Source organism: Ruminococcus sp. AF17-12, assembly GCF_003479245.1.
GTDB lineage: Bacteria > Bacillota > Clostridia > Lachnospirales > Lachnospiraceae > Blautia_A > Blautia_A fusiformis.
Map to the genome: position 1 here is coordinate 1 of NZ_QUGY01000020.1, position 52,857 is coordinate 52,857.

Sequence of the window (52,857 nt, forward strand, 5' to 3'; positions counted from 1 at the left end):
GCTACTCACCCTTTCTTATCATAGAAGAATCCTATTTACAGAGATTTTTTCATAGTCTCTGCATATGATTGATTCTTTTTAATCACATGTACATCAGAGTTTATATATTACTTATGATATTGTGCCGGCTTTGTCGCTTTGTATCAGCCGAATGAATACAAGAAAAGGAGCTGTCGGGAAATAGACAGCTCCTTCAAAGAAAATTTGCAGGATACCTTTCTTCTTTCCTTCTGTAAGTTCATTCCACCCACACTTTTCTCTGGATCTTTTCACCTGTTCACTTGTAAGCCCAGATTTCTTGCCATTCACCCTTTCAAGAACCTCTTCTACCGTCTGCTGATAAATTTCCTTCATCACTTCCGCCTCATCGTTTCTAAGTATTTACTACCTGAATTTCTTATGCAATGAAAGACCTCTTTGAAAAAAATATAAAAAAAAGACCTTCATTGCATAATAAAAAATGCAATAAAAGTCTCACCATTTCCTTATGATACCGGATGCTTCCACCGTACTGACAACATCACAAACGCAATTTGTTAAGCGCAGGTTACTCCCCTTTATTGGATCAAATCATATACCCAAAGTAACATGATTGTCAAGATACTTTATCATTACTTTTTCATTTTATGTTATACTTTTTACATCGTTAACACTATTAAAATAAATTCTCCGGAGGTGAATCAAATGGATCATACGAATAATTCCTGTTGTTGCGGTGAAGCGGAACATTTTTCCGGATGTCTGATTTGTGGTGCTTCTATTACGTATCGTGCTGAAAGCTCTATTCAGACGTGCAGCATCTGCCATAAAGAGCAATTAACCAATGCGGTCTGTGAAAATGGTCACTTTATCTGTGATGCCTGTCACAGCTATGGCACATATGCTCCGGTAATCACAACACTCAGAGACAGTACAGAAAAAGATGCTTTGCTTCTTCTGGAAAAAATTATGGATCTTCCATCTGTACATATGCATGGACCGGAGCATCATGCAATTGTCCCATGTGTTCTTCTGACAGCGTTTCGCAATAATGGAGAACATATGGATTACGATGCTGCACTATCTGAAATCTGTAAAAGAGCGAAGCAGGTTCCGGGCGGTACCTGTGGTTACTGGGGTGTCTGTGGAGCTGCTGCCGGAGCCGGTATTTTCATGTCCGTTATGACTGGATCCAGTCCACTTCACAAAGATGCATGGCCGTTTCCTCAAAAACTTGTTTCCATTATTTTATCCAGACTGGCAGATGTTGGTGGACCTCGCTGCTGCAAACGTACCAGCAGAATTGCCATTGAAGAAGCCGTTCATTTTTACAGTCAGTTTTGTTCTGTAAACATTCCGTTGTCTTCTATAACGTGTAAATACTGCGAAGATAATCGCGAATGTATCCAGGAAGATTGTCCATACTATCCTGAATAACAGGCAAGGCAGTGATTCCATGATACCACGAAATCACTGCCTTGTAACTCGTTTGCCAGGATACAGCGCCCCATCTTCCCACTTTGCTTTTTTGCAGTTCCATGAACGAATATCCTTCTCTTCCAAAACACTCCTGATTCGTTCTTCTCCATTGTCCGATGTAAAAAGCGCTGTAATTTCCTTTTTTCCATCTACAATTTTCACACAATAATCTACCAGTTCCGGAATCTCAAACAGTAATTCATCCATCTCTCTGATACTTCCCAATGGATCCATCCGCTTTACAAAGTCCAGGCGTTTTATTTCACTTCCACAGAGGCATCTTCCTGGAATGATCCTTGACCAGTCACCGGTTCGATATCGAATCAACGGCTGTGCTTCCATTCCAATGGTTGTAATCACCAGTTCTCCCCATTTACCGTCCGGCAGCACATTTCCGTTCTCATCTATAATCTCTGTAATACAATGGTTTTCCCGCATATGCATGCCCTCATGCGCCGTGCAGCAAATGGCACCTCCAAGCCCCATCTCTCTGGAACCATAGTGCGGCCAAAGTCGTGTTTGCAGAATTTCTTCGATTGCTTTCATGACAGTTTTCGGACAGGCATCTCCGGATACCAGTGCTCTTTTTATACTGCCTTTTCCGCACATTCGAAGCATGGACAGCAATGCCGTCGGCATTCCCACATACGTATCCGGCTGCTCCTCTTCCAGAATCCTGTTCAGTTCGCCATAAGTTCTTCCTGTCCCGGTTGAAAGAGGTTTTGCTCCCAGACGTCTGATTGCCTCCGCGATCAGTTCTCCTAATCCAAAAGGACCTGAAAATGGCATAGCCACCATCGTTATACTTCCAGGATAAATAAATTCACCCAGACCTGCCATAAAAAGTTCTATGGTGTGTTCACAGTCTCCCTCTGTATAGAATACACGTTTACCGGCACCGGTAGTTCCGCTTGTCTGTTCTGATATCACTTTCTGTACTTCCCCCTGGGAGCAAAGCAGCATCCTGCCTCCATCTCGTGCCAGATCTGTTTCTGTCGTAAAAGGAAGGCTTCTCAAATCTATCAGGCTTTCCAGTCTTTCCGGCAAATCTCGGTAAAAACCCTCTCGTTCTTTCTCTCTCTTCAGTACAATATTTAATTTCTCCAGCTGTATTCTGTGTATTTCATCTCTTGTAATCTCTGTAATACCTTCCTGCTTACAGATCATTGCATCTATATTCGATCGTTTCACTTTCTGTATAAATATATTCCTTTCGAATTCGTCAGATTATATGCACAAAACGGCACCATTCCATAATCAGAATCCACCTCGCAGATATAACATCTTTTCAGACGTTCAAGATCCAGATTCCATGCATCCTGAAAAATCATCCCTGATACTGCAAAAGTTTCATTATGAACCCGGATCAGGAATTCATCCAGCGCATCTGTCTGTGTCATTTCTCCATCATCAAATTTTTTTGTGCTATAGCTCCACTGATTTTCCACATACTGTCTGGAATTATCGCTGGTAGTACAACAACATCCTCTGCCTGATTTCTTTTCCAAAAGTTTCAGTTCCCTCTCACCTTTTTTCAGATAACTTGCATGAAAAGAACAGTATGGATTCTCTGCTCCACCACCGGCGAAATCCTTGCTTTTCATAAGCCCGTCAGTCTGTTCCTCGATCAGCTTCAACATCTTTGGTATGGTAATCGGAGCTTGTGGACGCTGCTGAGAACATCTGCCAAAATAGCTGATCGGCTGGAAATGTACTCCTCTTACAAATGGCATATGATCCATCGCAAACTTCAGAATATCTCCAACCTGCATGTCATTTACTCCTGGCGCAATGACAGGTACCAGGGCAATTCCCAGTTCCGCTTCCGAACAGTTTAACACAGCCTTTTCTTTCAGTTCTATCATAGAGCGTCCGCGCAATGTCTGATACACATCATCTGTGACACCGTCAAACTGAAGAAATACTGTATTCAGTCCTGCTTTTTTTAGTTTTCTGGCATATCCTGCTTCCTGCGCAAGACGGATTCCATTGGTATTCAATTGAAAAAATGTAAACCCTTTTTCTCTACCCATATGTATGATCTCCGGAAGATCCTCCCGCATGGTTGGTTCTCCACCTGAGAGCTGAATATTGAATGGTCCTCCATGATCCATCAGAAAATCATATTGCTTTTCTATTTCATCAATTGAAAGATCACCGTTTTCCAGACATTCTCCTGCCGAAGCAAAGCAGACCGGGCAGTGCATATTGCAGCGCTTTGTCACTTCCAGTATCATACAACAGCCTTTTCGTTCGTGCTCCTCACAGAGTCCACAATTATCCGGGCAGGATTTCTCTTTGATTTTGGGATTTACCGGAGTCTCCGCAGACAGGTTTTCTCTTCCCCAGGAAAGATACTCTGCTGCCGTTCCTTCCCAGATCAGTGTCTGAAACTTTCCGTGGATATCACATTCTTTCACCAGATAAATGCCATCTTCACCGATACATTTTTTAGCCGTAAGTACTTTCATACATATCGGGCATACACTTTTTGTTTTACCCAGCGTAATCATAGTTCCAATATTCCCCGTTCTGTCAGTATTTCTATCACTTTCGTATAAGTATCTGCAATCAGCGCAGGACATTGCTCCATAATCACTCCCCAATCCAAATTAGAAGTGATATCCTTACAATAAAAAGCACCAAATTCTTCTTCGGTCTTCTTATGGAACCACTGATATAATTCCTGCACAGCCGGTTTCATCTGTATATCTTCTTTCTCCTGCGGAGCCAGATTGCCAAGGAACAAACCTATCGCACAGGCTCCTCCTGTTAGGCAGCCACAGGTATCTCCACAGTAACCGATCCCACCGCCAAGACCTCCCAGAGCCTTTACAAGCTGTGGATTTTCCTCACCTATGGCTTCCAGTGTCATAATCATAACCATTTGTGAGCAATGATAACCCATACTGCTAAGTTCTATGATTCTTTCATAAAGATCCATGTGCTACTCCTTTCTGCCAACCAACATGGTATAGCGCAGCTTCTTTCCTTTATATTCTTTCTGCAGAAGCTTATACTCTTCGCAGCAGAACGAATCATTCCAGATTGCTTCCAGATAATATTCCCGCCAAAGTAACGTCTGATCCTCCTGCCGGAGAATGGTAAATCCTGTCTGTTCTGCCATTTTCAAAAGATTTCCGGTATCAAGATCTGACAATAAAAGAAAACCTCCCTTTTTCAAAACGCGCCAGCATTCAGATAGTGCATTTTTCTGATCTCTGCTGACAAAAAATGCACACTGGCTGATGCAAAGATCTATACTGTCTGATGAATACTGCAAATGCAGAAAATCGCCAATTTCCACATCACTGCCCCGTGGGAAAAGATCCACGCCATGTGCTTCCAGCCCAAATGATTTCAGGATTCGAACCGTGTCTCCTTCTCCTGCTCCAAGATCCAGTGCTTTCATTTCTTTTTTCCATTCTATGTTCTCCAGAAGATGAAGCGTCTGCGCTTCCCCTCCCGGATGCCTGTTCATCTATTTATCCTCCAGTGCACGCTCCACCGCGAGCACTTTTCCAAGTGCGAGTTCTTCCGGAACATACACAAACCCACACTTTGGACAGACAGGCATTTCCACAGGAAACCCATTTTCCAGATACATAAATTTTGCTTTTCCTTTTACAAGAGGAACCTTACATTTCATGCAGGTCAGCTTTCCTTCCGGATCAATCGTATAATATGTTCTTTCTACTGCCATTACTGTCCCACCCTTTTCATAATATTCATTCGATGACTGTATGCTCTGTGTACCAGATATCCGTCTTCTGTTTCCACAAACCGCACCCAGAATGTGACATTTCCCAGTCTGCTTCTTGTCACCAGTTCTTTTGTTTCTTCATCTAGGATTGCCTCCTGATTTTCTCTGTAATCTGATAACACACGTTCCACATCACTTTTCAGTATCATGCGCTCATCCATCATATGGATTGCCTCTTCTGTATAGGCAACGGTATAGTCTTTTTTCTCCATGATCGGTTCCTCATTCCAGATGTTTTTTAAAAGTGTTTGTTTCAATATGAGCCTGTTGTAGCGTTTCTCACTGATATCAGGCATATTGCTGGCATTTGCCCCATACAGAAGTTCAAGTATATGTCGGGATTCTCTTCCCTCTCTGGCAAATCGGTCTCTGCATGCCATGCAGTATGTAATATATGGTGCATCGGAACGTTCCAGACACTTTTCTGTCATTTTCGCTGCCATATCTTTATTGGCATATGCCGTCAGACCTCCATATCCACAACATGGAGACAAATCTCTGGAATATTCTGTATCTTCAACGGTACATCCCATATCCAACAAAAGTTCTCTTATAATATCCTGTGTCTGTGCATCCCCTCTGGCACCACAGGCATCATGTATGGCAACCGGTATCTCCAGTCCTTTTGCCTGCTGTGGAAGTCCGATTTCTTTCAAAATTTCCCAGATTCCTATAACATGCGCTCCAATACTTTCTTTTAGCTGCTTCATACAGGTTGGACAACCTGCTATGATGATCGGATCACCAAGCTTGGCTAGTTCCTGTTTCAGCTGCTCATTTACTTTTTCTGTCATTTCATAGCGGCCTGCCCATTCGCTGATTGCACCACAGCATCCTAGCATCAGAGCAACACCTCCATCTACCCGATTACTTAAATCTTCGTATGCCTGCATAACCACATCCGGCGCTATCGCACCTGCCTGACAGCCTGGGAAAAATACATATCTGCAAGTTTCATATCCCGGCTGGAGTCTGCTCAAAAAAGCCTCTGAATTTGAAAATAACATGTCCATCAGTGCAAATTCATGTGGCGCCAGCGGCATCTTATCTGTAGATACCATATTTTCTCTTGCTGACTTGCACACCTGACTCATATCAAATCCATTCGGACAGATCACCGTACACTGTCCACAGAGGGCACAGGCATTCATCGGTTTGTTCATCGGATGATCTCCCATGATAATCTGCGTATTATTATAGATCTCACGGGCTAATAAACCCGGATGTTTTTGATATTCACTTAAATACACACAGCCTTTCATGCATTCGTCACAATGACACTGAATACATCGTTTTGCTTCTTCTACAGCTTCTTCTTTTGAATACCCATCCTGACCACAGAAAATCTTATTCGATCCATGGATTCCTTCCATGTTCGTATAAAGCTTGGTAGTCACTGCTCCTTCACTGCCTCTGTTGCTGTGCGGCGATAAATTCTGTACCAGAAGATCCACTGTCAAAGCTGCCCGCTTTGCGGCAAAAGCCGCATCCATCACAGATTCCGCAGGTCCGCTGACAATCTTTGCCTGTTCTCTTAACATAATCTCGACATCTGCTGCTTCTTCCGGAGCTAACATTTTTGCCACTTCTTCTGATGCGCATACCACATCTGCCAGTTCCATTTTTTCTCTGATAAACGAAAGATTCAAACTGCATCCAAATTCAAAAGAAAGATCCATAGATTTCAGACGTTTCGCTTCATTGCTGCGGTCTGATTCCAAAAGATGTCCGGCTGCCGCTGCAATATAGCTTTCATAATCTTCTTCCTTACAATAAATTGTCGTAGGATACATTTTCTTTTCCAGTTCCCCTGCAAGAAACAGTGGAAATAATCCAGAACCAAAGATTGCTGCCCTTTTCTTCTTTCTCATGCGAAATACACTGCTTCGTCTTCCCGGTTCTCCATACCGGACAATCGCACGTTCTACTTCTCGTATGGAGACACCATCACCAAGTTCACAAAGCTTGCAATTATCTTCGCAAGGTGCCGTACATCCATCACAGAGAATCATTGGAAATGGTGTAATTTTCTCATAAATTGCCAACGCTTTCTTAAAATTTCCTTTTGCAGCATAATACAGCATCTCTTTTGTATCCATTTTGAAAGGACAGGCTGCAACACAGTAGGCCGGCTGTTCATGGACGCAGAGACTGATCATATGATCCATCTCTTCTTTTGACATTCGATTTACATGATAAACGTGAGTAGAACCTCTCTCCTGTATGTATGTCATAACCTGCTACTCCTTTCGTCTGTAAAGGGGAGGCAGTTTCCCGTCTCCCCTGATTATATCACAGTTGGCAGCTCTTACTCCAACCACATTATGAATTAAGCTTATTTCTCAAGTTCTTTTAATGCTGCAAGAACCCTTTCCGGACGGGCAGGGATACGTGTAATACGTGCACCTGTCGCATTAAAGATTGCATTCAGGATTGCAGGATGTGGAGCATCCAGTGGAGCCTCACCACAACCAGCCGCACCGTAAGGACCACTTGGACGATATGTTTCATTGAAGTGAAGTTCAATATCATCCGGAGCATCCTTTGGATATGGAATACCACAATTCTTCAAAGTGGTGTCATGGTTCAAATCTTCAAAATCTTCCGAAAGAGCAAGACCGATACCCTGTACAAGACCACCATAGAAATTACCTTCTACAAGAAGTCTGTTCATGATCGTACCTACGTCAGCTACGCAAGTAAATTTCTCAACGGTAACTTTACCTGTTTCTGTATTAACAGCAACTTCCGGCAGGAAGATAGTATACATATAAGTTGCAAATGGATCGCCCTGTGCGGTATCCTGATCGATCGGATGATCTGCACAGAATGTAGTTACCCAGTTACCTTCATATTTTGTTGCAAGCCCTTCTGCTACCATCTCATCATAAGTACGGAATGTTCCGTCTTCTTTCTTCATTGCTGCTACAAGATTTTCTGCAGCCAGACGACATGCATTACCTGACATAACCTGTGAGCGTGATCCTCCTGCAGGTCCTGCATTCGGACATGTCTTCGTATCATTCATAACCAGTTTAATCTGTTCCGGTCTGATTCCTGCCTGACGCAGTGTTTCATGAGATGATACAAGAACACCCATATCAGCCCCCTGTCCATGATCTTCCCATGCAGCATACATCGTAACGGTTCCATCCGGATTTAATTCTGCAAATGCATTTGATGTATCAACACCATCAAGACCACAACCGTATACTCCAAGAGATACACCGATACCATATTTCATCTTTCCGTCAGAAGCTGCATTCTTTTCGGCAACACGTTTTTTCGCCGCTTCATACAATGGACGTGCTTTCTTAAACAAATCTTCCTCACAATATACCTCCGGTGGATAACCTGTCGGGATGGTAGTGCCCTCTGATTCTTTATAGCAGTTCATTTCACGGATATCAAACGGATCGATTCCCATCTTAGCTGCCAGCACGTCAATTGCAATCTCAGATCCCATATAAGACTGTGGTGAACCATAAGCACGGAATGCGGAGCCCCATGCATGGTTTGTAAATACGGTTGTTGATTTATTACGAATAGAATTAATTCCATAACCTGCGCCTGTAAACTGAGAAAGTCTCATGGTAAGCAGATCGCCAAATTCTGAATATGGACCGTGATCTACATAGTTGTTACCCCAAAGTGCTAAGAGTTTACCATTTTCATCTGCTGCAAGCTTAATATTCATAAATGCAGGAGATCTCTTTCCTGTATAAGTAATGTTCTGGAACTGATTAAATACCAGCGATACCGGACGTTCCAGAATCTTAACAGCTGCACCAATCAGAGCCTCATTTGTCGGTGAGAACTTGTAACCAAATGTTCCGCCTGCATGGTTCTGAACAAGTCTTAAGTTTTCCATTGGTACACCGATACCATCTGCGATCATAGGCATATGAAGATGTATACCGATAGATTTGGAATGCACTGTTATCATACCGTCTTCATCAATATATCCATAACCACAGTCCGGCTCAAGGTGAAGATGAGGCTGGCGTGAACAGTAGGACTCGATCTCAACCTGCTGTGAATCCGGAATGCTGTCCCAGTCAAAGTCCGGTCCCTTGATACAGTTTGTCTCAAAAAATGCGTTTGGAGTACCAGGATGGATCTCTGCTGCATCCGGTGCGATTGCATCCATTGCGTTCATATATGCAGGAAGTTCTTCGATCTCCACCTTAACTGCATCTGCTGCTGCACGTGCATGCTCTTCTGTGTCGGCAGCTACGATCGCAATCGCATCACCAAACTGAAAGATCTTTTCGTCGCAGAGTACAGGACGCTCAAATCCGTCTGTCTTATTGTGTTTCGGAAGCATTACAAGACCATTGATCTTGTTGGTTCCGCCTGCTGCCTTAATGTCCTTCGCTGTAATAACACGAACAACTCCCGGCATACTCTCTGCTTCTGTTGTATCGATACTGAGAATATTTGCGTGAGAAACCTTGGCCTGTGTAAGTGCAAGACGAAGAGTTCCCTCCGGCATCTTTAATGCATCATCTGCACCGAAATCCCAGGTACCTGTTACCTTCTGTGCTGCTGATGGACGGATATAGTTTGTACCGACGATAGAATCACCTGTCTGCTTGAATACGAGGTCTTCTTTAGTCATCTCGCCACGCATAACTGCTGCTGCCGCCATGGTCGCATCGATAAGCGGCTTGTAACCTGTACAACGACAGAGATTACGCTGCTTGTTAAACCAGTCCCTCACTTCTTCACGGGTAGGGCTCGGATTATTATCGAGAAGAACCTTTGCTGAAATAATAAAACCTGGTGAACAGAAACCACACTGTGCACATCCATATGCCATCCATGCAACCTGTATCGGATGCATATCAGAAATTGTTCCCACACCCTCGATTGTTGTGATCTCTGCATTGTCCGGAACACGGCTCATCTTGTAAATACAGGATCTTGTAACTTTTCCGTTCATAATAACATTACATGCTCCGCAATGACCTTCTCCACAACCGATCTTACATCCTGTAAGAAGAAGATGCTCACGAAGTACCTGAGCCAGTGTCTCATCCTTATCAAGAATAAGGATTCGCTCCACACCATTGATCTTCAATGTCTTTTTAATCATGTTTCATTCCTCCTTTAAAAAATACACGTTCCGATGTTACAAATCTTCTGACTTATGTGTTCCGCATGGATCATGATCGACTCCCTTACCCGTCAGATCTTTAAGTCTTTCCATTCCTCTGACAGAATAGAAAACAATGGAAGAGCTGCTTCCGTCCAGATTCTCACCGCTGAGTTTTAAAACATTCGCATTCTCATAATAATCAATCGGAAGTGTCCGACTGTATTGCTCTCCTGTGCGCTCATCTTTTACCTGTATCGTAACTTCTTTTGCGGTAATTTCAAAAATCTTATCCATGGAAACGTTCTCCTGTTTACATTATTTTGTATAATTTCATGTTATCATAATTTTGTACAGTTTTACAAATTGTAAATAATTATTAGTTGGCTATTTTCGTCCTTTTTTATATTGTTTTTATTACTTTATTTAAAAATTTTACTATTTATCCTCACTTTTCATGCTATAATAATATCAAATTTGTACAATGTTATTTTTAGGAGGTATCTATGATGCAGACAGGTGCTCTCATCGTAGCTGCAGGGAAATCGTCACGAATGGGAGACTTCAAGCCCATGCTTCAGCTTGGATCCATTTCCATCGCGCAGCGTGTGATTAATAACTTCCGGCAGGCCGGAATCTCTAAAATAGTGGTGGTAACCGGATATAATGCGGATGCTCTGGAACGCCACCTTGCTTCCAATCATGTTATTTTTCTTCGAAATGAGGACTATGAAACTACTCATATGTTTGATTCTGTCAGGATTGGACTGGAATATTTAAAAGACAAAGTGGATACGGTACTCTTTACACCTGTAGATGTTCCACTATTCACAGCACATACCGTTACACAAATGCTTTCTCTTGGACAGCCTCTTGTCACTCCGGTCTGTAACGGAACTCCAGGTCATCCGATCCTGATTCGTTCCTCATTAATTGAGTCCATTTTAAGCAATGATGGAAACACTGGTCTGAAGGGTGCTGTAGAACATTGTGGAACTCCCATGTATTGTTTAAATGTAGAAGATCCTGGAATCATTCATGATGCGGATACACCAGAGGATTATGTAGAACTTCTTCGTGCACACAATCAAAGTCTGATCCGTTCAGAGATTCAGATTCAGCTGGCACGGGAAAAGGTCTTCTTTGATGAACAGCTTTATTCGCTGCTTACACTGATTCATGAAACAGGATCTGTTCGTGATGCCTGCGAACGCATGCACATTTCCTACTCCACCAGCTGGAATCTGATCCATACATTAGAATCTCAGCTTCATGAACCGCTGATTATTCGAAGTCAGGGCGGTGTAAAGGGCAGTCACAGTGAGCTGACACCATACGGAGAAGAATTTTTGAAGCGATATGCCCGTTTTTCAGAGGAAACACGTACCTGTTCCGAAGCAATATTTGAAAAGTGTTTCAGAGGATTTTTCAATGCGTAATCTTTATCTTATTCGACACGGAAAACCACAATATCCAGATGAACATTCTTACTGTATCGGTCAGACTGATTTTTCTTTATCTATGCTTGGACATCTGCAGTCAGTCCTTCTTCACGGAGAACTGGATGATAAAATAACTGCTGTTTACTGCAGTCCTTTGTCAAGAGCTATGGAAACGGCTGCACATATCACACCTGATCTTCCACATATCACTATCTCAGATTTAACAGAACGAAATCTGGGAGAATGGGATGGTCTTTCATTTGATGAGATACGCAAAAGATGGCCGGACATATATGAAGCACGTGGAATGAATCCTGATTACCCGATTCCAGGAGCAGAAACTCCTTTCGCATCTGGCATGCGTTTTTCGCAGGCAATTTATGAGATTCTTCGTTCTTCTGAGGGTGATATTGCGATTGTTGCTCATACAGATGTAATTTCTTCTTATCTGTATTTTCTTGATTCAAAACAGCATGCCAGACAGTATTTTCGTCTTCCATGTGGTTCCTATTATCATCTGAACGCAGACGATAACGATCATGTTACCTTATCTGATTCGACTTACCTGCTGCCTCATCCTGACTTGCATGACGAACTATGCCGGATGCTTCGCGATTCGGTGTCTCTTCCTCATCATGTACAGGCGCACAGTGATGCAGTGACTGAATTGGCTTGCCATTTCTGCGATCTGCTGGAATCTCATGGTTACTTTTTTAATAAAAAACTGATTCGCTCCGGAGCACTCCTTCATGATATTGCCAGACTTCAAAAACATCACACCAAAACAGGTGGTGATCTTTTCTTACAATTAGGCTATACTGAAATCAGTCAGATTATTTCACAACATCATGGTTTGCAGAAGACAATTCTGAATGAAGCGGCTATCGTCTTTTTATCAGATAAACTGATTCAGGAAACCGAACGTGTAACCATCGAAAAACGATTTGCGGAAAGTCTGTGTAAATGTAACAGTCCCGAAGCTTTGAAATCTCATGAACGACAGCTTAAACAGGCTCTTGATCTGCAAAATATGATACAGACCATCTGTCACATGACGATATGACTTATAGAAAATTACAGGAGTTGTTTTATATATGAGAACTTTATTTCAGATCATACAACAAGAATTTCAAAAAGAAAACGACCTTGTGCTTGCATCCATCGTTGCTTCCTCAGGATCAACGCCAAGAGGTGCCGGTTCCCGTATGTTGGTTGGAAAAAAAGGCCGAGTTGCCGGAACCATAGGCGGAGGTTCTGTCGAATATCGTGCAGAGCTTATGGCGCTTGATATTCTTGAAAAGAAAGAATCCTGTGAACATGAATTCCGGTTGAATCGCAAAGATGTTGAGAATATCGGTATGATTTGTGGTGGTGATGTTACCGTATTTTTCCAGTATCTGGACCATAATGACCCTATTATTATGGAACTTGCAGTAACTGCTGAAACATTATATAAAGAACGAAAAGATTTCTGGCTGATCTGTGATCTTCATGCTACATCCGGTATGAGTCTTTACAGTGCATCCTATGGATTGACTGGAAATGCTGATGTTCCTTCTTCCATCTTATCTTCCTTATCTGCAAGACCATGCCGTCATCGCAATGAAACCTGTGACCTGTTTACAGAACAAATCGGTACATCCGGAACTGTCTATGTATTTGGAGGCGGGCATGTTTCACAAAAGCTGGTACCAATACTTGCAAGTGTTGACTTTCACTGCATCGTTCTGGATGACCGTCCGGAATTTACAGATCCTGCTCTTTTCCCGGATGCAGCGGAGACAATCCTTTGCGATTTTGATCATCTGGATCAGAGCATTTCTATCACAGATGCTGATTATTGCTGTGTCATGACACGAGGTCATGCCTATGATACGATTGTGCAGGCACAACTTCTTGCCACACCTGCATGCTATATCGGCGTCATTGGAAGTCTCGCCAAAAGAGCTGGTGTATTTCATCGTCTCGTAGAAGAGTATGGAATCGATGAGCGAGAATTAGACCGTATTATCACGCCTGTGGGACTTAATATTAAAGCAGAAACACCTGCTGAAATCGCAATATCTATCACAGGACAAATGATTCAGGTTCGAGCTGAAAGAAAGGCTGCTATGAAATGATGACAAAACATGTCTACAAAACTATTATATTCGGTGCCGGACAGATTGGGCAGATGACTGCCCGACTTCTTGGAAATTCCTATCAGATCATGTGCTTTGCCGATAATGATCCGCGCAAACATGGACAATTTATTGGTAATATCCCAATCTGTTCTCCATCAAAGGCCGCTGCTCTTCTTCCTGATCTGATTATTCTTGGTGTATTGGATGAAGAGCGGCGTGGTTCTATGATGCAGCAGATGGAGCACTTGGGCTATCACGGTTCATTTTGTGATCCTTCTGCACTTCGCATGTTCGATGCACGGGTTGCGGTTATGCGCCTTTTAGCCGAACAGATACATCAACAAAATATCCCTGGAGATGTGGCAGAACTTGGTGTTTTCCAGGGTGATTTTTCTTGCCTGATCAGTACGGCCTTTCCGGATCGAAAAATACATCTTTTTGATACTTTTGAAGGCTTTTCAGAAAAAGATATTGCCGTAGAAACCTCCAGGCATCTGTCTCGCGCTAAAACAGGTGACTTTTCTTCTACAGATGTAGACTCTGTTCTTCGCATCATGCCTGATCCATCACATGTGATCATCCATAAAGGATGGTTTCCGGATACTTTTTCCGATATTACCGATGAAACTTTCTGTTTCGTATCATTAGATGCAGATCTCTATGCTCCAACTGCTGCTGCATTACCTCTGTTTTATGAACGTCTGTCTATCGGCGGAGTTCTCCTGATCCATGACGTATACAGTACCCAGTTTTCCGGATGTAACAAAGCTGTAGACGAATTCTGCCTGAAACACCACCTGTTTGCAGATCCTGTATGCGATCTGCATGGAAGTGCTATTATCCGAAAAATCATTTAAAACCTAATTGGAAGCCTTTCATAATCCTATACGCCTTCTGTATTATGCTATTTTACGAGATACCCTTCAGTCTTTAAATATGTATCAGAATCGTTAATATTCTGAAAATATCCCTCATTGGATTCTGTATAACAAACAAAAATTCCTACAGTATTTAAAAATCTATAGTTTAACGAATTCCTTTGTGAAAATATCAGCAATTTCGCATTCCGTGCAGACTTTCTTATAGATTTCCGGATTATTGATATTCTGAAAATAGTTTTCCGGTGCACTGGTATGGTATAGGGAATATCCCACTGTATTTAAAAAACGATACACCGATGATCTTCCTGATTCCAGAAAATCTGTGATCTCTTTATAAAGTCTGGCATCATATACCGCTATCAGCGATTCTTCTTTTCCATTATGACACAGCATAGTCACCGGTTGGTCGGCTTTTTCCATTGCGAACTTCAACAGATTTTGAAGTTCTTCCACAGGTACCAGCGGCGTATCTACCCCCAGCACCAGGCATTTTTCTGTCTTTGCCCTTCGAAAACAGCTCTCCAGACCGCCAAGTGGACCCTAACCGGAAATTCGATCCGGCACAATCTCTTCCCCACACTGTGTTCCACGATATCCAGAAATTAAGATCTGTTTTGCTCCCAACTGACATCCTTTTCCGATCTGTATCTCCAAAAATGTCTGTCCATCTAAAAGTAGATCTGACTTCTCCCTTCCCATACGGCTGCTGGCACCACCTGCCAGGACTACCAGCGTAAAATCTGATGGCAATTGCTGTTCTGCCAACTGACCGTTTTCTAATTCAGATATATCAGTCTGCATTTTCCGATTATTTTCTGGCACAGTTCGTTGCCTCCCCGGTCAGGATCTGTAATCCATGTTCCAGCGCTGGAATAATATATTCCAGACTTTCTCTGACTGCTTTCGGGCTTCCCGGCAGATTCACGATCAGTGTTCCTTTTCGAATACCTGCTGCTGCACGACTGAGCATAGCTCTTGGTGTAATCGTCATACTATATGCTCTCATTGCTTCCGGAATCCCCGGCACTTCACGTTCTATAATATCCTTTGTTGCCTCCGGCATACAGTCTCTCGGCGAAAATCCGGTTCCACCCGTAGTTACAATCAGCTCTGCTATTCCCTCATCTGCTATACGAGCCATCTCATCTGCCAGCATCTTTCTGTCATCCGGCAAAAGAATGGTATGCACCACTTCGTAATCGTTCGCTTCCAAAATTTCCTGGATTACCGAGCCACTTTTATCTTCTCTCTCTCCTGCATATCCAGAATCACTGGATGTGATAATCGCAGCTTTCATAATTCCTTATCCTCCTATCTGGGACATTAATTTACATTCATCTGTCTCAATCTCTTCCGATGTAAAATGATGACTGACCGGTTTTTCCCATATTACTTTCTGTATTGCCTCTGTCAGTTCATCATCTGTGCATCCTGAACGCATCAAATTCTTCAAATCCGTTCCAGTCTGATATTGCAGACAGGCTTTTAAAAATCCTTCTGCTGTCATACGCACACGATTACACTGGTCGCAAAACTTATGCGTCATCGCACTGATAAATCCTATTTTACCCTGAAATTCTTCTATTTTATAATAATGACACGGTCCATTCCCATATCGTTCTTTTATTGGAGTCATTCTTCCATATGCTTTCTCTAATATTTCGCATATTTCACTTTCTCCCCGAAACTGAAAATCCTTTCCATATCCAATCGGCATCATTTCAATGAAACGAACATGAATCGGATATTGCTTTGCAAGTCTCGCTATCGATACCAGATTTTCCTGCTCTTCCACTACCGGCACACAATTAATCTTCAATCCAATCTGCGGATACTGTAATGCCGCCTGGATTCCCTCCAGCACCCGATCCAGACTTTCTCTCCTGGTTACCTTTGCAAACTCTGCTGCATTTAAAGTATCCAGACTGATATTTATATCATCAAGCCCCGCTTCTGCCAGATCTGCTATCTGTTCTTCGAGCAATACACCATTGGTCGTTAATGTCACTTTTTCGATGCCAGGAAGTTCTTTTAACATTCGAACCAGTGTGGCACAATTCTTTCTAATTAACGGTTCTCCTCCGGTCAGTTTGATCTTACGTATATCTAAACCAGTCATACATCTGCTGATTCTGGTAATCTCATCATAAGTCAGAATTTCTTCATGCGGGATCTGCACAACTCCATTTTCCGGCATACAATAGACGCACCTGAGATTACATCGATCTGTAATGGATATCCGCAGATAGTCAATCTCTCTTCCAAATCTATCCTTCATACTATTCTTTCGGGTTTCGATATAACCCGCTTTTTCCTCCGCTTTTTTCTACCAGATTAATGTCCGTCAGCTCCATGGACTTGTCAATTGCCTTACACATGTCATAAATTGTCAAAAGTGCCACATTCACACCAGTAAGCGCCTCCATCTCCACACCGGTCTGACCTTCCGTTTTGGCTGTACAGATTGCCGTAATTTCAAGATTTTCTTCATCCAGTTCAAAATCTACCGAACACTTCTAAATCATCAGCGGATGACACATCGGAATCAGATGAGATGTCTGTTTTACCGCCATAATGCCAGCCACTCTTGCTACTCCAAGTACATCTCCTATTTTCACAGTCCCCTGTTTCACTGCATCCATCACAGCCTGACAGACACAAATCTTGCCTTTTGCTACTGCTGTTCTGGATGTCGGTATCTTTCCGGACACATCCACCATAACAGCGTTACCCTTCTGATCAAAATGATTCAGCTTATTCTCCATCTGCCTCACCTGCTGCCTTCTCTATCACAATTTCATCGCCTTCTGTCAATACGCCACCATGAAGTACTCTGGTAAAGATACCTTCTCTTGGCATAATACAGTCACCCATAATTTTATAAATCTCACATCCACTATGACATTTTTTCCCGATCTGTGTCACTTCTAATAATACCTCTCCGCTGCGAAGTCTGGTGCCAACCGGCAATGCCTTCAGATCGTATCCACTTACAATCAGGTTTTCTCCAAATGCTCCGTCTTCGATCGGTGCTCCCTTTGCCTTGAATTCTTCTATTTTTTCATAAGAAAGAAGACTCACCTGGCGATGCCACTTGCCGGCATGGGCGTCCTTCTCGATTCCAAATTCTTCCATCAGTCTGGCACTATGTACATTCTTTTTCTGTGTACCTTTCTTCTCACTGATATTTACCGCCATAATCTTTCCCATTTTATTTCCTCCTTCATCCCTCAATTCACTCTTTCGAAATAAAGAGAGGTCTGTTATACTAAATCTAGTATAACACATAGTAAACATGATAAAAGAATTGTTTTTTCAATTGGAGAAATTATGTATATTAACGAACAATAACAAAATCTGTCTCTGCTAGAGACAAAAACATATCAATATATCGGAAGAAATGGAGAATCCCGTACGGAACAAGAAGAAGTATTGAACGAACATATGATGGATGTCTATATAAATGATCATCTGACTATGAAACTTGTTTGCCTGCCCCAGCATCTGACTGAACTGGTTCTTGGAAGATTGCTGACAGAACAAATCATCACGTCTTCCGAAGATGTAGATCATATCTATATCTGTGAATATGGAAAACGTGCAAAAGTCTATTTAAAAAATTCGGCACGCAGCACACAATCCTCATCGGATGCCTTTGTAGAAGTAACTCCTACCTGCTGTACCGGCAATCATATTTTAAATGATTACTTTGTTACATCCAAAGAGCCGCAGTCACTTACACCGATTTTCTGGAAACCAGAATGGATCTTTCATATGGCGGATGCCTTTGCGGATGGTTCTCCTCTCCATGGCATTACCTTTGCCACACATAGCTGCATTCTCGCTCAAAAAGATCACATTCTGTTTTCCTGCGAAGATATCGGACGGCACAATGCTTTGGATAAAGTGATCGGCTACGCTCTGCGGCACAATATTGACCTGCATCAATGTATGGTATATTCCAGCGGCAGAATACCAACTGATATGACTTTAAAGGTCATCCATGCAGGGATTCCAATTCTCTCCAGCAAGGCTTCTCCTACTTCTGAAGCAATTGATCTTGCAAAAAAATATCACCTGACCCTGATCTGTGCAGCCAGAAGGGATCGAATGAAAGTATTTACGAAATAATGTTTGACAACCGCATATTAAACCACCGGAACTGGATATTGAAAGCTTTTTCGCATTTTTCACGAAAGAATCACCGTATCATAGATTACCTCAACCTTGATACGGTGATTCTTTCATTTATTTTAATAACATCACATCTTTTTCATCTATCCCAATCCATATCTTATTTCCAGAAATATGCTTTTGGTACTGCTGCCATTGTTCTTTCGTCACATCTACGCGAATCCTGGCTTCTTCTTTCGTAGATACGATCAAGATATACGAAAACACGTCCTCAATCACTCTTTCCACTTTACATGGAAATACGTTTTTCGTTGTGCCATCTGCTTCCGGTAGTACCGGATGTATAAAGTGACTTCGCACTCCTACACTGCTGGCGTCTTCTTTTCCTGTGGTATCACACTGCAATGTAATTCCCCAGTCCAGAGCCATGACTTCGCCTGCTGCTGTCATAGCCTGCGGGCGATCCTCTATGGCTGCCACTTCCACCAGTTCTGCACCAAATTCTTTCATGCGAGCCGCCAGAAGTCCCTGATTACAATCATAAATCTTCCCCGGAATCAATCTTTTTCCGGGTGCCATTACTTCATCTCCGGTAGTCAGAACAGCTGCTCTTACCCGACGATAAACCTTCACTTTTATGACTCCCATACTGGCCAGTATACCTGCTTCAATAAATCCGATTTTGTCACCCTTTTTCAAAAGAACCGTTCTATTTTTAAAATTCTCTCCCTGATAACAGTAATTCTGCCACTGTCCGGTCGGACGGAAGATTCTGACAGTCTCTTCTCCATAATCTGTATCCTCCTGACGGACACAGCAGTCACAGCCTTTCGGAATAGCTGCGCCTGTCATAATCCGAACCGCCTGCCCCTTTTCCACTGTGACTCTGGAATACTGCCCCGCATCAATCTCTTCCAATACCGTCAACTGTACCGGATGACTTTCTGATGCATCCGTTATATCCTCCGCTTTGCAGGCATAACCATCCACAGGTGATCTGTCAAACGGCGGGTTATCAAATCCTGCAATCATATCCTTTGCCAACACTCTTCCACATGCCTGCAAAAGTGGTACAGTTTCCGTTTCCTCTATTACTTTTGTATGTTCCAGCAGTGCTTCCAGTGCCTACTCTACCGTAAGCTTTTCCATGCTTATTCCTCCTGTCCTGCTCTTATACGCCCTTTCCAAAGCTGCAGTTCGGATAATGACATTCTTTGCAGCCAAGACAGAATCCGCCATTTCCCATATGTGCCAGATCTTTTTTTGTCACTTCTATACCTGCGATAATACGTGGCAGAACAAGATCAAATACGGTGGCTTTTGCATACATCACACATCCCGGCAGTCCCATTACCGGTGTGCCATCTTCCAGATAGGATAACAGGAACATCGCTCCCGGAAGTACCGGAGCACCATAAGATACGATTCTCGCTCCTGTATTTTTGATCGCGCCCGGTGTCTTATCATCTGGATCCACGCTCATACCACCGGTACAGACAATCAGATCTGCCCCTTCTTCTTTTAATTTCATAATAGCGGCAGTGATTTTTTCCATATCATCATTGCACAGAATATGTCCGTGAATTTCAGCACCGTAAGATTTCATTTTTTCGATGATTACCGGTGTGAAAGTATCCTTAATTCTTCCATAAAATACTTCATTTCCGGTGGTTACAATTCCTACCTTCCGTTTCTTATAAGGTGCCAGCGATACCAGCGGTTTTTCTCCTGCTGTTTTTTTCACCAAATCCATTTTTTCTTTTGCAATCACCAGCGGAATCACACGGGTTCCTAAAAGACGGTCACCTTTTTTTACCGGGAAATTTGTATGACGGGTGGCAATCATAATCTCATCGATCTCATTAATAGCATCCAGCCTCGGCACATCCACCTGAAATACTCCGTCACAATCTGCAATCAACTCAATTTTTCCTTCTTTTACATCCGTTGGATGCATATTCTCATTGATGCACACATCACACAGAATCTGCGCTGCTTCATTTTCATGCAAAGTATTTTCATCCTTCTCCCACACATAAAGATGGTCTTTTCCCAGAGATAGCAAAACCGGAATATCTTCTTCCTGTACAATATGTCCTTTACGAAAGGCTGTATCTTTTACCACATCCTTCACAATTCTGGTAATATCATGGCACAGTACATGTCCTACCGCGTCCGTTGTTTTAATACACTTCATGACGTTCCCCTTTTACTTTCTGTCCAGAAAAGTTATAAATTTATATGGAGTAATTGTAACATATTGCCAAGAAAAACACAACTTTCATAAACACGGGAGTTTGACACATTGAAATCCGAAAAAATACCGCAAAGCCTTGAACACGGGATGTAATTATTCTTCTACAGCGAATAAATATGGTTGCTCCTACGGACAAGTTTATGCATAGGTTAGAAAATATAAAGATAAAGGAATCGAAGGATTATATGATCGACGAGGTAAGAACAAAGCGATTTCTCAATTATCAGATATTGAGAAGTTGAAAGCTGAAAACCGACTAGTGAACTACTCGGCAACTGAGTTACCAGAGCATCTGAATTAAGGCGGGATACCGCCTTTTCAGGGTGCGTCCATGACACCACTACTGTTTGCTCTTTAGAGCTATACAGCTACTTTTATTATTTCTGGCGTTTTTAGTCCGGTTACGGACAGTTCCTTTTTCTCTCCGGATACGGAGAGATATTTTCTCAGGATGTTATATGCACCTACAGCATCTGCGTTATACTTCCGGTTTCTGTCCCTGTACAGTCCCCTTTGTTTTCGGTTGCATGGCTGTGCATATCTTTTTTCCACCTCTGGTGACAGCGGACTGCACTGGCTGGTATAGCTTTCTTCCTGTCTTACAAAACGGATCCCGTACATCTTAAGCTTATATTCCATCATGCTATAGAGCCTGTTATACGGCAGATTGTGGAACTTCTGGTTTGTTCTGTGTCCCAGGTCTTTTCCTTTCCGGATATTCCGGATATCCCCTGCCACAACACAGGTAATTCCCTGTTCACGGCAGTATTTTGCAAAGTATCTTGTGATCTTGTGCAGATAATCCGTTACCGAGTTCTGCTTTTTCTGATATAATCTGCGAATATGTTTTGATGTGACTGGATGTTTTATTTCCTTCACAGACTGCTGTCCATACCATTGTGCCTGCACCCTTGCAATCTCTTTATGAAAATATCTTTCCAATGCAAGATATCTTCTGCCCAGGATAAATGTATTCCCATTCCCGGAATCATAGCATGTCATAAGATTATGAAGTCCCAGATCAACTGACAGATAGTGTCCATTCTGCGAAAGTTCTTCCCTCTCTGAAATCTCATAAACAACAATAACTTTACATTCACCTTTTTCCGGTGGGTAGATCCGCAACTGTTTGATCTGATCCATGCCCCTGAAAATCTTATTTTCAAGATAAAGAAAGTTCTCATGGATCTGATACGTTTCTTCCATATATCTTTTTAATGCTTTTGGAAGGGACAGACGGACTTTTTCTGTGTCCCATTCATGTACAATTCCCATCTGCATATAGGTAATGGGGATACTTTCCTGTTTAAACCGCGGTGGTCTGGGATTCTCAATCCCTCCGGATCTTTTCAAGGCGTAAAAAGATTTCCATGCTTTATCCAGCAGCTTGCAGACTTCCTGGGCTGTCTGAGATGGAAGCTGTTTATACCACAGATCCTCTCTATGGGATTTTTTCTGATAATACCAGTCCGGGTATTTCTCCATTCCCATTTCTTTGTAATGCTGACGTTCGTAATTACAGACATTCCAGAGCTTGGATGCCGCATAACACATATGTCCGATGACGTTTGCATATTCCTGACTGACCTTTATGGATGTTTTCTTTGACAGCAGCATTTCCCACCTCTATGATCTCAATAAACTTTACTCTGATGCTCAATATATCTGCGGATGTTTTCTTCCGACACAGACCCGACCGTTTCCACATAATAGGAATGGTTCCACAGCTCTCCTTTCCAAAGCTGTTCTCTTATTTCCGGAAAACGTTCGAATAATTTCCTGCCGGTGATCCCTTTCAGATATTTCACGATCGCAGTTATGGATAATTTGGGAGGAGCAGACACAAAACAGTGCACATGGTCTCCTTCCCCGCATTCAAACAAATGGACGGTAAAACCTTTATCCGCTGCGATCTCCTGCACCAGCTCCTGAAGATATGCTTCAATCTCCGCATTCAATATCTTCCGCCAGTATTTCACTGACCATACCATATGGTAATTAATATTGCACACACAAGTGCGGTAATGTATAAGATTCTCCTTCATACATATAGTATAGCATAGTATTAAGAATATCACAATAAAATGCCGAACATATTTTCTTTTTTAATAAAGCTGGATACAGCATTTTTTAGTAAAAAAATAAATATATTTTACTTATAATGTGCAGATATGCACAGTTTACGCTTTCATCTCGGCAATTGAATTACCGAGGATTCCCGCTTATCTTCCTAAATATTTTTCTAGTCATTGTAATATAAAATTGCTTATACAGTCTCTTCCTTAAGAGTCCTGGTATTCTGGATAATATACAGAGCGACCGATATGACCATCATTATAGCGCACAAACCAATCAACAGATCTGATACCATCGGTGTAATGTGGAACCATATAATATGCACCGCTGCAGTTCCATATAATAAAAAGGTTACTATCTTTCCATGCCAGTCTGCACCATGTACTTTTCCTGTCTTTCGTATCACAAGACATCCACTGACTACCATATACAGCTCCTTACCTGCCATTATTACGATTAAAAGAAGCACATGCGGAAAACGAGTAAACAGACAGATTAACATCGCTGCCTGTGTCAGCTTATCAGCCACCGGATCAAGTATTTTTCCTAAATTACTAATCCTATGGAATCTTCTTGCGATATATCCATCAGCAAGATCCGTAAGACCAGACAGCAATAAGATTTCACCAGCTAACAGAGGATTTTTCTTTACACAATAACTCCATATAATTACCGGAATCAGACAAAGCCGAAAAAAAGAAAGAAGATTAGGAACCGTAATAATTCTATTCAAATTTTCTTCCTGATTCACTTCACTCTGCATGTACGGTCATCTCACTTTCCTTTTTTTTAGACATAAACCAATAAAATATAACACAAAATGCTAAAGCAAACACAACACCAAAAACATTTTGAATCACTCTAAGACTAACCGCTCCTTGTAGTCCATAAGTCTCTGCAGCAATGGCTAAAGCACCAAATGTGTTAAATACTGCCTGCCAGCCATATTGTGCTGAAAATCCTACACCGATTCCACCAAGAATTCCTATATATGCATAGATTGACGAAGGAAGCAGAAAATATAATACTGTAAAACATATAACACCTGCAATATTTCCGACAATCCTTTTACGGACTCTGTAGCGCATATCTTCCATAAACGGCAAAATCGCGGACATGGCCGCAATACCAGCCCACATTGCACGTGGCATATTACAAAGTTCTGCAATGCAAAGGACAATCGGTACGCATAAAATCTGACATATCTGCCATTTTGTTCTGGAAGAAGTGATATCAAATTCTTGTATCAGATCTTTCAGATTTCTTTTATAAGTTCTGTTTTTATGATTTCGATAAAATACGAAGCAGGTAAGTGCTGCACCTAAAGCCATTCCGACTAATCGCATCTGATAGCTTTTTCCCGTAACATCATAACCATATAGCAGCAGATACCCAAGAACCAATGTAGATTGATTAAACATGAATGGATTATGGCATCCGAACAGAATTAACACAGCCAGTGCCGCAATATTTAACAGCATTCCCAATACCGGTGAAAACTGATTTGCTAAATGCGGACATACAGTCATAATTACAAAGAACAAAGCCAAAAGCATCGTAGATTGTCCGGTGTGGATCCCCAGATCCGCATTTCTAAACACCATGAGACATAATAAGACTACTACACCTACAATGCTGTTCTCATTTCCAAATAGGATGCTGAAAATACTAACAAAGGAAAAACAAAATGCCAATGTAACAGCTATCTTCACCAGATATACCCACATATGATATAATTTTTCTTTTAGTGTTTCACTCTTTTTCAACAGGTTTTTAGAACCTGCCTGATTTAACTGCAACTCCTGATAAAATGTCATATAAATCCTCCCATCTTCTAATTTATCTTAAAACTATATAATCTCATCTTTCTGCTTTGGCAGCTCTATAACAAATCTGCATCCACCATATTCACGGTTTTCTGCTTTGATTGTTCCTCCGGCACTATCTACAATCCGTTTTACAAGTGCAAGACCTAGGCCATTTCCTTCTGCTTTATGAGATCCATCTACCTGATAGAACTTGTCAAATATTCTGGATTTTACATCATCCTCTATTCCTGGTCCTTCATCTTCCAGAATGAACTTAACAGAATCCTGTTCTTGTTTCAGAAACATCGTAATTGTCCCCTTTGAAGGGCTGAACTTAATCGCATTATCCAAAAGATTTATCCAGATATGCATAAAAAGTCCTTCATTCCCAGTATATTTAACTTCCTCCAATTCTACCTGAAAACCAATTTCTTTTTCTGTCCATTTTGTTTCCAATGAAAGAAATGCCTGGCGAATCTGTTCATCCAGACGATATTCTGTTTTTTTCATTGGTATATTCTGATTCTCTAACTTGGATAACAGCAAAATATTACCAACCAATCCGGAAAGTCTTTGGGTGTTAAATAAGATTTTTTCTACATATTCCTCTTGATCCGGAGATAGTTCTTCTCCCTGAAGCAGCATTGTATATCCTTCAATGGCATTAATCGGGGTCTTAAACTCATGAGAAACATTAGATACAAAATCCATCTGCAGCACCTCTGTTGCACGAAGTTCTTTTGTCATAACGTTAAAACTTTGATAAGATTCTCCAACTTCTGCTATACGGCTGTTCGTTTCCAAATGCTGTTCAAAATCTCCCTGAGAAACTTCCTTCATTGCTTTACTAAGTCTGGTAATTGGTTCCAGTAACTTTGCATTAATAAAGGAAGTGATCAGCCCTGCAATCAATGTATTGAAAATCAAAAGCCAGCCAAGCACAGGTATGCTGCCCGGCAGATTAAAAAAATGATTCAAAAAAGCAAATAATAAAGCAGATATGACTGTTGAAAATACAAGTGCCAGCCAGATTGCACCAGTCAGACAGGATCGGATCCGCAATCCTTTTTCTTTCTTTTGTTCCATTATTTTTTCACCACCTTGTATCCAATTCCACGCATTGTTACGATTTCAAAATCAGGGTTATCTTTAAAACGCTCTCTGATTCTTCCTATATGTACCTCTATCGTATGTGGGTCTGCCTCCGTCTCGTATCCCCATACTTCATCCATCAACTGTTGTTTTGTAAATGTTCTGCCTGGCGAAGCTGCAAGCTTATATAAAAGCAGGAATTCTTTTTTAGGCAAAACAAAACTTTCCTTATCAGTTGTAACCGTCATTGCATCATAATCAAACTCTGTTGAACCGATCACAATTTTGTGTTCATTCAGTATCTGTGCACGGCGAAGCAGTGCTACGACTCTTAAAACCATTTCATTCACATTTACCGGTTTTACCATATAATCGTCACTTCCCGAAAGAAATCCCTGGCGCATATCATCAAAGGAACCTTTCGCAGTGATCATAAGCACTGGTATCTGATATCCTGCTGAACGAAGTTCTGACACCAGTTCATAGCCATCCATAACCGGCATCATAATATCAGAAATGATCAGATCAATATATTCCTTATCCAATACTTCTAATGCCTGTGCTCCATCCGATGCACTTTTGACTTGATATCCATTCTTCTCAAGCACTTTTTGGAATAGCTGGCTTAATTCTTTATCATCTTCTACAATCAATATTTGAAACACGTTTTCCTTCCTCCTTATTAAAACAGATACCTTGCCCATCCAAGCAGATGCTGTACCAAAAATATTTTTCTCTGACGTTTCTTTGTTAATTCGATTGGCTCTACATGATATGGATCATTATAAGTTCCGCCTTCTAATATCTGGCGGGACACTTTTTCATATTCCATCATGCCCTCTTCCAACTGTTTATTAATATCTTTACTGCGAATTACAAGCATCAGTTCCGTATCCAGATATGCACTTCTCATGTCCATATTAAAGGAACCGATTACAGACAGATCATCGTCAATCAGAATACTTTTTCCGTGGTATGAATAACCGCCTTCATATTCCCAGATATTAATTCCTGTACTTAAGATTCTATTTCTGTTTTTCGCATAATCGGCAGCCCCAAATGGATTCCCATTATTCGCAACTGAATTTGTCATGATAGAAAAATCTGAAACGTTCTCTGCAATCTCCTCCCATGTATTATACATCATATCATTACAGATAATATATGGCGTGTGGATCTTCACACGATTTTTTGCATTTTTCATCAATTCTCCCAACTGATACCACACTACTGGTTCTTTGGAACCTGTGTGAATAGGATTTGACACTAATGCAATCTTTTCTGTCTCAAAAGTTTCGTCCGTGTAATCGGTATCGCAGATTCTTTCCTTATTCTCTTCAAAATATTTCTGATAGCCGTTCTGCAGCTCTAAAACTGCGTTCTTTACAGATTTTCTATTTGCCAGTTTTTTATTGTCATGAAAATAACCACTGTCTTCTTGTTCCCATATCGTTTCAAAATACTCTAACAACTGGTTAACTGAATTTTCTTTCTCAGGTTCATCGCAAACCACTAACACATCTCTGTCATAGTTCTTATGTCCCAGAAAATCACCCAGGAAATAATTGTATGTATTTCTTCCACCAAGAATATATGTCTTACCATCTGCAATCAAATATTTATCATGCATTCTCCCCATCATCTTCCATGGTTTCAACGGATTGGCCTTATTATACAGTTTAATTTCAACATTCTCATGGGAAGATAATCCATAGAAATACGGATTTCCTTCCATATCAATCCAGCTCTCCATTCCATCTACTAACAGACGAATATGTACACCTCTGTCTGCCGCATCATGCAGTGCTCCTAAAATCAATTTTCCACTTTCATCGGATTGAAATGCAAAAGTAGAAAGAATAATTTCCTTTTTTGCATTCTTGATCAAACGCACTCTTTGTAAAAGTGCTTCTGGATTCTTTTCTATGATTACTGCCCGTTCTGTATTTTCACTGCATTCGTTCCATGACCCATTTTTTGTTTCTTTTTTGGTTGTATTGGACACTTCCGGCTGTTTTTTATATGCAACGCAGATTCCGAGCAATTCATAAAAAGCCACACATAAAAAAATTGCCAGTATAACAAGAAGGATTTTACATATTTTATGCTTTTTCATTGTACATCACCTGATTCCTTTTTATTTCATACTTATACAATACAAAGTCAATCTCAATTTAACCTCAACAAGGTTTGTTTTTTTCATCCATACAAAATCTTCTTTGTACAACAGACTGTTAGATATAGCAAAAACGGCCTTTCAAAAACAGTTAACTTCTAAATCAACTGTTTTTTGAAAGGTCGTTTCATCAGATTCTTATAGCAATCCAGCAAATAATCTCATAAATAATTGTCCCAGTCGCAAATATGCACTTCGTCCGGTTTGATATTGGTCTGTCACATCACGACATTCTCCCAGCGTTCTTATCAGATCATTTTTTATTTCCACAACTGCCTGACAATCTGCCATAAAACAGCCGTTTTCAAAATGGTGATATAAACTTCGATAATCCAAATTAATTGTTCCACAAGTTGCCATACAGTCATCTGCCACACTCATTTTTGCATGACAGAAACCAGGAGTCCACTCATAAACACGAACACCATGTTTAACTAATCCATGATAAAAAGAACGAGTTATATTATAAATGAATTTTTTATCAGGGATACCAGGTGTGATAATTCTTACGTCTACCCCTCGCTTAGCAGCCAGACATAACGCATGCGTCATTTCATCTGTTATGATTAGATATGGAGTCATAAACCAACAATATTTTTCAGCTTTATTTATCATACTGATATAAACTTCTTCTCCTACTTGCTCATTATCCATAGGGCTGTCTGCATAAGGTTGAACAAACCCAGTTTGCTGTGCCGCATAATCATAGTGGAAAAGGTATTTACTAAAATCAGAATCATTAGCATCCTTATCACTTACTGCATTCCACATTTCCAAAAATGTCACCGTAAGCGACTGAACAGCATCTCCTTCTAAACGAATACCTGTATCTTTCCACTGTCCATACGGGTGTGTGTAATTAAAATATTCGTTTGCTAGATTATATCCACCTGTAAATCCGACTTTTCCATCAATAACTGTTATTTTTCTATGATCACGATTGTTCAAAAACAGATTTAAACCTGGCACAAACGGATTGAATACACGGCAATGAATTCCTATTGCCTCCATCTTTTTCACAAAATCTGTGTTAATAAAGCCTATAGAACCCATATCATCGTAGAATACTCTAACTTCCACACCTGCTTTTACTCGCTCTTCCAGAACATCTTGAATCTTATGCCATGCTTCAGCGTCTTCTATCGCATGATATTCCATAAAGATAAACTTCTGTGCTTTCTCCAAATCCTTAAGCTGTGCCTCTAATCCTTTCACTGCTTCATCAAAATACACAATATCCGTATTCTGATAGATTGGATACTGCGAATTTCTTTGTATGTAACTTGCTATATTTCCTGCTTTCGGAATTGTTTCTTTTATTTTGCTCAAACACTCCTGACCGTCCGGAAGCATTGGTAACAATTTGCTATCAATTTCTGCATATCGCTCACGCATTTTATGTGTGCCACCATTCAAACCAATCAACAAATACAGGCCTACACCCATAATTGGGAAAATTAGAATTAAGATGACCCAAGGCATTTTCATAGAGGATGTCTTATTTGATGCGTACAATCCCAAAACCAAGATCCCACTCAAAATCCTTGTAAATAAATTTATGATTTCTGCATATTCATTCAAGCGTGTTACGATAGTAATAATAAAAATCACTTCCAGAAGAATGCAGATTATAGAAAAACACAGTCGTTTTACCCCATTTTTTGTTTTTGCTTTGCCCTCTAAAGTATCTTGTTTCATATATATTCCACCTTCCTACTTGCTCAGTTTTCTCCCTAAATTTCGTGGAACATACCAATTTTGTCTTTTATTCTCTGCATTTCATTATCTGCTTCAATGATAGCTCTTGCAGAATGAAGTAATTCTTCACTTATCTCATCATAGCCAGGCATTTCTTCAATTCCTTTTTTATAGCGAAGTTGATGTTCCAATGTTGCCCAGAAATCCATACCATTGGTTCGAATCTGTAATTCTACACGCATAGGTGTTTTACCCTTAGCAAAAAATACTGGTATTTCGACAATCATATGATAGCTTCGATAACCATTCGATTTTGGATTTTTTATATAATCTTTTATTTCAATAACTTTAATATCATCCTGTTGGGTAATCAAATCTGATATCATATAAATATCGTCAATAAACGCACAAACTATTCGAACGCCTGCTACATCATTGAGATATGTCTGTATATTTTCTGTTGTAAATTCATATCCCATCTTCTGCAGTTTATCGTAAATACTATTGGGCTTCTTAATTCTTGTTTTTATAAAAGAAATAGGATTTCGATTGTTCTCAACTGAAAATTCATCATCCAAAACCTCAAGTTTAGTTTGTATCTCCCGAATAGCACAACGATACATCATCATTAAATTATAAAATTTTGTAGCATTATTTAAAAACTGTAGTGATTCCGGACTGTTCATCCTGAGTTTTTTTACTTCATCTTTTGTCATGGAACTTTCCTTTCTACCTCATCCCTGATTTCAAAACATTATTTATTTTGATAGTTGATTCGTTCTCCTTGAATTACTGGATAACAAATCATTTTATCACTATCCAGATTTTCTACATGCATATCTACTGCACTGATCTGATGGTTTTCATAAGTATTGTAATAATAAATACCTTTTGTAACATTACAACACGACGTATACAATGTGATTTCATATTTTCCATCCGCTACTTCGCAACATCCTCGTTGCTGATCCACAGATCCGAGAATGTGGAAGAATTGGCTAACGCTTTCTTCCTCTGATTCACCTGAAATTGCATTTACCTTTGTAAAAGCTACACGTACAAAGCGTGAGGCAGATGAGAGATCTCCCGGAAGACCTACTCCTCCCATACCTCTACTATATGCATCAAGAGCCAAATTTTCGCAGAAAGTATTTCTGGGCTGTTTAGGAGATAAATGCATATAATTATTTAGTTGAAACATCTGCTGTGGAAATGGCGGATTATTCGTAAGCACTCCTACTGGATTATCATAAATATGCAAACCATCTGACATAGATTCTACCGTAATTGACTCATTCTCATCAGAAATGATCCAGTGTAATTGTGCTAATGGCAATTGCTCGCTGAAAGGAGTATTAACAATATTAATTCGTTCAAGAAGCTCGCGAACTTCAACTAAAGAAGAACACTGACTTAAAATCCACGGAATAAATTCAAACTGTGCAATATTTTCCACATCTGGCTTAATCGCGGAATAAACAGCATTTCCGACAAAATTCAGTCCTGCCATTGCCACTCCTTTTTCATTCATAGCATCATAATACAAAGGATAATCCTCTGCAACATGAGCCATTCCAATAATTGCATAATGATTTTTCATATCGTCAACATGGCGAAAATTAAACGCATAATTACGTGGTGTAATTACTATCTGATCACCATAAGAGAATTCATAATCGAGGGTTCGTCCAAAGTAAAAATCTTTTGTTTTATAAGTTGCTGCTGTACACATGATCGTTTATCCTCCTAAATAGATTGAAATATGTCAATGAGTTTTTTTCTTGAACAATAGTATAGCACAATTCTTTTATTTTGTTCCAACTTCATACATGATCATAACATGTAGACTTTAAACTATTTTCCTAGATTATTTCTCCATCAGTTTTTCAAACCAGGTATCCATAGCTAGGATGAATTGACCTACGTCTGGCAATTCTTGCAGCATTTCGTTTAGGGTTTTGTGCTTCACATATTTCTGCACATACACCCAACAGGCAACGCTACTGGCTTCTGATACAATGTCAGCTATGGTTTTGCGCATAAGCTCTTCAAATTCAGCAATTTCTTCTTTTGGGACAACATCATACAGTGTTGGTGCCTGATGACTTAATTTTACGCCATTTTCATTTGCATCTTTAAGCAGATTCTTAACTTTTTCTCTTGAATCCTCCGGTACTTTTATGTACTCCCACATAAATGCTACCACATCGGACGGTGTGTCTTTTTTAAGTGGTGGTAACTGAATATAATCATTGTTTTCGCTCATTTTCATATCCTCCTCACGATATAATAAAATCAATAATACGTTCTCTTGTCATGTCCAGTACAGTATCTACGAACACTCCTGCAAACAGGATCAGATACAGAATAACACTCAGCGCAAACAGGAATACAACCTGTACCCAGTCATGGTAACAGTATGCAGTTGCTATAATCAACAAAGTGAATATAAAACCAAGGATTCCCCTTACAACCGCATAAGTCTGTACTGTCATCTTCACTACCAGGCCGATCACAAAAAGGATCAGCCATACCGGCAGTAATAATATCTTTCCAGCAAGTTTTAAAATAAACATGTGCACCTCCTATCTTACCAGTCCTGGCATATCATGGTTCACCTCTGTCTGATAATACCCGTTCATCGTTGACGGTGCATTAAACAGGGCTGCTAATAAATATTTCTTGATGTTCTTCACCTTTGTGGTGTTACCACTCATACAGTGTAAGACATACTCGATATGTGAATAGGTCAGCATCAGAAATTTTTTCTTCACCAGTGATGCCGGATACCAGTTGCTGGCAATCAAGATCTTGTCATTTTTACACATCACAGTCTCTACGATCAGGTTCACGATTTCATCTACCTGTCGCATATCGTCATGATGGGTTACCTCCAGTGATTCATAATCAACAGTCTCTTTGACCAGTTTTTCATAAGCCTGATATTCCTCAGTGGAATTATCGCCATCGGATCGATTCTCATCTGCAGATACGATTTGATTAGATTTATTATCATTCATTTCAGTATCACTAAGATTAGTATTATTAGGGTTTGAAATGTAAACTTCTTGAAGTTTGTTTTCGGGACTTCTAGAAGTTTGATTTTAGGACTTCATGAAGTTTGAAATGTAAACTTCTGTAGATTCCTCATTTTCCACAGAAGTTTGTTTTCTAAACTTCTTTAATTCCTCTTCAAATTTTTTCTTATCTGTTTTCTCAGGCATAAAGGTTTTCACGTAGATAACGTTCACCTTTCCAAATCCCTGTCTGCGTTTCTCAATCAGACCAATTCCTGTTTCGTCATCCAGTTCTCTGACATTTCTTTGTCCTCTTTTCTTTGAATTATGAAAGAAAAATTATCCCTTCATATAACGAAACGCTCAGAGCCTGTTTTACAGTGGTCAAAAGCAAATTTTTTTACTTTTTTTCTTACGAGTTTTCTTGCGAGTTTTTTTAAATGCCACTCGTAAGAAACTCGTAACATTAGATTTCTGCATTTTCTTGAAATTAAGTAAAAGAAAAAGAGCATATGGAATTGAATCCATACACTCTATGATTACTGAAACTTTATTTCATTTTTAATTCAACAAACTGGAAGTTGACTATCAACTGATAATCAAAAATATCATTCCTAAAATTGCAAATCCTTCACAGATCGCAATTATCTAAAATCTGTCGAGCTCTTCGTATAGAAAAACAGTAATTTCATTCTTTCGAAATTTTTAATTCTACGTCTCCGTTACTCAGCAATTCTACAACCTCACGCTCTGGCATATTCATTTTTCCCAGTCTTACCTCTTGTTTATCATCGTTCACGGAATCCTTGTTAGAACTACCACATGCAACCAGACAGGCTGTGAGGATAATTTCCAGAATAACTGATAAATATTTCTTCATATGGCTACACCTAGTTCTTTATTATTTCTTTTCATCAAGCAAAATAACACCTTGTGCCGGATTTTTATCAATTGCACCAACTATCTCATGTGGAACATATGGCTCTTCAAGATATGCAAGGTCTTCGGCAGTTAATTTAATGTCAAATGCTCCGGCTGAATCATCCAGATACTGCGTTTTGGTTGCCCCAATAATAGGCGATAGAATTCCCTTTGCCCACTGCCATGCAATGGCTATCTGGGACATTTTGCAGTTATACTTTTCGGCAAGCTCCGCTACACGTTTAACTATCTGCATGTCTTCCGCTTCAGTCTTATCATATTTTCCCATGGCAACCCTATCCGTGGTTCCACGAAGAGACTCTGATTTCCACTGTGGTCTTGCCAGATGTCCGGCTGCAAGAGGGCTATACGGCATTAACGAAACTTTCATTTGCTTACAAATTGGTAGCAATTCTCTCTCATCCTCTCTGTAAAGCAAATTATAATGATTCTCCATCGCAGAAAATGGTGTCCATCCATTGTCTCTTGCGGCTAACTGCATATTATAAAACTGATATCCATACATGGCAGATGCACCAAGTGCCCTGACCTTTCCTGCTTTTACCAGATCGTGCAGTGCCTCCATAGTTTCTTCAATTGGTGTATCATAGTCAAATCTATGGATGATATATAAATCAAGATAGTCGGTTCCAAGACGTGACAGAGTTCCATCTATTTCCCTCATGATTGCCTGTCTTGATAAACGACCTTCATTAAAATATACCTTGGATGCAATCACAACCTGATTTCTCGCTACATTTTTCTTCAATGCTTTACCTAAATATTCCTCACTTGTTCCTGCTGAATATCCATTTGCTGTATCAAAAAAATTATATCCCAAATCAAGTGCATGCTTGATAACATTCTCACTTTCAGCTTCATCCAACGTCCAGTCATGCATGGTTCCAGCTTTCCCAAAACTCATGCAGCCCACACATAATTTTGACACTTCTATATCTGTATTTCCGAGTTTACCGTATTCCATAGTGCTCTCCTTATCTTAATCCAGCGTACTCTTTCTCCGATACCGCCTCACACCACTCATTGGAACAATCCACTCCCGGCACCTCAATTGCCAGATGGGAAAACCATTCATCCGGAGCGGCCCCATGCCAGTGCTTTACATCTACCGGAATGTTAATACAGTCACCCGGTTTCATTTCTACCGCATCCCTGCCTTCTTCCTGATAAAACCCTCGGCCGGCTACACATACTAAGATCTGCCCGCCACCGCTTTTTGCATGATGAATATGCCAATTATTCCTGCATCCGGGTTCAAATGTCACGTTGAAAATGCCAACCTGAGAAGTGGAAATCGGTGCAAGAAAACTTCTGCCAGAAAAATACTGTGCAAAGCCATCATTTGGTGCACCAATTGGAAATACCATCTCTTTTGCATGCGCCCGCATTGCTTCCTCTTCGTATGGTAAATCTCCTTCACCTGCCTCCCACACTTCCTTTGCAAGATTGAAAACAGCCCATGCTTTTGGCCATCCTGCATAAAATGCGACATGTGTGATTACTGCGGCAATCTCTTTTTGTGTTACACCATGATTTTTTGCATTTTGAAGATGATATTTTAAAGAAGAATCTGTAATTCCGGAAGCCATCAGAGCAACCACTGTGATGATACTTCTTGTTTTTACGTCGATGTCCTGGTTATTCCAGTTTTCGCCGAAAAGTACATCATCGTTAAAATGTGCAAATTCCGGTGCGAATTCACCAAGTGTATTTCTTCCTGCTGTCTGTACTATTTTTCCCATTTTCTGTATACCTCCATAGCACTGTTATTTATAAAGATTTTACCCACTCACTGATTTCCTGTTTTGTTCCACGGTTTAACAGGTTGCCTTCTGTGATAACCGCATCCGGTGCAGATGGCTGTAATTCCTTTACAGTATTACCGAATCCACTTCCACCGGATGTTGCAAAGAGCACAATCTTTTTGCCACTGAAATCATAGGCTTCCAAAAATGTATTGACAATTGTCGGAGCTACATACCACCAGATTGGGAATCCCAGAAGGATCTCATCATAAGAACTCATATCCATCTTTTTCTTCATAATCTCCGGCCTGTATTTCTTATCACTCATTTCCACACTGCTGCGGGATTTTTTATTCATCCAGTCAAGATCAGCCTTTGTATATGGAACTTTTGGCTCAATCTCAAATAAATCCGCTTTTGCTTCCTCTGCAATCATTTCTGCTACTTTTTTTGTTGTCCCGCTTGCACTGAAAAATGCGACTAAATTTTTACTCATAATAAAAATCCCCTTTCTTTGCGAATTTTTCGTATAAAAATAGATGTATAAGATTTGAATTTCTCTTATACATCTATTTTATACCTGATATTTTTATTATGTCTAATGCTTATATTGAATTCCATTCTATGCCTGAAAAGCATTTATTTCTTCTATCATTTTACTGACCGCCAGAGAATATGGAATGTTTCGTCTCCAGGCAATCACAGTACTTGTTGTGATTTCAGGAGAAATTCTTCGCTGTACAAGAATATCCTCCCGCCAATACTTTGCAGCACCTTCGATGGATACCGGATAGCCCAGTCCATTTGCTGCCATAACTCCGGCATTCGTTCCAAGATTACTTGTAAAAGCAATCTGCAGTTTCGAAAAGTCTTTTCCAAACCAATTGGCAAGTTCACTTTGAACATTTACTCTTTCCGGCAGGATCAATGGTTTTCCAATAAGATCTTCTTTTCTTATAAACTCTTTTTCTGCCAGCGGATCATCCGGCCGCATTCCAACACACCAGTGATCGCAATCTGTGATCCGGATATAATCCAGCCCTTCGGTGTCCACCGGCTCCATGAATAATGCAATATCTACAAGTCCTTTGTTCATCATCTCATACACTGCATCTGCTGTTGCAGTATGCAATACAATCTGAACCAGCGGGTATTTTTCTTTATATGTTTTACATATCTCCGCCAATGTCTCCACCGCTGCAAATTCACCGCATCCAATGGTTATATTTCCCTCTACAACATCTTCTTTTCCTTTCAGTTCCTCAAGTGTTTTTTCCTCAAGATTAAGGATCTCCAGGGCACGCCTTTTTAATAAAATCCCCTCTTCAGTAAGCGAAATTTTCTTCCCGCTTCGAATAAATAATGTTACTCCAAGCTCCTCTTCAAATGCCGCCATTTGTCTGGATAGCGTTGGCTGGGTAATATGCAATTGTTCTGCTGCTTTTGTAAAGCTCTGTTCTTTTGCCACCGTCAGAAAATAGCGCAATAGTCTTAATTCCATATTTTTTTATTCCCACAACTTCCGATTTCTATTTTTGTTTCCATAGCATAGTGTACTCTTTTTCACCAGTATCTTCATCCAAACCTTCACATTGAATAATAAACCCTTCTCTTTGGTAAAAAGAAATTGCTCTGGCATTCTTCTGATATACATTTAATCGTAAGCTGACTTTTTTATCCTTAATATAATCCAATAAAAGCTTACCTATGCCACATGACTGCATTTCATCAGAGACAAAAATACCTTCGATATATTCATCATTTAGTCCTACAAATCCTTGTATCATTTTATCTGCTTCAAACACATAAACTTCGGATTGTGACAGCATTTCTTTCACTAATTCATAATTACTTTTCCAGTATTGATTGGAAATAAAATAATGTGCTTTCAGATTTGTCTTTAACCATATGTCAGCAACTCTATCGATATCTCCGTTCAGCAACTTTCTAATCATAACAAATATTCTCCACAACTACATCCTTTATGCTTTTCTCTTTTATCCATTCTATCACAAGCTCACCATTAATCATCAATTTTTGGATATTTTTTCTTTTCCCCTACTGCAAAACAGCATCTGAGCGTTTCGTTATATAGAGTGGTACAAATACAGAGCAAAACTAAAATGTTAGCCGGAAATTGATCATTTTGAATGGAATTTTGTGTCACGAACGTGATTAGAAAAAAACAAAAGCGTTCGTTGTCGGCTAATCCAGCTAACATTTTCGAACGCTTTGAAGCACGTCCATAAGAGGATTTGAACCTCCGACCCCTCGCTTAGGAGAGCTCCAACCTATTGTCACTCTCTGTCAATCTGAGGTAAGGTAAACCCAAGTGGGACACTATATAAAACTGTTTCCGATTCAATTCGAGTTATTCTGAATACCCCCTCTGTCAAGCTCTGTAAAGCTCTGAAAGTTAGCTGATTGTTTGCTCCAGCTAATAATCGGGGAATGCCTTGATATTACCATCGACATCTGTTATATGACCACCATGCTTCGTACGTTCGATCATGGTAAACAGTATTCAATTAAACTTTCCTATCATAAGTACAAGATATTTTCTTGTCTATAAATAATATAACGCATACGAGACGGTTTGTCCATGCGTTTTTGACTGGCAAATTTATAAGCTGTTTTCATATTTTTAAACACGGACATAACCAGTAGATGGACCTGCGCCAACTTTTGCGATATACCCACTCTTAACCAGATTCGTCAAAGTCCTTTCCACGGTAATTTTGCTTATATCAGGACAAAGCTCCATGATTTCTTTCTTTGTAATTTTACCAACCTTGTTATCAATAACCGCTTTAATTCTATCAGGCTTAGATAGACTCCGATGCTTCAAATGCTCTACACGGCTTTCGAATTCATTGTATGCTTTCAGCATGATACCCAGATAATATTTAACAAAAGGCTCATAGCTGTTTTCGCACTCATGCCAGCCAGTAGAACTTGCTTGAAGGGCTTCATAATATGTTTCTTTTGTCTTTTCAATCAGCATTTCCATACTGACATATTTTCCAACGATGTATCCCGCCTTATAAAAAAGCAGTAAAGTGAGCAAACGGCTCATCCTACCATTTCCGTCATTGAAAGGATGGATGCACAGGAAGTCCAGAATGAACATGGGAATCAAAACCAGTTTATCAATGCGGTCAGCTTCCCATGCTTCAAGGAAGCGTGCGCAAAGTTCTTCCATCGCTTCAGCAGTCTGAAAAGCGGGAACTGGAATAAAACGTGCCTTCTGATGACCCTCGGCATCTGTTTCTGCAATTACATTATCGGAATTCTTATAACTTCCACCAGCAGATCCCTGTGAATAGGAGTACAGATCTCGATGTAACTGCAAAATAATGTTCGGTCTTGGATTAATATATTCATAGCCTTCGTGAATTGTGGAAAGTACCTCACGATAACCAGCAATTTCCTGCTCAGATCGGTTGCGAGGTTCTGCTTTTTGACTTACCAATTCTTCCAAACGCTTATCGCTTGTAAATATACCTTCAATTCGGTTGGATGCTCCCGTACTCTGAATCAATGCAACTTCTAGGAGTGTTTTCAATTCATCTACATTGGCTTCGAGAAATAATTCCTGTTTGCCTTTATGTTCATGGATGCTGCTAACCATCTGAACAATTTCAGGTGTTAACAACTTTGCAGGACTTACAATAAAATCAAAGTTTCTCATAGGAACCTCCTTCATTTCAGATTTATCTCCATCATTCTATCATCAAATGATGGAGATTTCAATAGATTTGATGGAGATAGAATATCCATATGCACAATAAATATCCTCATTTCATCCATATATTATATCGTTTTACGAATTGTTTTTTTCACTAAAATTACACTATTTTTTCACTATTTTTCATTACTTCATCGTCTTTGCCAGTGAATTGAGCAACGCCCGCATCTCTGGATTAGCCAATACTTTTGCCAGAAATTCCGGATCGATTTCATCAGCAGCAGTTGCATTATTATTTTCCTGCTGTACATGCATCTGTGGATCCAGATTCTTTTTCTCATAAAATGCTTCTTCAAAAAGCTCTGCATTTTTTCTTCTGTCATCATCCAGAATATGAGAGTACACATCCGTAACCATATTGACCTGAGCATGACCGGAATCCCCCTGTACCGCCTTGATGTCTCCACCATTCAGTTTCAGCTTATAAGTAACGCTGCTATGACGAAAGCTGTGAAATACAACCGGTGGGAGATTATAGTCCTCGATCAGTTTCTTTAAAGGACCACGGATTGCTCCATCTCCGAGAGGAAGACCAAAGGTACTTGCCATAACCAGGTTATAGTCCATATATTCATCACCAAGGATTTCTTTCATTTCATCCTGTTCCGCTTTCCAGTCTACCAACATATTAGCGACACTCTTTGGTAAGAATATCTTACGCACACTGCTTTCTGTCTTTGGTGTTTTCAGAATACGGACCGTAGAATTCTTCTTATGATTTGTCGGGAATACCAGCAACACATCTTTTCCATCCAGTGCGTTCAAAGATTCTTTTCTTATACGCTGTGATTCTTTATTGATGAAGACATATGCGCGATTTTCTTCAATTGCCTCAGGAGAGATATCTACACAATCCCAGGTAAGACCAAGCAGCTCACCAAGTCGTAAGGAACATGAAAAAGATAGATTAATTGCGAGTTTTAATCGCTCATCTTCACAGACACTGAGAGCATACATCAATGTATCCGCTGCCCAGATATCTCTTTTTTGGGATTTATGTTTTGGTACAGTCGCATGAATACAGGGATTCTTCTCCATCAGTTCCCATTTCACTGCCTGTTCAAAACAGTTTCTAAGCAGCTTGTTAACATCCCTGACCGTACTGGACGATACAAATTCATTTCGACTGGTTTTATTCAATGGATTGATAACGGCACGCCTCTTCAAAAGACTCTGATAATATCTTTCGATGAATCTGGTATTGATCTCTGAGAGTTTCGTATCACCAATGATTGGAAGAATATAGTTATTGATAAGAGAGACATTTCCTTCATATGTAGAAAGCGCCCAGTTTTCTTTGCCATAAAGTGCAACATATTCTGTAATAAGCTCGTCCAGTGTTTTGCATTTACGGACGACAAATGATCCCATCTCTTTTTTATATTCAATTTCTTTTTTTCTTCTCTTTGCTTCGGCTTTCGTTTCATAGGTTTCCCACTTCTGTTTCCTCTCACCTTTTTCATTCGTATAAGAATAGATTACATTGAATTTTCCGTTTCGTTCTCTTATAGATGCCATATTATTGCATGCTCCTTTCCAATTCTCTTTGTTCCATCCAGTCCTCAAATTCATCCCGAAGGATCCTAACTCGACTGCCAACTTTTATTACTGTGAACTTTCCTTTATCCGCCCATTTGTTGATCATGCTTCTGCTGACCTTTGCCAGATAGGAAGCTTCATCAAAAGTAAGATACTTTATATTTCCATTGCTTCCTCGTATTCCGGTCTGTGATAATTTCTTCCGCCGGAAATTAGCCAGGGCAATATTCTGTTCCTGTGCAAGTTCTTCATAATCATTCGATGGATCCAGCTTATACCGGTCCTGACCTTCCAGGAATTTTTGAAAACTCTCTTTTGTGATCCTTTTCTTTTCTGCAATCACAATGAATTCAAAAAAATGACTATACTTTGGATTATCAAGAATTGTATATACTGCACTTCTGGTTGTTCCAAGCAGCTGTGCCATCTCAGGCATCGTAATAGTTGCCTCTTCCAGAAGAGCGTCTTTTTCTCTGTCTTCCTTTGTTCGATACCGGGACTGGCTTTTATACCAGTTCTGAAAAGATTCTTTTGGTATTCGTTTCCAGTAATCGACAATAACCGTTTCCATTTGATTTTTCTTGAGTAATTCATAAACAAGATACTCATCAACACCCAACAGATCCGCAACTTCCTTAACCGAATAGGACCAGGATTTTAATTCTTTCCCTGGTTCTTCTCCGGTAACTTTATGATATTTAATCTGATTGGCGTACCATTTTTCAAAGCTGGCAATATTGATTCGTATCTTTCCGGCAATCTCTTTTGATTCAAAAACATTTTTATGCACCAGCCAGTATCGATCTGTCTTTTTTAATCCCAGCAGCTTTCCCATTTCCGGCACTGTCATCCAGGTCCTCTTTTGTGTTGGACGCCGTTTGTAGGGACTTTCTTCTGAAATCTTCGAAATGATTTCCTCAATATCGTCCATTTCCGGAATTTCTTTTTGTTTCATAATTGCTGTTTCCATTTATTCTTCACTTCCTGTCTTTTTAGTGTTAGTGTTTTTTCTTATATCATATCTCATATCCAGAAAAAAATTTAGGATGTCGATTGCAGACAAAATCTGCCTGATCAACACCCTGTTTTTTACTATTCCAAGTTATCGAGCCAGTCATCGAAACTCTTCTTAGAGATGCGATACTTTCCGCCATCCAACTGGATCCACCGGAATTCCTTTTTCTTCAAAAGGTTATAAATAGTAGGTCTGCTGACTCCTAAGATTTCCTGTAACTCTTGAACTGTATAACATCTTTTCTCTGACATTTCTTTATCCTCTTTTCTTTGAAATATGAAAGAAAAATTATCCCTTCATATAACGAAACGCTCAGAGCATGTTTTACAGTGGTCAAAAGCAAATTTTTTTACTTTTTTTCCTACGAGTCTTCTTGCGAATTTTTTAATACCACTCGTAAGAAACTCGTAACATTAAATTTTTCAGTAAAGAAAAAAAGCATATGGAATTGAATCCATACACTCTATGATTACTGGAACTTTATTTCATTTTTAATTCAACAAACTTTTGTTTATTTCGTTCTTAAGTTCATCTTTATTCTCGTATGTTCTCACTATCGGAATCGTACTCTGTCTGTTCTACATAATCTGCGGAACAGTCTCGTTTGTACGGATAAAAAAATAAACTGAGCCACGGCTGTTCCAACATGAAATCAGACGTGGCCTTATTTATATCATTTCACTCTTTTTTGAAATAGAACAACACCACAGCAACAACTCAAATCGACTTAAAATTCCAGACTATTCGCATTCAGCAAGAAATACTTCATTCCCATGATGACAAAACCTTCATCATTTCTCCAAGGCTTTTTGCTGCCATTTACAATGACGATCTTCTTGAAAGAGTCCGGGATATTACGCAGAGAATTGAACTCCTGCGTCTGTTTTTCTTCCGAAGTCGTGTCATATGCAACCTGGATATAGTATCTCTGGTTTCCTTGATTCACCACAAAGTCAACCTCCAACTGCTTGCGAACACGTTTGCCTTCTTTATCCTTATCGAAGATATCCACGACACCCACATCAACATTGTAGCCACGGATCAGCAGCTCGTTATAAACAATGTTCTCCATGATATGAGTAGGCTCCTGCTGTCTGAAATTCAGACGTGCATTTCTCAGTCCCAGATCAGTAAAGTAGTATTTCAGATTTGCACCGATATACTTTCTGCCCTTAATATCGTATCGGCTTGCCTTGGAAATCAAAAAGGCATCTGTCAAATGGTCGATATGCTTGGAGATGGTTTTATTAGTATAAGTCATCTGGCGCTCACTGGCAAAGGTATTGGCAATCTTTGAAGGGTTGGTCGGTGCGCCGATTGCAGATGCAAGCACATCAATCAGAATCCCAATCTCATCCACGTTCTGAATCTTATTTCTTTCAATAACATCCTTCAGATAGACATTTGCAAAGATGTTCTTCAGATAGTCCGCTTTCTGTCGTTCGCTCTGGAAACTTACGATCTGCGGCAATCCTCCGTAGATCATGTAGTCATCCCAGGCATCATCATAATCGCCGTCATAGACAGAATAAAACTCTGCAAAGGAGAGAGGGTAGATTCTAATCTCATCACCTCTGCCACGGAATTCGGTCACAATGTCGCTGGACAGGAACTTGGAATTACTTCCGGTGACATACACATCAATATTGCTAATGCGGAGCAGGCTGTTCAGCACTTCCTCAAATCGTGGCATGAACTGCACTTCATCCAAAAGGAGATAATACTTCCCGTCGTCTTTCATGGCATCCTTGATGTACTTGAAGCATACCTTGGGATCTCTTAATTCCTCGTTCTCAATACCATCCAATGCAATTTCAATAATATGATCAACATCAACGCCGTTCTCCAGTAAGTATCTCTTAAAGATGGTAAACAGCAAAAAGGATTTGCCACATCTACGAATGCCGGTAATCACCTTTATCATTCCATTATCTTTTCGCTCGATCAGCTGCTGTAGGTAAGCGTCTCTTTTAATCTCCATCGTTACACTCCCCATTTCCGTGCACCTACACACTTTTTAGTAATGAGATTCTATCACAGAACGACCTGAATTTCAATATGTATTCCTATTTTATGTGCATCTACACATTTTTATGTAATGTTGATAAATATATTTTCAGATTTTTTTGATTGCAGTGTCTATAATCGATTACTCCAATCGTTATTATAGGTAGACAACAAAAAGAAGATGGTTCCGATGTTTCATTAAATATGTTCGTTAAGGACAGCAATTTGACACTGCTGTCCTTTCTTTTATAAAATTGCAGTACACAGAAAAAAGCTGTAAAATGAAAAATATATTTGTCCTTGTAACAATTCTCGGACATTTGCCTGTTATACTATCTGCAAAAAGAAAAGGAAGTGACAATATGAAGCAGATTTTAATTGTCGAAGACGATAATCTTTTGAATAAAACGCTTACTTATAATTTGGAATTGGACGGTTACACAATAACTTCTGTTCTGAATGCAAGGACAGCCGCTGAATCATTAAAAACAAACATTTTTGATTTGGTATTGCTGGATATAAATTTACCAGACGGAAATGGTTATGACCTATGCCGTCTTATCAAGCCAGAGCATCCTGATACAGTAGTTATATTTCTAACTGCCAACGATCAGGAAAGCGATCAGATACGAGGATATGAAGCTGGTGCAGTGGATTATATCACGAAACCTTTTTCGATTAGTGCTTTGCAGCGAAAGATCAAAGCCATGTTCGCTATGTTGGAACATCACAAACCAGCTAAGGATATTTACGAGGATGGCAGCCTGTTTCTGGATTTTTCGGAACAATTTGCAAGCTTGAACGGGAAACCATTAGCGCTTTCTGCGATGGAATATAAAATGCTGAACCTATTTCTTAAAAATCCGAAGCAGGTACTTACCCGCCAACAACTTTTGGAAAGGCTGTGGGACATTGATGAAAAATATGTAGATGAACATACCCTTACTACTTCTATCAGCCGCATTCGCAGTAAGATTGAAGCGGATGGCGACACATATATCAAAACGGTTTACGGTATGGGTTATCAATGGACAGGAGGCGAAAAGAAATGAAACTGAATAACCTTTCTGCTAAGAAAATTTGTAGACTGATTAGTGCTGGCATGGTTTTCTCTATGCTGGTAATTACCGGTATTCTCGGCGGTACAATGCAGGATATACGAATTTTCATAGCAGGTGGAACATTGACACTCTGTGCATTTTTCTGGATTTGGCTATTGGTGCTGTTTTTTGGAAAACGCCTTTCTCATTTTACTTCTAATTTGTGCCGGACGCTGGACAACATGATTGATGGAAACGAGGAATTACAAAAGTCAAATGATAGTGAAACTCTTTTTGCCCGTATCAACCACCGCTTAATCCGGTTGTATGAGATTATGCAGGAAAATCGGCACAAGGTAGACATGGAACGACAGGAGCTTCAAATGCTGATTTCTGATATTTCGCATCAAGTCAAAACACCTGTCAGCAATTTGCAAATGGTAACGGACACACTTTTAACAAAGCCTGTTTCAGAAGAAGAACGGATGGACTTTTTGCAAGGCATACGCAGTCAGACTGATAAACTGGATTTTCTGTTCCAAGCACTGGTTAAAACATCCCGGTTAGAAACCGGAGCAATACGATTAGAAAAGAAAGACAGCAGCTTTTTCCATACGCTTGCACAAGCTATGAGCAGTATTGTATATGCCGCAGAGAAAAAAGAAATTGCTGTATCCGTGGATTGCCCGGAAAATTTGATAATCTCCCATGACAGCAAGTGGACAAGCGAAGCCCTTTTCAATCTGCTGGACAATGCAGTAAAATACACTCCGTCAGGTGGAAAGATTTCTGTATCAGTGGTTCAGTGGGAAATGTATGTGGAGATCAAAGTGACCGACACCGGCAAGGGCATTTCCGAAAGCAATCAGGCTGCCATCTTCCGACGCTTTTATCGTGAGGAAGAAGTACACGAACAGCAGGGCGTGGGCATTGGCCTGTATCTGGCCCGCGAGATCGTAACGCGGCAGGGCGGCTATATCAAAGTGGTTTCGGAGCTGGGCAAGGGTTCGGAATTTTCTATTATGCTGCCTACAAAATAGAACGCGGCGGACGGCCATTTTCGGCTGCCCGCCGTAAATTTTTTTGAAATGTCCGAGCGTTGTAACATTTCACCCCGATTTTCAATGAAATTTTTTGGCCGCTGTAACATTTCGCGGACATTTGGGTTTTATAATACCCTTATCAACAGGCAGGAAGCCTTGAAAGGAGTTTTGAATATGAGCGTTTTACAGACTATCGACCTGAAAAAGTATTATGGCACAAAGCCGAACATTACCCACGCCCTTGACGGTGTGAACTTCTCCGTGGAGGACGGCGAGTTTGTGGCTATTGTGGGAACATCTGGCAGCGGCAAATCCACCTTACTTCACATGATGGGAGGGCTGGACACACCCACTTCCGGCAATGTGATTGTCCGGGACAAAGAACTGTCGAAAATGAACGATGAACAGCTTACTATCTTCCGCCGCCGCAACATCGGCTTTATCTTTCAGAACTATAACCTTGTTCCCATCCTGAATGTGTATGAGAACATCGTCCTGCCGGTGGAGCTGGACGGGGACACGGTGGATCAGAAGTTTTTGGACGAGATCGTTCACTTGTTGGGGCTGGAAGATAAACTGAAAAATATGCCGAACAATCTCTCCGGCGGACAGCAGCAGCGTGTGGCGATTGCCCGCGCCCTGATTACCAAACCGGCTATTGTACTGGCTGACGAGCCGACCGGCAACCTTGACAGCAAGACCAGCGCCGAGGTGCTGGGACTTATCAAGCGTACCAGTGCGGAGTTCCGGCAAACTGTCGTGATGATTACCCACAACAACGACATAGCCCGTCTTGCAGATCGGATTGTCCGCATTGAGGATGGAAAGATTGTGGAATAAGGAGGTGGAAAGCTATGACATGGCCTTTTGAAAATGATACCAGCGCTATCATAAAAAAGCTGGCAAATCGGAGCATGAAAACAGACAAACGAAGCAAAGCCTTTCTGCTTCTCACGATTGCCCTTTCTGTCTGCATGATTTTTTCAATCGTTCTAATATCCGCAGGCGCACAGGAAGAATTTAAGAATACACAGCGCAGTAAAGCGCAGGTTGCAATTCTGGGAATAACAGATGACCAGTTATCCGGTTTACGTCAAAACAAAGATGTTCAATGGATTGGCGAATATGCTGCAATCGGACTTTTTTATTCAGGCAATAAAACAATTACGGTCGCTTATGGAAGCGAAGATTATTTTACGCATCAGGAAGAAAAATCTTTGCAGGGCAGAGCACCGCAAAAGGCAAATGAGATCATGCTCCCACAGAATTATATTGATTTTTTGGGGAAGTCATATCACCCCGGTGACACCATTACTTTTGATGTAACCGGCACGGGGCATGAGGCAGAATACACGCTTTCCGGCATTTTGAGCGAAAGCAGCAAGAGTGATGGTTATTTCGTCTATCTGAGCAAAGAACTTGCCATGAGCTTAATGAATCACCTTCAAGTAACAGCATATACGCGGCTGAATACAGATGCCATTCGCTCGGAAACCCTTCTTGATTTTACGGATAAAGTCATTGAAAACACAGGCATTGTGGAAGATCAGGTATATCTCACGGAGTATTCTGCTGTTATGACCGGAGCTGTTCAATCTGGCATCCAGCTCCCAATCCCTCTGCTGGCTGCATTGACTGCGGTGCTGGCTGCAACGATTGTGTATGGGGTCTTTTACACGAAGATTGCGAAGAACGTGCAGATGTTTGGTCAGCTACGGACAATCGGAATGACAAAAAAGCAAATTAAACGGATGGTGAGAAAAGAAGGACTCCGGTATGCTTTTACTGGTATTCCTCTTGGACTAATTGCTGGCTTGTTGATTGGATTTATTGTGTATCCGAAGGGATTTCAAATCAAAACGGTTGCCATCTATGCGGTGCTGATTGCCATAGTAGGTGTTGTAATGGTGAATATTGCGATTTTCAAGCCAGTTCGAGTTGCAATGAATACTTCTCCCATTGAGGGTGCAAGATACCTCGCTTATTCAGGGAAAGCAAAAGCCAGTTCAAAGCTGCATCGCAATCTGTCACCCCACAATCTCGCAAGAATCAATATCCAGCGTAACAGGCAAAAAGCTATTTTGACGCTTGTGATGCTGGGCGTAAGCGGTGCGCTTTTGCTGGGCGCATCTACGGTTGCAGGCTCTATTGATCCGGAAAAACAGGCAACTTTCAAACACTATCCTGCTGGCAGTATTCTTTTGCAGGTGAAAAATCAAGTCGGCAGTTCGTTTGATAAAGAATCTGAGCCATACGGAAGTTCAAAGCTGCAACTGGAAGAAAACCCGCTTGAAAGCCAGACACTACGGCATGACTTGGAAAACATTGCCGGAGTAGAAAAAATAACTGCATTTAACTGCGTCCATATGTCCATTACCTTCCCCGGCGGGAGTGGTTCTCTCACAAGTATCATGAATGATTTCCCGACACTGAACCGTGAACAACTGGCAGAAAAGCAAGCGGTTTTATCGTCTGGAACGGCAGATTACGATGATATGACCGAAAGAAACGGAATATTGGTTGCAGAGAATATTGCGAGCGTTGGCGACACCTTGCAGTTGGAAGGGCGTTCTCCCGATGGCAGCACGTTTAATATCAACGCAGTTGTTGCAGGCACCTATGACCCGACCGATTTGATGGAACGCAATCCGGTTGTTCCAGGCAGTCCGTATTTTATGATGACATACGATATGGCAAAGAATCTGACAGGTATAACAGATCAGACTGGCATCTTGGCGCTCAAGATCACTCCCAATCATTTTGATGAAGTTCTAAGCGCGGTTCAAGAAATTGCAGAGCAGAGCGGTAAAATATCGGTTAATACGATTGAACAGACAATTAAAAACATTCAGTATCGGTATAGTTCGTCGATAAAGGCACTATATATGGCAGCGGCGATCCTGTTTACATTTGGAAGCATCAGTCTTATGAATATGCTGATGGTCGATTTTCAGAACAGAAAACGGGAATTTGGTCTGCTGGAAGCTGTTGGGGCAACGCAGAAGCAGCTAAAAGCTATGTTGAGTCGTGAGATTGGAATTTACCTCGGAGGTTCGTTGGTAATAGCTCTTGTATTTGGAAGCATTTTAAGTGTAATTGTTTGTAGACGATTGGATGCGGTAAACCATTGCATTACGTTGGTATTGCCGTGGCTGTTTCTACTGGCGTTAGTCGTTGTTTTAGCAGTTATATATTTGATTTTCACTGCATACGCAAAATCCGAGTTGAAGAAAACAAGCATCTTGTCTGCCATAAGGGAGGAATGATCTTTTGTATAGACATCACTTAAAAGGTAGTTAATTTCAAAATAATATCACTCTGTTGATACAGCCAGTCCGTAAATTCTTTCGGGCTGGCTGTTCCTGTTTTTACAGCCTTTTTTCTCTGTAATGCTTCTTTCTTAAAGTCGGCAAAGGCAGCCTGTATTTTTTCCAGACGGTCAGCCGGAAAGCCTGCGGTATTTTTTACCCGGTTTATTTTGTTGCGCCAGTTCTGGCATTCATTTTTATAAAGCAGGTCATAGTTATTTTCTCTTGCCCTCTCGTCAAATTCAAATTTGGCTATTTCGTTGCAACAATACTTATCCAATGATTTTTTGCATTTGAATACGTTTTGATCTCTGTAAAACCCGCTTCTTTCAAAGCGGCAACAAGTTGTTTAGATGTGTAAATCTTCATACCATTGATCATCTTTGTCCATTTTTCATCTGTGGCATTCGTTCCGTCACTCTCGTTACAAATCAGGAATATACCTTCGCTTTTCAGCACACGGTTGACCTCGGAAAAGCATTTTACTAATCCTGGCCAAAAGTAAACTGTTTCGAAGGCAGAAACATAATCAAAAGTCGCATCAGAAAAGGGTATAGCAGATACATCTCCTTGAACTACATTACATTTCCCTTGTTTAATGGCGAGGGCGTTCAATTTTTGAGATTCCGCCACACTAACCTCAGAATAATCCATTCCTGTCACGTGGCCATTTCTACATCTATCAAGCCAGACCGCAATATTTGCTCCGCCGCCACAGCCGACGTCCAGAACTTCAGCATCAGACTTCGCGGAGATATTTGAGAATCCCCATTGCGATAATTTGGCGTGACCGCTGTTCATCATCTTCGTCATCAACTTTCCGCCGAAGCCTTGTGGCTTACGGGTATTTTCAAAAAATCTCATTACAGAATTCCTCCTCCACAAATACCGGTTTTCTTAATTCGACAAACCGGTATTGCTCAATCGTTTTTCTCCGTTAGGAGAATATACAATCCATAGATAAAAAGAACAAGGAATAAAACCGTAGGAATCAATAATCCATTTTCTAAAATACTTATAATCATTCTTCCAGGTGGCGTTACCCATGCAGTTGCTGGATTTTGCATTGCCGCTATTATCATTCCTACAATACCAACAACACTACTTAAGGTTAAAAAACCACCTTTTATATTTCTACTCATAATCATTACCTCCTCGTTAAATACCGATTTTAATGTCTCTATTATACCATAATGATACTATTATAAAAAAGGAAAAAGAGCTCCTTCGAGCTCTTTTGATTCAGTTCTGTAAACTTGAAGTTATAGTGCAATCTTTTTCCATTTTCTAATCTTGGTTCTAAAGGTTCCGAACGGAGCAACTGTATTAACATGTATGAATTTGTATACTTCCCAGACAGCTGTTTTAGTTGCTTCGTCAGCCCATTTTCTCATATGTGGTTTAAATAATTCTTCCTCACTCAGAGAATCAATCATTGCATAAATAGAGTTGATATTCTCATTCAATCTGTCTTTCAATTCTTGCAGTGACAGCTGAGCATATGTATCTGTGAACCATTGATATAATTCGCCAAGCTGATTCCACTTAAAATTATCCGAAGGAGTTTTAACAGGAATACCCTTTCTTTCGTCTGATTCCCATTTAATAACAAGAGTTGTCCAGCCAACCTGATAAGCAAGATTTTCTGCCGGAGTTCGATCGATCTCATCAATTCTCTTATCTTTTAAATGCTCCGGAATATCATTAAATTCTGAAATATATTTTGCAAAGCTTTTATTTATCTCGTTTTTAAGCTCGTCTTTATTCTCATATGTTCTCAATAGTCTATCTCCTCAGCTTCCGATTTTCCAGTTTCAAAAACAGGAATTTATCGTCTTGTTCCATTCTTATCAAAATTCTTTTTTAATGCTATTTCTGTTGGGAGAATAGATCCAATTAAAGGAATAAGTTGAACACCACAGATAATTCCTCCTATACTCCCAACACAATCTTCATTTTTTCCAATTACTAAAAGCATGAATATTACTGTTATCGGCAACATAACCATTCCACAGACATACCAAACTTTACCACAATATTTATGAGCAAATTCCCATGTGTCTTTGTTCTTCATAGACATCGAAGTCCGATATCCAAATACTGAATTTATTTCCTTTGGAGCCTTTTTCATAAAATATCTTCCAAAACCAATCATCGTAAATGGAAGAAGCAAATCCATAATCAACATAAAAATCCAAAACCCCATTGTAAACCTCCTTTACTACAACTTTCGATTTTACTTTGTAACTATGACTTTTCCTTCTGAATCCAGAAGAGGTGTAATAGCCGCTCCATATCCAGATTTCCAACAAAGATAGTTAACCCCAGTCTCCTTATCTACAAGGATTTGGCGAACTCCTTCATCCTTAAGCTGACTTCCGTCTCTAAATGTAACTTCAAATCTTTCTTCTTTCTTTGCCATGTTTATTTCTCCTTTTTTCAAGCGTTAAATTTAAATTTTCCAATTTAACAAACTTGAATTGAGATTTCATATATTCAAAGGGATTTAATAACTGTTATATTTTATTGTCAAATATCTCTCAATCCCTTGAAAACACTAAGTTTGTCGCAGGTGAGCTTTCCCTTATTGTTTCCCTTGTATTATATTGTCCCATGAGTGTTTACGAACTCTGATAAGGGAAAAAACAAGAGAAAGAAAATCTTATAAAACAGTATAACACAAAATAAAAGTGACATGGTGAACTGATTGAAATGCTTCTGATTTTTGCAACAAATGATTGATTGAACGATAAGGAGATTTGATACGATGAGAACGATATTTGCAGAATACAATCCACAACGCGACAGCATTGATGTTTATTCTTCTGCTGGCTATATGCTCCGCATTGACTGCTGGGAAGCGGAGAAGAATTTAACAACTACTCCCGGATCTGACTGTGCATTAAACGCACTTGCCATTGATGAACCACTTGAGTATGCAAGATTGTATCTTGATGGAACGATGCAAATGTGGATAGATGCGAAAGATTCCTTCTAGGTATACGCAAGAAACGGCGGCTCTGATTTTTCAAAACCGCCGTTAGGATAATAACTTAAAATAGGCGCGCAAATCACCTACCCCAGCCAGCGGTTTTTTTCTTTCCCCGTAGTTGGGGCAGGTTCATGCGCTATGCAATTATTCTTCTTTAGCTTCTATCAAGCCGATATTTTTTGCTCTGCGTTCCACATAGCAGCATATTTTCCGCCTTTAGCCAGCAATTCATCGTGAGTACCAGCTTCAGCAATCTTTCCGTCAGATACCACAAGGATTTGATCTGCATTTTTGACGATGGAAAGGGTATGAGCAATCATTACCACAGTCTTTTTCTCTTTCAGCAGATTGGCGATGGCCTGCTTTACTGCCAGTTCGTTCTCGATGTCAAGGGACGCTGTTGCTTCATCCAAAAGCAGGATGGGGCTATTTTTCAGGATGGCGCGGGCTATTGA

The 52,857-nt window shown here is 40.3% G+C and carries 55 protein-coding genes and 3 pseudogenes; 11 read left to right on the forward strand and 47 right to left on the reverse strand.

Annotation, left to right across the window (positions count from 1 at the left end; genetic code table 11):
* Positions 1–111 precede the first annotated feature (111 nt).
* Positions 112–354, reverse strand: coding sequence for a cation-transporting P-type ATPase (locus DWW77_RS16345; protein ID WP_015526489.1), 243 nt, complete (start codon positions 352–354; stop codon positions 112–114).
* 330 nt (positions 355–684) lie between these two features.
* On the opposite strand from DWW77_RS16345, the gene DWW77_RS16350 reads away from it, so the two are divergent.
* On the forward strand, positions 685–1,416 hold the full coding sequence (locus tag DWW77_RS16350; RefSeq protein ID WP_015526490.1) for a DUF5714 domain-containing protein: 732 nt from the start codon (positions 685–687) through the stop codon (positions 1,414–1,416).
* 33 nt (positions 1,417–1,449) lie between these two features.
* Here the strand turns inward: DWW77_RS16350 and DWW77_RS16355 are convergent, their stop codons facing one another.
* The 8 genes from DWW77_RS16355 to DWW77_RS16390 form a co-directional block, all read right to left on the reverse strand.
* A complete protein-coding gene (locus DWW77_RS16355; protein WP_015526491.1) occupies positions 1,450–2,625 on the reverse strand; it encodes a DVU_1553 family AMP-dependent CoA ligase in 1,176 nt (391 codons plus the stop codon).
* Between the two features lie 20 nt (positions 2,626–2,645).
* Positions 2,646–3,971, reverse strand: coding sequence for a radical SAM (seleno)protein TrsS (gene trsS / locus DWW77_RS16360; RefSeq protein WP_092071066.1), 1,326 nt, complete (start codon positions 3,969–3,971; stop codon positions 2,646–2,648).
* Positions 3,968–4,402, reverse strand: a complete 435-nt coding sequence (locus tag DWW77_RS16365; protein ID WP_021650124.1) for a DVU_1555 family C-GCAxxG-C-C protein — start codon at positions 4,400–4,402, stop codon at positions 3,968–3,970. The genes trsS and DWW77_RS16365 overlap by 4 nt, the downstream gene beginning before the upstream one ends.
* Positions 4,403–4,405: 3 nt before the next feature.
* Positions 4,406–4,939 carry a class I SAM-dependent methyltransferase gene (locus DWW77_RS16370; protein ID WP_110103577.1) on the reverse strand — a complete coding sequence of 178 codons (534 nt, stop codon included), beginning with the start codon at positions 4,937–4,939 and terminating at the stop codon, positions 4,406–4,408.
* Positions 4,940–5,161 (reverse strand): DVU_1557 family redox protein, encoded by a 222-nt coding sequence (locus tag DWW77_RS16375; RefSeq protein ID WP_005427475.1) that lies wholly within the window; start codon positions 5,159–5,161, stop codon positions 4,940–4,942.
* Positions 5,161–7,455: a pyridine nucleotide-disulfide oxidoreductase/dicluster-binding protein gene (locus tag DWW77_RS16380; RefSeq protein WP_118609145.1), complete on the reverse strand. Its 2,295-nt coding sequence runs from the start codon at positions 7,453–7,455 to the stop codon at positions 5,161–5,163. Before DWW77_RS16380 ends, DWW77_RS16375 begins: the two co-directional genes overlap by 1 nt.
* A gap of 101 nt (positions 7,456–7,556) precedes the next feature.
* Positions 7,557–10,319, reverse strand: a complete 2,763-nt coding sequence (locus tag DWW77_RS16385) for a molybdopterin-dependent aldehyde oxidoreductase (RefSeq protein WP_015526496.1) — start codon at positions 10,317–10,319, stop codon at positions 7,557–7,559.
* 36 nt (positions 10,320–10,355) lie between these two features.
* The gene (locus tag DWW77_RS16390; RefSeq protein WP_092071079.1) at positions 10,356–10,616 is read right to left on the reverse strand and encodes a hypothetical protein; all 261 of its coding nucleotides are present in this window, start codon (positions 10,614–10,616) and stop codon (positions 10,356–10,358) included.
* A gap of 209 nt (positions 10,617–10,825) precedes the next feature.
* On the opposite strand from DWW77_RS16390, the gene DWW77_RS16395 reads away from it, so the two are divergent.
* Genes DWW77_RS16395 through DWW77_RS16410 form a run of 4 tightly spaced genes read left to right on the forward strand, consistent with a single transcriptional unit; the run spans position 10,826 to position 14,741 of the window.
* Positions 10,826–11,758 carry an NTP transferase domain-containing protein gene (locus DWW77_RS16395; protein ID WP_021650129.1) on the forward strand — a complete coding sequence of 311 codons (933 nt, stop codon included), beginning with the start codon at positions 10,826–10,828 and terminating at the stop codon, positions 11,756–11,758.
* Entirely contained in the window at positions 11,751–12,824 is a 1,074-nt protein-coding gene (locus DWW77_RS16400) for a histidine phosphatase family protein (protein ID WP_092071082.1), read from the forward strand. Before DWW77_RS16395 ends, DWW77_RS16400 begins: the two co-directional genes overlap by 8 nt.
* A gap of 31 nt (positions 12,825–12,855) precedes the next feature.
* The gene (locus DWW77_RS16405; protein WP_092071085.1) at positions 12,856–13,881 is read left to right on the forward strand and encodes an XdhC family protein; all 1,026 of its coding nucleotides are present in this window, start codon (positions 12,856–12,858) and stop codon (positions 13,879–13,881) included.
* Positions 13,878–14,741: a TylF/MycF/NovP-related O-methyltransferase gene (locus tag DWW77_RS16410; protein ID WP_092071089.1), complete on the forward strand. Its 864-nt coding sequence runs from the start codon at positions 13,878–13,880 to the stop codon at positions 14,739–14,741. Before DWW77_RS16405 ends, DWW77_RS16410 begins: the two co-directional genes overlap by 4 nt.
* Positions 14,742–14,903: 162 nt before the next feature.
* Here DWW77_RS16410 and mobA read toward each other — a convergent pair.
* From mobA to DWW77_RS16440, 5 genes and pseudogenes are all read right to left on the reverse strand, one after another.
* Positions 14,904–15,566 (reverse strand): annotated as a pseudogene (mobA, locus tag DWW77_RS18405) (molybdenum cofactor guanylyltransferase).
* 7 nt (positions 15,567–15,573) lie between these two features.
* On the reverse strand, positions 15,574–16,065 hold the full coding sequence (locus tag DWW77_RS16425; protein WP_110103569.1) for a MogA/MoaB family molybdenum cofactor biosynthesis protein: 492 nt from the start codon (positions 16,063–16,065) through the stop codon (positions 15,574–15,576).
* Between the two features lie 3 nt (positions 16,066–16,068).
* The gene (gene moaA / locus DWW77_RS16430) at positions 16,069–17,043 is read right to left on the reverse strand and encodes a GTP 3',8-cyclase MoaA (RefSeq protein ID WP_118609148.1); all 975 of its coding nucleotides are present in this window, start codon (positions 17,041–17,043) and stop codon (positions 16,069–16,071) included.
* A 1-nt stretch (position 17,044) separates the two neighbouring features.
* Positions 17,045–17,530, reverse strand: a pseudogene (gene moaC, locus DWW77_RS16435) (cyclic pyranopterin monophosphate synthase MoaC).
* The gene (locus tag DWW77_RS16440) at positions 17,520–17,975 is read right to left on the reverse strand and encodes an MOSC domain-containing protein (RefSeq protein ID WP_015526506.1); all 456 of its coding nucleotides are present in this window, start codon (positions 17,973–17,975) and stop codon (positions 17,520–17,522) included. The pseudogene moaC and the gene DWW77_RS16440 overlap by 11 nt, the downstream one beginning before the upstream one ends.
* A gap of 222 nt (positions 17,976–18,197) precedes the next feature.
* On the opposite strand from DWW77_RS16440, the gene fdhD reads away from it, so the two are divergent.
* Positions 18,198–18,896, forward strand: a complete 699-nt coding sequence (fdhD, locus tag DWW77_RS16445) for a formate dehydrogenase accessory sulfurtransferase FdhD (RefSeq protein WP_244091944.1) — start codon at positions 18,198–18,200, stop codon at positions 18,894–18,896.
* Between the two features lie 117 nt (positions 18,897–19,013).
* On the opposite strand, the gene DWW77_RS16450 is transcribed toward fdhD, so the two are convergent.
* The 26 genes from DWW77_RS16450 to DWW77_RS16580 form a co-directional block, all read right to left on the reverse strand.
* Positions 19,014–20,021, reverse strand: a complete 1,008-nt coding sequence (locus DWW77_RS16450; RefSeq protein ID WP_173741773.1) for a molybdopterin molybdotransferase MoeA — start codon at positions 20,019–20,021, stop codon at positions 19,014–19,016.
* Positions 20,022–20,070: 49 nt separating this feature from the next.
* On the reverse strand, positions 20,071–21,096 hold the full coding sequence (locus tag DWW77_RS16455; RefSeq protein ID WP_021650138.1) for a molybdopterin-binding protein: 1,026 nt from the start codon (positions 21,094–21,096) through the stop codon (positions 20,071–20,073).
* Between the two features lie 420 nt (positions 21,097–21,516).
* Positions 21,517–22,773 carry an RNA-guided endonuclease InsQ/TnpB family protein gene (locus DWW77_RS16460; protein ID WP_015526510.1) on the reverse strand — a complete coding sequence of 419 codons (1,257 nt, stop codon included), beginning with the start codon at positions 22,771–22,773 and terminating at the stop codon, positions 21,517–21,519.
* A gap of 17 nt (positions 22,774–22,790) precedes the next feature.
* Positions 22,791–23,201 carry an IS200/IS605 family transposase gene (gene tnpA / locus DWW77_RS16465; RefSeq protein ID WP_180211310.1) on the reverse strand — a complete coding sequence of 137 codons (411 nt, stop codon included), beginning with the start codon at positions 23,199–23,201 and terminating at the stop codon, positions 22,791–22,793.
* A gap of 221 nt (positions 23,202–23,422) precedes the next feature.
* Positions 23,423–23,995: a CDP-alcohol phosphatidyltransferase family protein gene (locus DWW77_RS16470; RefSeq protein WP_055057096.1), complete on the reverse strand. Its 573-nt coding sequence runs from the start codon at positions 23,993–23,995 to the stop codon at positions 23,423–23,425.
* Positions 23,985–25,049, reverse strand: a complete 1,065-nt coding sequence (locus tag DWW77_RS16475) for an FUSC family protein (RefSeq protein WP_118368766.1) — start codon at positions 25,047–25,049, stop codon at positions 23,985–23,987. The genes DWW77_RS16470 and DWW77_RS16475 overlap by 11 nt, the downstream gene beginning before the upstream one ends.
* Before the next feature lie 33 nt (positions 25,050–25,082).
* Positions 25,083–26,126, reverse strand: coding sequence for a HAMP domain-containing sensor histidine kinase (locus DWW77_RS16480; protein ID WP_005347239.1), 1,044 nt, complete (start codon positions 26,124–26,126; stop codon positions 25,083–25,085).
* Entirely contained in the window at positions 26,126–26,836 is a 711-nt protein-coding gene (locus DWW77_RS16485; RefSeq protein WP_059086533.1) for a response regulator transcription factor, read from the reverse strand. Before DWW77_RS16485 ends, DWW77_RS16480 begins: the two co-directional genes overlap by 1 nt.
* Positions 26,815–28,248, reverse strand: a complete 1,434-nt coding sequence (locus tag DWW77_RS16490; RefSeq protein ID WP_118368767.1) for a phospholipase D family protein — start codon at positions 28,246–28,248, stop codon at positions 26,815–26,817. Before DWW77_RS16490 ends, DWW77_RS16485 begins: the two co-directional genes overlap by 22 nt.
* Before the next feature lie 198 nt (positions 28,249–28,446).
* Positions 28,447–30,006: a cardiolipin synthase gene (gene cls, locus DWW77_RS16495; protein ID WP_021650145.1), complete on the reverse strand. Its 1,560-nt coding sequence runs from the start codon at positions 30,004–30,006 to the stop codon at positions 28,447–28,449.
* A 35-nt stretch (positions 30,007–30,041) separates the two neighbouring features.
* Positions 30,042–30,722: a GTP pyrophosphokinase gene (locus DWW77_RS16500; protein WP_005347231.1), complete on the reverse strand. Its 681-nt coding sequence runs from the start codon at positions 30,720–30,722 to the stop codon at positions 30,042–30,044.
* Between the two features lie 38 nt (positions 30,723–30,760).
* Positions 30,761–31,738 (reverse strand): choloylglycine hydrolase, encoded by a 978-nt coding sequence (bsh, locus tag DWW77_RS16505; RefSeq protein WP_118368768.1) that lies wholly within the window; start codon positions 31,736–31,738, stop codon positions 30,761–30,763.
* A gap of 135 nt (positions 31,739–31,873) precedes the next feature.
* On the reverse strand, positions 31,874–32,272 hold the full coding sequence (locus DWW77_RS16510; protein WP_353616955.1) for a hypothetical protein: 399 nt from the start codon (positions 32,270–32,272) through the stop codon (positions 31,874–31,876).
* Positions 32,273–32,285: 13 nt separating this feature from the next.
* The gene (locus tag DWW77_RS16515) at positions 32,286–32,582 is read right to left on the reverse strand and encodes a hypothetical protein (RefSeq protein WP_118368769.1); all 297 of its coding nucleotides are present in this window, start codon (positions 32,580–32,582) and stop codon (positions 32,286–32,288) included.
* 9 nt (positions 32,583–32,591) lie between these two features.
* Positions 32,592–33,026, reverse strand: coding sequence for a DUF6017 domain-containing protein (locus tag DWW77_RS18410; RefSeq protein ID WP_243148585.1), 435 nt, complete (start codon positions 33,024–33,026; stop codon positions 32,592–32,594).
* Positions 33,027–33,711: 685 nt separating this feature from the next.
* Entirely contained in the window at positions 33,712–33,903 is a 192-nt protein-coding gene (locus DWW77_RS16525; protein WP_015526519.1) for a hypothetical protein, read from the reverse strand.
* 21 nt (positions 33,904–33,924) lie between these two features.
* On the reverse strand, positions 33,925–34,929 hold the full coding sequence (locus DWW77_RS16530) for an aldo/keto reductase (protein WP_021650152.1): 1,005 nt from the start codon (positions 34,927–34,929) through the stop codon (positions 33,925–33,927).
* A 10-nt stretch (positions 34,930–34,939) separates the two neighbouring features.
* Positions 34,940–35,707 (reverse strand): carboxymuconolactone decarboxylase family protein, encoded by a 768-nt coding sequence (locus DWW77_RS16535; RefSeq protein WP_015526521.1) that lies wholly within the window; start codon positions 35,705–35,707, stop codon positions 34,940–34,942.
* Between the two features lie 28 nt (positions 35,708–35,735).
* The gene (locus DWW77_RS16540; protein WP_118368770.1) at positions 35,736–36,206 is read right to left on the reverse strand and encodes a flavodoxin; all 471 of its coding nucleotides are present in this window, start codon (positions 36,204–36,206) and stop codon (positions 35,736–35,738) included.
* Positions 36,207–36,332: 126 nt separating this feature from the next.
* Positions 36,333–37,211, reverse strand: a complete 879-nt coding sequence (locus DWW77_RS16545; RefSeq protein WP_021650153.1) for a LysR family transcriptional regulator — start codon at positions 37,209–37,211, stop codon at positions 36,333–36,335.
* 28 nt (positions 37,212–37,239) lie between these two features.
* A complete protein-coding gene (locus tag DWW77_RS16550) occupies positions 37,240–37,665 on the reverse strand; it encodes a GNAT family N-acetyltransferase (RefSeq protein WP_055221202.1) in 426 nt (141 codons plus the stop codon).
* A 689-nt stretch (positions 37,666–38,354) separates the two neighbouring features.
* Entirely contained in the window at positions 38,355–39,401 is a 1,047-nt protein-coding gene (locus tag DWW77_RS16560; RefSeq protein ID WP_330423101.1) for a Fic family protein, read from the reverse strand.
* Between the two features lie 183 nt (positions 39,402–39,584).
* On the reverse strand, positions 39,585–40,976 hold the full coding sequence (locus tag DWW77_RS16565; RefSeq protein WP_182431237.1) for a site-specific integrase: 1,392 nt from the start codon (positions 40,974–40,976) through the stop codon (positions 39,585–39,587).
* Between the two features lies 1 nt (position 40,977).
* Positions 40,978–41,967 carry a helix-turn-helix domain-containing protein gene (locus DWW77_RS16570; RefSeq protein WP_118609153.1) on the reverse strand — a complete coding sequence of 330 codons (990 nt, stop codon included), beginning with the start codon at positions 41,965–41,967 and terminating at the stop codon, positions 40,978–40,980.
* A 122-nt stretch (positions 41,968–42,089) separates the two neighbouring features.
* Positions 42,090–42,263, reverse strand: a complete 174-nt coding sequence (locus DWW77_RS16575) for a helix-turn-helix domain-containing protein (protein WP_118609154.1) — start codon at positions 42,261–42,263, stop codon at positions 42,090–42,092.
* A 476-nt stretch (positions 42,264–42,739) separates the two neighbouring features.
* Positions 42,740–43,993, reverse strand: coding sequence for an ATP-binding protein (locus DWW77_RS16580; protein WP_118609155.1), 1,254 nt, complete (start codon positions 43,991–43,993; stop codon positions 42,740–42,742).
* A 388-nt stretch (positions 43,994–44,381) separates the two neighbouring features.
* On the opposite strand from DWW77_RS16580, the gene DWW77_RS16585 reads away from it, so the two are divergent.
* The 4 genes from DWW77_RS16585 (at position 44,382) to DWW77_RS16600 (ending at position 49,368) form a co-directional block, all read left to right on the forward strand.
* Positions 44,382–45,071 (forward strand): response regulator transcription factor, encoded by a 690-nt coding sequence (locus DWW77_RS16585; protein ID WP_019162604.1) that lies wholly within the window; start codon positions 44,382–44,384, stop codon positions 45,069–45,071.
* Positions 45,068–46,099: a sensor histidine kinase gene (locus DWW77_RS16590; RefSeq protein WP_118609156.1), complete on the forward strand. Its 1,032-nt coding sequence runs from the start codon at positions 45,068–45,070 to the stop codon at positions 46,097–46,099. Before DWW77_RS16585 ends, DWW77_RS16590 begins: the two co-directional genes overlap by 4 nt.
* 177 nt (positions 46,100–46,276) lie before the next feature.
* The gene (locus tag DWW77_RS16595) at positions 46,277–46,942 is read left to right on the forward strand and encodes an ABC transporter ATP-binding protein (RefSeq protein ID WP_019162602.1); all 666 of its coding nucleotides are present in this window, start codon (positions 46,277–46,279) and stop codon (positions 46,940–46,942) included.
* 14 nt (positions 46,943–46,956) lie between these two features.
* Positions 46,957–49,368, forward strand: a complete 2,412-nt coding sequence (locus tag DWW77_RS16600) for an ABC transporter permease (protein WP_118609157.1) — start codon at positions 46,957–46,959, stop codon at positions 49,366–49,368.
* Between the two features lie 19 nt (positions 49,369–49,387).
* Here DWW77_RS16600 and DWW77_RS16605 read toward each other — a convergent pair whose 3' ends face one another.
* The 6 genes from DWW77_RS16605 to DWW77_RS16630 form a co-directional block, all read right to left on the reverse strand.
* Complete coding sequence (locus tag DWW77_RS16605) at positions 49,388–49,690, reverse strand: hypothetical protein (protein WP_502696237.1); 303 nt, start codon at positions 49,688–49,690, stop codon at positions 49,388–49,390.
* A complete protein-coding gene (locus DWW77_RS16610) occupies positions 49,663–50,274 on the reverse strand; it encodes a class I SAM-dependent methyltransferase (RefSeq protein ID WP_118521771.1) in 612 nt (203 codons plus the stop codon). The genes DWW77_RS16605 and DWW77_RS16610 overlap by 28 nt, the downstream gene beginning before the upstream one ends.
* A gap of 56 nt (positions 50,275–50,330) precedes the next feature.
* Positions 50,331–50,552: a hypothetical protein gene (locus DWW77_RS16615; protein ID WP_044960621.1), complete on the reverse strand. Its 222-nt coding sequence runs from the start codon at positions 50,550–50,552 to the stop codon at positions 50,331–50,333.
* A gap of 120 nt (positions 50,553–50,672) precedes the next feature.
* On the reverse strand, positions 50,673–51,191 hold the full coding sequence (locus DWW77_RS16620; protein ID WP_002304342.1) for a ClbS/DfsB family four-helix bundle protein: 519 nt from the start codon (positions 51,189–51,191) through the stop codon (positions 50,673–50,675).
* Between the two features lie 47 nt (positions 51,192–51,238).
* Complete coding sequence (locus tag DWW77_RS16625; RefSeq protein ID WP_003864540.1) at positions 51,239–51,616, reverse strand: SdpI family protein; 378 nt, start codon at positions 51,614–51,616, stop codon at positions 51,239–51,241.
* 30 nt (positions 51,617–51,646) lie between these two features.
* Positions 51,647–51,832, reverse strand: a complete 186-nt coding sequence (locus DWW77_RS16630) for a DUF6440 family protein (RefSeq protein WP_005342831.1) — start codon at positions 51,830–51,832, stop codon at positions 51,647–51,649.
* Positions 51,833–52,177: 345 nt separating this feature from the next.
* On the opposite strand from DWW77_RS16630, the gene DWW77_RS16635 reads away from it, so the two are divergent.
* Entirely contained in the window at positions 52,178–52,408 is a 231-nt protein-coding gene (locus tag DWW77_RS16635; RefSeq protein ID WP_118609158.1) for a DUF6061 family protein, read from the forward strand.
* A 158-nt stretch (positions 52,409–52,566) separates the two neighbouring features.
* Here DWW77_RS16635 and DWW77_RS16640 read toward each other — a convergent pair.
* Positions 52,567–52,857 (reverse strand): annotated as a pseudogene (locus tag DWW77_RS16640) (ABC transporter ATP-binding protein); the annotation flags it as partial.

Coding starts and splice junctions, on each gene's coding strand:
- DWW77_RS16345 (WP_015526489.1), bottom strand. CDS start 354: ATGAAGGAAATTTATCAGCAGACGGTAGAAGAGGTTCTTGAAAGGGTG.
- DWW77_RS16350 (WP_015526490.1), top strand. CDS start 685: ATGGATCATACGAATAATTCCTGTTGTTGCGGTGAAGCGGAACATTTT.
- DWW77_RS16355 (WP_015526491.1), bottom strand. CDS start 2,625: ATGATCTGTAAGCAGGAAGGTATTACAGAGATTACAAGAGATGAAATA.
- trsS (WP_092071066.1), bottom strand. CDS start 3,971: ATGATTACGCTGGGTAAAACAAAAAGTGTATGCCCGATATGTATGAAA.
- DWW77_RS16365 (WP_021650124.1), bottom strand. CDS start 4,402: ATGGATCTTTATGAAAGAATCATAGAACTTAGCAGTATGGGTTATCAT.
- DWW77_RS16370 (WP_110103577.1), bottom strand. CDS start 4,939: ATGAACAGGCATCCGGGAGGGGAAGCGCAGACGCTTCATCTTCTGGAG.
- DWW77_RS16375 (WP_005427475.1), bottom strand. CDS start 5,161: ATGGCAGTAGAAAGAACATATTATACGATTGATCCGGAAGGAAAGCTG.
- DWW77_RS16380 (WP_118609145.1), bottom strand. CDS start 7,455: ATGACATACATACAGGAGAGAGGTTCTACTCACGTTTATCATGTAAAT.
- DWW77_RS16385 (WP_015526496.1), bottom strand. CDS start 10,319: ATGATTAAAAAGACATTGAAGATCAATGGTGTGGAGCGAATCCTTATT.
- DWW77_RS16390 (WP_092071079.1), bottom strand. CDS start 10,616: ATGGATAAGATTTTTGAAATTACCGCAAAAGAAGTTACGATACAGGTA.
- DWW77_RS16395 (WP_021650129.1), top strand. CDS start 10,826: ATGATGCAGACAGGTGCTCTCATCGTAGCTGCAGGGAAATCGTCACGA.
- DWW77_RS16400 (WP_092071082.1), top strand. CDS start 11,751: ATGCGTAATCTTTATCTTATTCGACACGGAAAACCACAATATCCAGAT.
- DWW77_RS16405 (WP_092071085.1), top strand. CDS start 12,856: ATGAGAACTTTATTTCAGATCATACAACAAGAATTTCAAAAAGAAAAC.
- DWW77_RS16410 (WP_092071089.1), top strand. CDS start 13,878: ATGATGACAAAACATGTCTACAAAACTATTATATTCGGTGCCGGACAG.
- moaA (WP_118609148.1), bottom strand. CDS start 17,043: ATGAAGGATAGATTTGGAAGAGAGATTGACTATCTGCGGATATCCATT.
- DWW77_RS16440 (WP_015526506.1), bottom strand. CDS start 17,975: ATGGGAAAGATTATGGCGGTAAATATCAGTGAGAAGAAAGGTACACAG.
- DWW77_RS16455 (WP_021650138.1), bottom strand. CDS start 21,096: ATGAAGTGTATTAAAACAACGGACGCGGTAGGACATGTACTGTGCCAT.
- DWW77_RS16460 (WP_015526510.1), bottom strand. CDS start 22,773: ATGCTGCTGTCAAAGAAAACATCCATAAAGGTCAGTCAGGAATATGCA.
- tnpA (WP_180211310.1), bottom strand. CDS start 23,201: ATGAAGGAGAATCTTATACATTACCGCACTTGTGTGTGCAATATTAAT.
- DWW77_RS16470 (WP_055057096.1), bottom strand. CDS start 23,995: ATGCAGAGTGAAGTGAATCAGGAAGAAAATTTGAATAGAATTATTACG.
- DWW77_RS16475 (WP_118368766.1), bottom strand. CDS start 25,049: ATGACATTTTATCAGGAGTTGCAGTTAAATCAGGCAGGTTCTAAAAAC.
- DWW77_RS16480 (WP_005347239.1), bottom strand. CDS start 26,126: ATGGAACAAAAGAAAGAAAAAGGATTGCGGATCCGATCCTGTCTGACT.
- DWW77_RS16485 (WP_059086533.1), bottom strand. CDS start 26,836: ATGGGCAAGGTATCTGTTTTAATAAGGAGGAAGGAAAACGTGTTTCAA.
- DWW77_RS16490 (WP_118368767.1), bottom strand. CDS start 28,248: ATGAAAAAGCATAAAATATGTAAAATCCTTCTTGTTATACTGGCAATT.
- cls (WP_021650145.1), bottom strand. CDS start 30,006: ATGAAACAAGATACTTTAGAGGGCAAAGCAAAAACAAAAAATGGGGTA.
- DWW77_RS16500 (WP_005347231.1), bottom strand. CDS start 30,722: ATGACAAAAGATGAAGTAAAAAAACTCAGGATGAACAGTCCGGAATCA.
- bsh (WP_118368768.1), bottom strand. CDS start 31,738: ATGTGTACAGCAGCAACTTATAAAACAAAAGATTTTTACTTTGGACGA.
- DWW77_RS16510 (WP_353616955.1), bottom strand. CDS start 32,272: ATGAGCGAAAACAATGATTATATTCAGTTACCACCACTTAAAAAAGAC.
- DWW77_RS16515 (WP_118368769.1), bottom strand. CDS start 32,582: ATGTTTATTTTAAAACTTGCTGGAAAGATATTATTACTGCCGGTATGG.
- DWW77_RS18410 (WP_243148585.1), bottom strand. CDS start 33,026: ATGAATGATAATAAATCTAATCAAATCGTATCTGCAGATGAGAATCGA.
- DWW77_RS16525 (WP_015526519.1), bottom strand. CDS start 33,903: ATGAAGAAATATTTATCAGTTATTCTGGAAATTATCCTCACAGCCTGT.
- DWW77_RS16530 (WP_021650152.1), bottom strand. CDS start 34,929: ATGGAATACGGTAAACTCGGAAATACAGATATAGAAGTGTCAAAATTA.
- DWW77_RS16535 (WP_015526521.1), bottom strand. CDS start 35,707: ATGGGAAAAATAGTACAGACAGCAGGAAGAAATACACTTGGTGAATTC.
- DWW77_RS16540 (WP_118368770.1), bottom strand. CDS start 36,206: ATGAGTAAAAATTTAGTCGCATTTTTCAGTGCAAGCGGGACAACAAAA.
- DWW77_RS16545 (WP_021650153.1), bottom strand. CDS start 37,211: ATGGAATTAAGACTATTGCGCTATTTTCTGACGGTGGCAAAAGAACAG.
- DWW77_RS16550 (WP_055221202.1), bottom strand. CDS start 37,665: ATGATTAGAAAGTTGCTGAACGGAGATATCGATAGAGTTGCTGACATA.
- DWW77_RS16560 (WP_330423101.1), bottom strand. CDS start 39,401: ATGAGAAACTTTGATTTTATTGTAAGTCCTGCAAAGTTGTTAACACCT.
- DWW77_RS16565 (WP_182431237.1), bottom strand. CDS start 40,976: ATGGCATCTATAAGAGAACGAAACGGAAAATTCAATGTAATCTATTCT.
- DWW77_RS16570 (WP_118609153.1), bottom strand. CDS start 41,967: ATGGAAACAGCAATTATGAAACAAAAAGAAATTCCGGAAATGGACGAT.
- DWW77_RS16575 (WP_118609154.1), bottom strand. CDS start 42,263: ATGTCAGAGAAAAGATGTTATACAGTTCAAGAGTTACAGGAAATCTTA.
- DWW77_RS16580 (WP_118609155.1), bottom strand. CDS start 43,993: ATGGAGATTAAAAGAGACGCTTACCTACAGCAGCTGATCGAGCGAAAA.
- DWW77_RS16585 (WP_019162604.1), top strand. CDS start 44,382: ATGAAGCAGATTTTAATTGTCGAAGACGATAATCTTTTGAATAAAACG.
- DWW77_RS16590 (WP_118609156.1), top strand. CDS start 45,068: ATGAAACTGAATAACCTTTCTGCTAAGAAAATTTGTAGACTGATTAGT.
- DWW77_RS16595 (WP_019162602.1), top strand. CDS start 46,277: ATGAGCGTTTTACAGACTATCGACCTGAAAAAGTATTATGGCACAAAG.
- DWW77_RS16600 (WP_118609157.1), top strand. CDS start 46,957: ATGACATGGCCTTTTGAAAATGATACCAGCGCTATCATAAAAAAGCTG.
- DWW77_RS16610 (WP_118521771.1), bottom strand. CDS start 50,274: ATGAGATTTTTTGAAAATACCCGTAAGCCACAAGGCTTCGGCGGAAAG.
- DWW77_RS16615 (WP_044960621.1), bottom strand. CDS start 50,552: ATGAGTAGAAATATAAAAGGTGGTTTTTTAACCTTAAGTAGTGTTGTT.
- DWW77_RS16625 (WP_003864540.1), bottom strand. CDS start 51,616: ATGGGGTTTTGGATTTTTATGTTGATTATGGATTTGCTTCTTCCATTT.
- DWW77_RS16630 (WP_005342831.1), bottom strand. CDS start 51,832: ATGGCAAAGAAAGAAGAAAGATTTGAAGTTACATTTAGAGACGGAAGT.
- DWW77_RS16635 (WP_118609158.1), top strand. CDS start 52,178: ATGAGAACGATATTTGCAGAATACAATCCACAACGCGACAGCATTGAT.